Genomic DNA, 56311 nt, shown 5'->3' on the forward strand with positions numbered 1-56311 from the left:
TGGCGTGAGCGGGACGGCGGCAAGACACCGGAACAGCAGCTGCTCGGCATCCAGTACGCGGGCCGCGTCCCCGAGCCGCACCCCCTCGTCGTCCGCAACGCCGAGCACTGGCTGTGGGAGGCGACGGGCGCGCACGAGGGCGACGAGATCGCGGGCCTGGTCGCGGGCGAGGCCGACCGCTACTACCCGCGGACGGCGCTCCCCGAGCACCAGGGCCGCATCCTGCTCGCCCACTCGCCGTACGCGGACGCGGAGGGCGTCACCCGCCACCAGGAGTCGTCGCTCTACCGCGCTCCCTCGGGAGCCCTCGTCTTCGCATCCGGCACCTTCGCCTGGTCCCCGGCGCTCGACCGTCCGGGTCACGTGGACACCCGCGTCCAGCGCGCCACGGCCAACCTCCTGGACCGCATCTGCAAGCGGGACTGATCAACGCGACGCGCCCCCGCGACCCCCGCGACCCCTGTGACCCCCGAAATGCCCGAGACCCCCCGAGGCCCTCGCCACCCGGCGTTCGCCCCGCTCCACCCATCCCCTGGCCAAGACCACGCCTCCGATACGGGAGAATCAACCCCAACTTGGCCAGAACCACTGGAGGGAACCGTGTCCGGATTCGTAGAAAAGCCCGAGCCGCTTCAAATCCCGGGCCTGGTGCACCTCCACACCGGCAAGGTGCGCGAGCTGTACCAGAACGAAGCGGGCGACCTGGTCATGGTCGCCAGTGACCGGCTCTCCGCCTATGACTGGGTGCTGCCCTCGGAGATCCCCGACAAGGGCCGCGTCCTCACCCAGCTCTCCCTGTGGTGGTTCGACCAGCTCGCGGACCTCGTCCCGAACCACGTCATCTCCACCGACCTGCCGCAGGGCGCCCCCGCCGACTGGGCGGGCCGCACGCTCGTCTGCAAGTCCCTGGAGATGATCCCGGTCGAGTGCGTGGCCCGTGGCTACCTCACCGGCTCGGGCCTCCTGGAGTACAACGACTCCCGCACCGTCTGCGGCCTCGCCCTGCCCGAAGGTCTGGTCGACGGCTCGGAGCTGCCCGGGCCGATCTTCACGCCCGCCGCGAAGGCAGCGGTCGGCGAGCACGACGAGAACGTGAGCTATGAAGAGGTCGCCCGCCAGGTCGGCCCGGAGACAGCCGCCAAGCTCCGCCAGTCGACGCTCGCCGTCTACAGCCGGGCGCGGGACATCGCGCGCGAGCGCGGCCTGATCCTCGCCGACACGAAGTTCGAGTTCGGCTTCGACGGCACGGCGCTGATCATCGGCGACGAGGTCCTGACACCCGACTCGTCGCGCTTCTGGCCCGCGGACCAGTGGGAGCCGGGCCGCGCCCAGCCGTCGTACGACAAGCAGTTCGTGCGGGACTGGCTGACCTCGCCGGCCTCGGGCTGGGACCGCAAGAGCGAGCAGCCGCCGCCGGCGCTCCCGCAGGACGTGGTGGACGCCACGCGCGCCAAGTACATCGAGGCGTACGAGCGTCTGACCGGCACCCCCTGGTAGCCGAAGCACGGAGCCCGAAGCACGGAGCCCGAAGCACAGGGCACGGAGCACGAAGAAGGCCCCGGTCGAATTGACCGGGGCCTTTCATCTGGAGCGGACGACCAGGTTCGAACTGGCGACCTCAACCTTGGCAAGGTTGCGCTCTACCAACTGAGCTACGTCCGCGCTGCGCCGAAGCGCGAGCACAACTATACCCAACCTCGCTCGCGTGCGAGACGTACCGCCGCATGACGGTTCTCCGCCCCGATCCTGGCCCCCGCCGAGGAGAGGTAGTTGCGGACGGTTCCGGGGGACAGCGCGGCGCGCTCGGCGATCTCCGCGACCGGCGCCCCGTCGACGGCGAGTTCGAGCACCTCCGCTTCGCGGGCGGTCAGCGGCGAGTCCCCGGCGGAGATCGCGTCGGCGGCCAACTCCGGGTCCACATAGCGATATCCGGCGTGGACGGTGCGGATGATCTCGGCGAGCCGCTGCGCGCTCACCGTCTTCGGTACGAAGCCGCGCACGCCCACCGCGAGGGCCCGCTTGAGATGCCCCGGTCTGCCATGGCTTGTCACGATCATGGTCCGGCAGTGCGGGAGTTCGTCCCGCGGGGATGTGGCCACCTTCACACCGTCGGCGCCCGGCATCTGGAGGTCGAGCACCGCGACGTCGGGCCGGTGGGCCCGCGCCATGGCGAGCGCCTCGGGGCCGGTCGCCGCCTCGGCGACGACGGCGAGGTCGTCCTCCAGGGCGAGCAGCGCGGCGAGGGCGCCCCGGATGCGGTGCTCGTCGTCGGCGAGCAGCACGCGCAGGCTCACAGCAGGACTTCTTCCTGTTCCTCGATGGCGGGGCTGTCGGTGGCGGTCGGCTTCAGCGGCACCCGCGCGGTGAGGCGGAACCGCCCCGCGTCGCAGGCGGAGTCCAGCGTCCCGCCCACTGAGGCGAGCCGCTCCCGCAGCCCGGCGAGCCCTGAGCCGCCGCTCGACGCGGTGTCCGGTGCCTCACCGGGCGCCGTTGCCTCACCGGTCACCGGGACGGCACCGGTCACCGGGACGGCACCGGCCACCGAGGCGTCAGGCGCTCCACCTCGACCGCCTCTCTCAGTGCCGGGGTTCCCAGCGGAACCATCGGCGTACGGCAAACACCGCGACGACCGTCCAGGCCACCGCGGTGGCCGTGGCGCCGAGGGCGTCGACCACCGAGAGACCGCCGGTCCAGCCGCCGCGCACGAGTTCGATCACCGAAGAGAGCGGAAGGAGTTCGCAGACGGAGGCGAGGGTGTCGGGCATGCTTTCGAGCGGCACGGTGAGTCCGGAACCCAGCATCGAGGCGAAGATCAGCGGCATGCTCATGAGCTGGGCGGTCTCGGACGTCTTGCTGAAGCTCGCCGTGACGGCCGCGAGCGCCCCGAACATCACGACGCCGAGCAGTACGCCGAGCACCGGGTACAGCGCGTTGTCGGGCGCCCCCGCGTCCAGCAGCGCGAGGCAGCCGGCCGTGAGCAGCAGTATCTGTACGAGGCCTATGGCGACGGCGGGCAGCGAGGCGCCCACCAGGATCTCGTGGTCCCGCAGCTCTCCGGTCCGCAGCCGCTTCAGGACGAGCTCCTCGCGCCGGGCCACGAAGACGCCGATCAGGGAGCCGTAGACGGCGAAGACCAGCGAGAAGCCGATGGCGGACGGCAAAACCATGGTGCCGACGGAGAGCCCGACGTCCTTCAGGTCGGCCTCGTCCATCGCCGAGCTGACGCTGAACGGCAGCGCCACCGGCACGAACAGCGCCGCGAACAGCGTCCCCTTGCTCCGCCCGAGCAGCGTCAGCTCGGCACGTGCCAGCGCCCGCATCCGCCCCGCGGGGGTCGTCACAGCCACCGTGCCCGTGCTCATATCGCCATCTCCTTCTCGGCGGGGAACGGGACCTCCTGGGAGGCCCCGTTCCCCGCGCCTCCCGTGCTCTCTGTGCTCTCTGTGCTCTCTGTGCTCTCCGCGTCTCGCGCGATCCGCAGGAACGCCTCCTCCAGCGAGGCCGCCCGCACATCGAGCGCCCCCAGCTCGACCCGCGCGTCCCTGGCCCACAACAGCAGCCCTGTGGCGGCCCGTTGCAGTTCGTTCGTACGCAGCCTCACCCGGCGCCCCACGGTCTCGTGCCCGGTCACGCCGAGCTCGTCGAGCGGCGGCAGGTCGCCGACGAAGTACCCCTCGGGCAGTTCGAAGGAGACGTGGGAGGGCTGCGCGGCGACCACGTCGGCGACGCTTCCCTCGGCGGCGATCCGCCCCTCGTGGAGGATCGCGAGCCGGTCGGCGAGCTCCTCGGCCTCTTCGAGGTAGTGCGTGGTGAGCAGCACGGTGGTGCCGCCCTCGCGCAGCTCCCGGACCAGCTCCCAGGTCTCGCGGCGCCCCTCGGCGTCGAGCCCGGTGGTGGGCTCGTCGAGGAAGAGCACCTCGGGCCGCCCGATGAGCGCCATGGCCAGGTCGAGCCGCCGCTTCTCGCCGCCGGACAGCTGCTTCACGCGGACGCCCGACCGCTTGCCGAGCCCCACGATGTCCAGGGCTTCCGCGGCGGGCCGCGCCCCGCTGGTGCACCCGGCCCACATCCGCACGGTCTCCGCGACCGTCAACTCGGCGGGGAAGCCGCCCTCCTGGAGCATGACGCCGATGCGCGGCCGCACCGCGCTCCGCTCGGTGTACGGGTCGTGCCCGAGGACCCGGATCCGTCCGCCGGCCGGTGCCGCGAGGCCTTCGAGCAGTTCGACGGTGGACGTCTTGCCGGCGCCGTTGGTGCCGAGCAGCGCGAACAGCTCGCCCCGGCCGACGCCGAAGGAGATCCCCCGCACCGCCTCGAAACCGCCTCCGTACACGCGCCGGAGATCCGTCACGTCGATCACTTGATCAGTCATGAGAAGAGCATCTCCCGGCCCCGGACGCGGGAGGAGTGCGGGCTGTCACCGGCTCGTATGACAAATGTCAGAAGCACCCGTGCACCTACGGAGCGCGCACACGAAGAAGGCCCCGGTCGGATCGACCGGGACCTTCTTGACTGGAGCGAACGACGAGGTTCGAACTCGCGACCTCAACCTTGGCAAGGTTGCGCTCTACCAACTGAGCTACGTTCGCACTGCCTCCGACCAGCTCTCACTGATCGGCGCGAGCACCAGCTTACCGCAACCAGATGACTGGTCCGTAAGCGGTGCGGAGCGGGTGACAGGAATTGCACACTGCGCCTTCCCCCTGGAAGGGGGATGTTCTACTACTGAACTACACCCGCACAGACTCCGTGAGGTCCGGCTTTTCGGCCTTGCCCCTCGGCGTGCTCCAGACTCTAGCTGACCAGCGGGGGTGCAGCGCAAGTCGGTTGCCGCGAGGGGCTCGGGGACCGCGTGGAGCCCGAGGTCAGTTGGCGGCCTCGAACGCCTCGTAGACCTTCTTCGGGATGCGGCCGCGCGGCGGTACGTTCAGCTGGTGCGAGCGCGCCCAGGCCCGGACGGCCGACGGGTCGGGGGACACGGCTGTGTGCCGGAACGCCTTCCCGGACTTCGACTGCTTACGGGCCGCCTCCAGGTACGGGGCAAGTGCCGTGCGCAGTTTCTTGGCATTGGTTTGGCTGAGGTCGATCTCGTACGACTTCCCGTCAAGACCGAACGCGACCGTTTCCGCCGCTTCCCCGCCGTCCATGTCGTCAAAGAGAGTGACTACGACACGCTGCGCCACGAATATCGGTCCCTTCGTGCGGCCCACCGCGCTGACGTGCGGTGATGCCGACTGTCCGGCTGATTTGGGCAAAGTATCGACTATTGCCATTTCCTTTGTACAGTGCCTGGCATTGAATTGTGAAGTCCGGCCGAATACCTCCGCGTGTCCGGCGGCAATGCGGATCCGTGATCTTTTCCTGGATTCTCTGTGAAGGTGCCCTGTTCGATACCTTTCGGATCATCGGAACGTGACCGTCATCACGTAGGAATCTACGAATCTACGCGAGTAGAAATTTTGTGCCGGTAGTCTGAAGGAACCTGCTCAGCACCAGCAAGCAGCACACGCCAGCACCACACACCGGGAGTGCCAGTGGCACGCGTCGTAGTCGACGTCATGCTCAAGCCGGAGATCCTCGACCCCCAGGGCCAGGCGGTGCAGCGTGCACTGCCGCGCCTCGGTTTCCAGGGCATCTCCGACGTACGTCAGGGAAAGCGTTTCGAACTCGAGGTGGACGGGCCGGTCGACGACGCGGCCCTCGCCCGTATCCACGAGATGGCGGAAACCTTCCTCGCCAACACGGTGATCGAGGACTTCGTCGTAAAGGTGGAGGAAGAGAAGTGACTGCTCGAATTGGAGTCGTCACTTTCCCCGGAACCCTCGACGACCGCGACACCCAGCGCGCCGTCCGTGTGGCCGGCGCCGAGGCCGTGCCGCTGTGGCACAAGGACAGGGACCTCAAGCAGGTCGACGCCGTGGTGCTGCCCGGCGGTTTCTCCTACGGCGACTATCTGCGGGCCGGTGCCATCTCGCGTTTCTCCCCGGTGATGGAGTCCGTCATCGAGCAGGCGAAGGCCGGAATGCCGGTGCTCGGCATCTGCAACGGCTTCCAGGTGCTCACCGAGACGCACCTCCTGCCGGGCGCGATGCTGCGCAACAACCACCTGCACTTCATCTGCCGCGAGCAGAAGCTGCGCGTGGAGACGGACAGGACCGCCTGGACCGCCGACTACACGGCCGGCCAGGAGATCTCGGTCCCGCTGAAGAACATCGACGGGCAGTACGTCGCCGACGAGCGCACCCTGGACATGCTGGAGGCCGAGGGCCGCGTCGCCTTCCGGTACCTCGACACGAACCCGAACGGATCGCTCCGTGACATCGCCGGCATCACCAACGAGGCGGGCAACGTCGTCGGCCTCATGCCGCACCCCGAGCACGCCGTGGAGCCGCTGGTCGGGACCGGCCGCACCGACGGCCTCGGATTCTTCACCTCGATCCTGAAGAACCTCATGAACAGGGCCAACGCCTGATGACTCTGGACACCGTCAAGCACGCAGCCGAGACCCCCGACGTCAAGCTGCCCTGGGCCGAACTGGGCCTGAAGGAAGACGAGTACGAGCGCGTCCGCGAGATCCTCGGCCGCCGCCCCACCGGCGCCGAGCTCGCCATGTACTCCGTCATGTGGTCCGAGCACTGCTCGTACAAGAGCAGCAAGGTCCACCTGCGGCAGTTCGGCGAGAAGGTCCCCGCCAACGACGCCATGCTCGTCGGGATCGGTGAGAACGCCGGTGTCGTGGATGTGGGTCAGGGCTACGCCGTGACGTTCAAGGTCGAGTCGCACAACCACCCCTCCTACGTCGAGCCCTACCAGGGCGCGGCCACCGGCGTCGGCGGCATCGTCCGCGACATCATCGCGATGGGCGCGCGCCCGGTCGCGGTCGTGGACCCGCTGCGGATGGGTGACGCGAACCACCCCGACACCAAGCGGGTGCTCCCCGGAGTCGTCGCGGGCATCGGCGGCTACGGCAACTGCCTGGGCCTGCCGAACATCGGAGGCGAGCTGGTCTTCGACGCCTGCTACCAGGGGAACCCGCTGGTCAACGCCGGTGCCATCGGCGTGATGCGGCACGAGGACATCCACCTCGCGAAGGCGTCAGGACCCGGCAACAAGGTGATCCTCTACGGCGCCAGGACCGGCGGCGACGGCATCGGCGGTGCCTCGATCCTGGCGAGCGAGACCTTCGACGACAGCAAGCCGTCCAAGCGTCCCGCCGTCCAGGTCGGTGACCCCTTCCAGGAGAAGCTCCTCATCGAGTGCACCCTGGAGGCGTTCGCCGAGAAGCTCGTCGTCGGCATCCAGGACCTGGGTGCTGCCGGACTCTCCTGCGCCACCAGCGAGCTGGCGTCCAACGGCTCCGGCGGTATGCGGGTCGAGCTGGACGACGTACCGCTGCGCGACTCCACGCTCACTCCCGAGGAGATCCTCATGAGTGAGTCGCAGGAGCGCATGTGCGCCGTGGTCGAGCCCGAGAAGGTCGCGCGCTTCCTGGAGATCTGCGAGAAGTGGGACGTCATCGCCACCGTCGTCGGCGAGGTGACGGACGGCGACCGCCTGGAGATCTTCTGGCACGGCGAGAAGATCGTCGACGTCGACCCGCGCACGGTCGCGCACGACGGCCCGGTCTACGAACGTCCGTACGCCCGCCCGTCCTGGCAGGACGCCCTCCAGGCCGACGACGCGAACAAGCTGGCCCGCCCGGCGAACGCGGACGAGCTGCGCGAGCAGGTCCTCAAGCTGGTCGCCGCCCCGAACCAGGCCGCGAAGTCCTGGGTCACCGAGCAGTACGACCACTTCGTGCAGGGCAACACCGTGCTCGCCATGCCCGAGGACTCCGGGATGATCCGGATCAACGAGGAGACGGGCCTCGGCGTCGCCATCGCCACGGACGGCAACGGCCGGTTCGCGAAGCTCGACCCGTACGCGGGCGCGCAGCTCGCGCTCGCCGAGTCGTACCGCAATGTGGCCGCCTCGGGCGCCAAGCCGCTCGCGATCTCGGACTGCCTGAACTTCGGTTCGCCCGAGGACCCGGACGTCATGTGGCAGTTCGCCGAGGCCGTCCGCGGTCTCGCGGACGGCTGCCTGGAGCTGGGCACCCCGGTCACCGGCGGCAACGTCTCGCTCTACAACCAGACGGGCGAGGCGGCGATCCACCCGACGCCGGTCGTCGCCGTGCTCGGCGTGATCGACGACGTGGCGCGCCGTACGCCGATCGCCTTCAAGGAAGAGGGCCAGCTCCTCTACCTGCTCGGCGAGACGCGCGAGGAGTTCGGCGGTTCGGCCTGGTCGCAGGTGGTCCACGACCACCTCGGCGGTCTGCCGCCCAAGGTCGACCTCGGCCGCGAGAAGCTGCTCGCGGACATCCTGATCTCGGCCTCGCGCGACGGCATGATCGACGCCGCGCACGACCTGTCGGACGGCGGTCTGGTGCAGGCCGTGACCGAGTCCTGCCTGCGCGGCGGGAAGGGCGCGCGGCTGATCGTCCCGGACGGCCTGGACGCGTTCACCTTCCTGTTCTCCGAGTCGGCGGGGCGCGCGGTCGTGGCCGTGCCGCGCAGCGAGGAGCTGCGCTTCACCGACATGTGCGGGGCGCGGGGCCTGCCCGTCACGCGCGTCGGTGTCGTGGACGGCGACGCGATCGAGTTGCAGGGTGAGTTCATGCTGCCGCTGAGCGAGCTGCGCGAGGCGCATGAGGGGACGATTCCGGCGCTCTTCGCCTGAGCGGCCTTCTCTGACAGCCCTCGTCCGGACCCAGGTCCGGACGGGGGTTTCGTCGTGTTCGAGAGGCGCCCGGTGGAGGCGCCCGGCGGGGGGCTGTGAGTAATTACGTAATTACGTAACATCCATACATGGATCTGGAAGAGCGCGTCGCCCAGCTGGAGCGGCGCATGGCGGCACTGGAAGGCGCGGAGACCATCACGCCCCCCATTCGCGAGAGCGACTTCTGGGCGCTGGAGGCGCTGAAGGCGCGGCTGCCCGAGTCCGAGGTGCCCGACGGCGGGGTGGTGTTCACCGGAGCGGTGCGGCTGCCGACCGGGGGGCGGTACGAGTGGCAGTACGGCCACACCACCGAGCAGCTCCTCGGCGACGACTGGTCCGAGGCCGCCGAGTCCTTCGCCGCGCTCGGGCACCCGGTGCGGCTGCGGGTGCTGCGGGAGGTCCTCGGCGGGCTGCGCACAGCGGCCGAGCTGAGCGCGCTCGACGACATCGGCACGACCGGCCAGATCTACCACCATCTGCGCCAACTGACCGGCGCGGGCTGGCTGCACACCCAGGGGCGCGGCCGCTACGAGGTGCCCGCTGGGCGCGTGGTGCCGCTCCTTGTGGTGCTGTCCGCCACGCGTCCATGAGGCCGCCCGTCCCAGGGAACGGTCGGTCATACATCACACAAGTCACATAGGTCACATAGGTCACAGGGGGAATGACATGTCCGTACGTCTGCGCAAGGCCACCGCGGTGCTTCAGCGACTGCTGGTGCTGTACGTCTTCGGCCAGGTGGTCGCCGGGTTCTTCGTGGAGCTGCCGTACCCGTACTGGGTCGGGTGGGTCCCGATCGTCGGCGTCATCGTGCTCTTCTTCGTCCGGCACCGGTCCGTCAGCCGGGAGATCGGGACGGAGCCCCCGGCAGCCGTCGAGGTCGACCCGCCGGTCACCGGCCGCTGGTCCGCGCTGAACAGCCCCGCCGACAAGGTGCCGAGCCACGGCACGCACAGCCTCGGGCAGACCTACGCCATCGACATCGTGGCCGAGCCGGAGGAGGGGCCCGCGCGCCCGGCCTTCGCCTGGCTCTGGCCGGTCGCGCGCGGCAACCGTGCCTTCCCCGCCTTCGGGGCGCCGCTGCTCGCCGTCGGCGACGCCACCGTCGTCCACGCGGAGGACGGCCAGCGGGACCACCTCAGCCGCAACTCCCTCGCCGCGCTGCTGTACCTGTTCGTGATCGAGGGCATCGGCAGGACGCTGGGCGGGGCCCGCCGCGTCGTCGGCAACCACGTGGTGCTCGACCTCGGCGGAGGCACGTACGCCCTGTACGCGCACGTCCAGCGGGGCTCGCTCACCGTCCGGGCGGGCGACAAGGTCACGGCCGGCCGACGCCTGGGAAGCTGCGGCAACTCCGGGAACTCCACCGAGCCGCATCTGCACTTCCAGCTGATGGACGGCCCCGACCTGAACGTGGCCCGGGGCGTGCCGTTCAGCTGGCGCGGGGTCGGGGTCCCGGCGGGCCGGGAGGTCTTCACGGCCGAGCGGTCGGGAGAGCACGCCGAGATAAAAATTTAACCGGGGCAGAAATTTAACCAGGGCAAATATATAACCGAGACAAATATTCATCCTGGTACAGTACGGCCATGGTTGAGGAGACTCTGGGGCTGCGTGAGCGCAAGAAGCGGCAGACCGCCCGCCGGATCTGGCGGGCCGCGCTCGACCTCTTCCTGGAGCGTGGCTACGACAAGGTCTCCGTCGCGGAGATCGCCGCCGCCGCGGAGGTCTCAAAGATGACGGTCTTCAACTACTTCGGCACCAAGGAGGACGTGCTCCTCGGCCCCATGGAGGAGCACGTCGCCGACGCCGCCGAAGCGGTGCGCGCTCGTGAGCCGGGCGAGTCCGCGGTCGCCGCGCTGCGCCGCCAGTTCCTGGCCAAGGTCGCCGACCGCGACCCCTCGATCGGCCTCTCCGACGACCCGCGCCTGCTCCAGCTGCGCCAACTCATCGACGACACGCCCGCCTTGGCCCGCCGGGTGCTGCTCTTCCAGATGCGCGGCGTCGAACTCCTCGCCGAGGTGCTCGCCGAGGAGACGGGCGACCGGCTGCTCGCGGGCGTCGCCGCCCACCAGCTCGTCGCCGCGCGGGACGCGGTCATCCTGGAGAACCACCGCCGACTCGTCGCGGGCGACAAGGCCGAGGACATGGCGGACGACTGCGCGGCCCTCGCCGAACGCGCCTTCGACCTGGTGGAAAAGGGACTTCAGGGCTACCCCGGAAACGCTTAGGCTCGGCACCATGCCACCGGCCAAGAAGCGCACGCGTTCGTACGACTCCGCCAAGATCCGCACCGCCGTGCTCGCCCAGTTCGGCAACGTACGAGACGCGGTGGGCACCCTCACCCCCGAGCAGCTCGCCCGCCCGACCCGCCTCGGCGACTGGACCGTCCACGAGCTGGCGGCCCACATCGCGATGGTGCTCGGCACCGTCCACCGCTACCTCGGCCTGCCGGAACCGGCCAAGCACGAAGTGCCGCTCATGGACTGGCCGTTCGCGACCGTCACCGCAGCGGCCCAGGTCGACGAGGACACCCGCGCCATCGCGGACAGCGCGGGCACGGAACTCGACGAGCTGTACACGCGTACGTTCACCGACATCGAGGCGTCGCTGGCCGCCGCCTCCGACGAGCGCCTGGTGCCCTCCCGCTTCGGCGCCATGACCCTCGGCGACTTCCTGGTCACCCGCACGGTCGAACTGACCGTCCACACCGACGACTTGAACGACGCCGTGCCGGGTCTCGACGTCCCGTACGACCGTCAGGCCCTGGCCGCCTGCGCCCGCCTGCTCGCGGACGCGCTCGCGGTGAAGGCACCGGGAGCATCGACGGAGGTGCGCATTCCGCCCTACGCGGTGGTGCAGTGCGTCGAGGGCCCGCGGCACACCCGCGGAACGCCGCCGAACGTCGTCGAGGCCGACCCGCTGACCTGGATCCGCCTCGCCACCGGACGCACGGACTGGGCCTACGCCCTGGACGCGGCGCAGGTCAGCGCGAGCGGCGAGCGGGCCGACCTGTCGGGACTGCTGCCGATCATGGGCTGACCCGGCCGGACGCTGACCCGGCCGGACACTGACCCGACCGGACGCCCACCCGATCACGGGCCCACCCGACCGGGAGGCCGGATGGAACCGACACCCCCACTTGTCCCGTCCCATCGCCATGCACACGCAACGTCTGACCCTGACCCTGACCGCGCTGGCCTCCGCCGGGCTGCTGCTCACCGCATGCGGCACCGAGTCCGGAGCCGGCTCCGAAGGCGGCTCCGGCGGCCGTTCCGTGGAGTCCGAGCTGCCCATCACCGGCGTCCGGTGGCACGTCGACAGCCTCACCCTGGGCGGTGAGAAGCACGACGCCCCGGAAGACGCCTATCTCAAGATCGGCAAGGACGGGCGGGCCGGCGGCAGTTACGGCTGCAACCACGTCGGCTCGGACGTGTCGATCAAGGGCGACACCCTGGACTTCGGCGAGCCCCTGCTGACCAAGAGGGCCTGCACGGACGACGGCCGCATGAAGTTCGAGAAGAACCTCCTGCGCGCCCTCGGCAAGCAGAAACTCACCGCGAAGCTCGACGGCGACCGGATGACGCTCACCACCGCCAAGGGAGACCACGTGGACCTCAGCTCACGCCCCGATGAGCCCGACGCCCCGCTCACCGGCACCAAGTGGACGGTGAGCGCCGTGGGCGACGCCAAGAGCGCCGCACCCCTGCCGAAGGACGTGGCCGACAATGCCCACCTCACCTTCGGCAAGGACGGCGGGGTCCGCGGCAACCTCGGCTGCAACGACGTCACCGCCAAGGCAGAGGTGAAGGACGGCCGCATCACCTTCGGCGCCCCCGCCACCACCCGGAAGCTGTGCCCGGGCGACGCGATGACGACCGAGCGCAAACTGCTCAAGCTCTTCGACGGCACGGCGCGCTACGAGGTGAAGCAGGACACCCTCAAGCTCACCGCCGCCGACGGCACGGTGATCAACGCGAGCGCCGACGCGAAGGACGCGAAGGACGCGAAGAAGTAGCTCTACGGCGCTCAGGCCCCGGGACCGGGATACGGCAGCAACGTGGCGTCGGTCCTCTCCCAGGCCGCCTTCAGCGTGGCGAGCCGCTTCGGCTCGGCCCGTGCCCGGTCGGCCTGCTCCCGCTGGTCCTCGGAGAGACGGAAGAGCTGGTCGGCGCCGCCGGCCCCCCGGTAGTACTTCCAGTCACCGCGCCGCAGCGCCCGTTCGCCACGCACCCGCCAGAACAGCTCGCGCTCGCCGGGCTCCTCACCCTTCAGCAGATACGGCGCGAGACTGACGCCGTCCAGCGGATGCGAGGGACTCGGCCGCGTCCCGCCGATCTCCAGGAGCGTGGCCGTCCAGTCGGGCGTGTAGACGGGCACGTCGCTGACCTGCCCGCCGTCGATCCGCGCGGGCCACCGCACGAGGGTCGGCACCCGGATGCCGCCCTCCTTCAGCGACCCCTTGTTGCCGGACAGCGGCCAGTTGTACGAGAAGCGCTCGCCGCCGTTGTCGGACGCGAAGAACACCAGGGTGTCCCGCTCCCGGCCCGACTCGCGCAAGGCGCGCAGCACTTCACCGATCGACCGGTCCAGGTCCTGCACCATCTCCGTGTACTTCTCGACGGAGCCGCCGTCCTGGTGCCACAGCGCGCCCTTGTGGCCCGCCTTGATCCTCCGTACGATCTCGGCGCTCTCCTCCTTGTCGCCGTCCGCGATCCAGGGCCAGTGCGGCGTGGTGAAGTTGAGGTTCAGCAGCCACGGCCTGCCCCCGTGGTCGCGCCGTACGTAGTCGCTCGCGCGCTCGGTCAGGATGCGCGTGTAGTACCGCAGGTCCTTGTACTCGGCGTCGCCCTCCCGGACACCGCCTTCGTAGAGGTCGTACTCCCCGCCGAGCCCCAGCTTCGAGTAGTACTCCAGGGCCCCGCCGAAGTTCCCGAAGAACTCGTCCCAGCCGGACCGGGTGGGGGAGTAGTCCGGCAGATGACCGCAGTGCCACTTGCCGATCAACGCGGTCGCGTATCCGGCGTCGCGCAGCAGTGAGGCGAGCGTGGGGTGCGTCGGTTCGAGGCCCACGGACTTGTCCGCGATGGGCTCCGCGAGCCCGCCCTTCGTACGTCCCGGGAAGCGCCCGGTGTAGAGGCTGAAGCGGGTGGGCGAGCAGGTCGCGGACCCGGCGTAGGCGTCCGTGAACCGCACCCCTTGGCGGGCGAGCCGGTCCAGGTTCGGTGTCTTGATGTGCGGCGACCCGTACGAGGACAGATCGGCCCAGCCGAGGTCGTCGCCCAGGATGAAGAGGATGTTGGGCCGCTTGGCGCTCCGGCCCGCGGCGGCACGGAAGGGGCGCTCCCGGGGCCCGCGCGCGGCCTGTGCGGAGGAGGCCGGAAGCCCGACCGCGGCGGCGGTCGCCGAGGCGCCCACGACGCCTCCGAAGGCCCGCCGGGACAGCTTGGATTTGTACGAGGTCGAGGTCGAGGCCGAGGTTGAGGTCGAGGACGAAGACACAGCGCGCTCCTGAACGGGGCACGGCGCGTCACGGCGTCACGTGCCCAGGGGGAAGTGAAGGGGAGGGGTGCGTTCAGGCAGCGCGACAGATCGCGCTCGCGACACGGACCAGGTCGACGTGGCGGCGCTCCACGAGCGTGACCGTCGGGTCACCGAGGGGCTGCATGGCCGGGAGCCTGGCCGAGCACACATGTACGAGTCAACGAATGGCCGCATTTGTTCACACGGGGTTCGTACTCCCCCGGACGCACTACCGTCACCGTCCGTGCAGGGGCCGTATCCCCAATTCGGACCAGTGGTCGATCTCGCCTACACTCGATGATGTGCCACGTGGTGACGGTCGACTCAATCACGATCTGCTTCCCGGCGAGAAGGGCCCCCAGGACGCTTGCGGCGTCTTCGGTGTCTGGGCCCCGGGCGAAGAGGTCGCAAAGCTCACTTACTTCGGGCTCTACGCCCTCCAGCATCGGGGCCAGGAATCCGCGGGAATCGCGGTCAGCAACGGCTCCCAGATCCTCGTCTTCAAGGACATGGGCCTCGTTTCCCAGGTCTTCGACGAAACCTCTCTCAGCTCGCTCCAGGGTCATATCGCGGTCGGTCACGCCCGCTACTCGACCACCGGTGCCTCCGTCTGGGAGAACGCCCAGCCGACGTTCCGTGCCACCGCGCACGGCTCCATCGCGCTCGGGCACAACGGCAACCTCGTCAACACGGCCCAGCTCGCCGAGCTCGTCGCCGAACTGCCCAAGGAGAACGGCCGCGCGACCCAGGTCGCCGCGACCAACGACACCGACCTGGTGACGGCTCTCCTCGCGGGCCAGACCGACGACGACGGCAAGCCGCTGACCATCGAGGAAGCATCGGCCAAGATCCTTCCGCAGGTCCAGGGCGCCTTCTCCCTCGTCTTCATGGACGAGCACACGTTGTACGCGGCCCGCGATCCGCAGGGCATCCGTCCGCTGGTCCTCGGCCGCCTTGAGCGCGGCTGGGTCATCGCCTCGGAGTCCGCGGCGCTCGACATCTGCGGCGCCGCCTACGTCCGTGAGATCGAGCCGGGCGAGTTCGTCGCCATCGACGAGAACGGCCTGCGCACCTCACGATTCGCGGAAGCGAAGCCCAAGGGCTGCGTCTTCGAGTACGTCTACCTCGCGCGTCCCGACACGGACATCGCCGGGCGGAACGTCTACCTCTCGCGTGTCGAGATGGGCCGCAAGCTCGCCAAGGAAGCCCCGGCCGACGCCGACCTCGTCATAGCGACCCCCGAATCCGGCACCCCCGCCGCGATCGGTTACGCGGAAGCCTCCGGCATCCCCTTCGGCGCGGGCCTGGTCAAGAACGCCTACGTCGGACGTACGTTCATCCAGCCCTCGCAGACGATCCGCCAGCTCGGCATCCGTCTCAAGCTGAACCCGCTCAAGGAAGTCATCAAGGGCAAGCGCCTGGTGGTCGTCGACGACTCGATCGTCCGCGGCAACACCCAGCGGGCCCTGGTCAAGATGCTCCGCGAGGCCGGCGCCGCCGAGATCCACATCCGGATCTCGTCCCCGCCCGTGAAGTGGCCGTGCTTCTTCGGCATCGACTTCGCGACGCGCGCCGAGCTCATCGCCAACGGCATGACCATCGAGGAGATCGGCTCCTCCATGGGCGCCGACTCCCTCTCGTACATCTCCATCGACGGCATGATCGAGGCCACGACCATCGACAAGCCGAACCTCTGCCGCGCCTGCTTCGACGGCGAATACCCGATGGACCTGCCCGACCCCGAGCTGCTCGGCAAGCAGCTTCTGGAGACGGAACTGGCCGCGGGCCCGGCGGGCACCGCCGCCGCCGACGCGATCCGTCGCCCGTAAGACCCCACGCAGTACGACACGAAAGTTCTCACCGTCATGTCTGAGACCACTGGTGCCAGCTACGCAAGCGCGGGCGTCGACATCGAGGCGGGCGACCGCGCCGTCGAGCTGATGAAGGAGTGGGTCAAGAAGACCCAGCGTCCCGAGGTCGCGGGCCTCGGCGGCCTCGGCGGCTTCGCCGGGCTCTTCGACGCCTCCGCGCTCAAGCGCTTCGAGCGCCCCCTGCTCGCCTCCGCGACCGACGGCGTCGGTACGAAGGTCGACGTCGCCCGGCAGATGGGCGTCTACGACACGATCGGCCACGACCTGGTCGCGATGGTCATGGACGACATCGTCGTGTGCGGCGCCGAGCCGCTCTTCATGACCGACTACATCTGCGTCGGCAAGGTCCACCCCGAGCGCGTCGCCGCCATCGTGAAGGGCATCGCCGAGGGCTGCGTCCTCGCGGGCTGCTCCCTCGTCGGCGGCGAGACGGCGGAGCACCCGGGCCTGCTCGGCCCCGATGACTTCGACGTCGCGGGCGCCGGCACGGGCGCGGTCGAGGCGGACCGCCTGCTCGGCCCGGATCGCATCCGTAAGGGTGACGCGGTCATCGCCATGGCGTCGTCCGGTCTTCACTCGAACGGGTACTCACTCGTGCGGCACGTGGTCTTCGACCGCGCCGGCTGGGCCCTGGACCGCCAGGTCGAGGAGTTCGGCCGCACGCTCGGCGAGGAGCTCCTGGAGCCCACCAAGATCTACTCCCTGGACTGCCTGGCGCTCACCCGCACCACGGACGTCCACGCCTTCAGCCACATCACCGGCGGCGGCCTCGCGGCCAACCTCGCCCGGGTGATCCCGGACGGCCTGCACGCGATCGTCGACCGCGGGACCTGGACTCCGGGCGCGGTCTTCGACGTGGTCGGCACCACCGGCCGGGTCGAGCGCCTGGAGCTGGAGAAGACGCTGAACATGGGCGTCGGCATGATCGCGATCGTCCCCGAGGAGTCGGCGGACGCGGCGCTCGCCACCCTCGCCGACCGCGGCGTGGACGCCTGGGTCGCCGGCGAGATCACGGAGCGCGGCGAGCACACGACGGGCGCGGCCCTGATCGGTGACTACGCGAAGCGGTAAGTGCTCGGAGCAGCACAAAACCCGGTCCGGTGTGGTGACCACCCCGGACCGGGTGAAGTGCAGTCGCTACAACGAGGTCAAGCGCCGCGGCGCTGCGACGACGGACCGGACTCGTCGGCCGAGTCCTCATCGTCGTCGTCGTTATACAGATCCGCGTACTGGGCGTACGGGTCGTCTTCCTCGTCGTCGTCCTCGAACGGCTCGCCATTCGGCGGCTGTTGCGAAGTCGAAGCGCCCAGCTCATTGGCCAGACGCGACAGGTCAGTCCCGCCGCTGCTGTACTTCAGCTGGCGGGCGACCTTCGTCTGCTTGGCCTTTGCCCGGCCGCGCCCCATGGCTCGACCCCCTCGGATACGGGGCTCGACGGCCCCAGAGTCTTGACACGCGTTCATGATCTGGAACGGACTCTCCTCGGAGAGACCGGTCCGTAGGGCTTCCACGGTACCTGCTCCTGCGGCCATACGGTACGTCGCCCGCAGGACGCGCCTCGGCGCAGAACCCGCGAGGAGCCCCGTCCTCGCTGGTCAACTGCGATTTTAACCTCTTCTCGCCGAGCGACCCGCCGACGGGGGTGAGTCTTGTCTCCCCAATATGTCGGCGGGGCCCTGTCAAAGCTCCGATCAGCGGCGGAAGATCGGATTCCGCCACCGATCGGGGGGTGCGTCAGCGCGCGTCGGCCATGCGCTGCTCGGCGATCCTGTCGGCCGCCGCGGCCGGCGGAATGCCGTCCTGCTTTGCGCGAGCGAATATTGTGAGCGTGGTGTCGAAGATCTTCGTGGCCTTCGCCTTGCACCGGTCGAAGTCGAACCCGTGCAGCTCGTCGGCGACCTGGATCACGCCGCCCGCGTTCACCACGTAGTCCGGCGCGTAGAGGATCGCCCGGTCGGCGAGGTCCTTCTCGACGCCCGGGTGCGCGAGCTGGTTGTTGGCGGCTCCGCACACCACCTTCGCGGTCAGCACGGGCACGGAGTCGTCGTTCAGGGCACCGCCGAGCGCGCAGGGGGCGTAGATGTCGAGACCCTCGGTGCGGATCAGCGCGTCGGTGTCCGCCACGGCCGTCACCGACGGATGCTTGTGGACGATCCGGTCCACGGACTCCTCGCGCACGTCGGTGATCACGACCTCGGCGCCGTCCGACAGGAGGTGCTCGACCAGATGGTGCCCGACCTTGCCGACCCCGGCGACGCCCACCTTGCGGCCGCGCAGCGTCGGGTCGCCCCACAGGTGCTGGGCCGAGGCCCGCATGCCCTGGAAGACGCCGTAGGCGGTGAGCACGGAGGAGTCACCGGCGCCGCCGTTCTCCGGGGAGCGCCCGGTGGTCCAGCGGCACTCGCGGGCGACGACGTCCATGTCCGATACGTACGTACCGACGTCGCAGGCCGTCACGTACCGGCCGCCGAGCGAGGCGACGAAGCGGCCGTAGGCGAGGAGCAGGGCCTCGCTCTTGATCTGCTCGGGGTCGCCGATGATCACGGCCTTGCCACCGCCGTGGTCCAGCCCGGCCATGGCGTTCTTGTACGACATCCCGCGCGCGAGGTTCAGCGCGTCGGCGACGGCCTCCTCCTCACTCGCGTACGGGTAGAAACGGGTGCCGCCGAGGGCGGGGCCCAGGGCGGTGGAGTGGAGGGCGATGACGGCCTTGAGGCCACTGGCGCGGTCCTGACAGAGCACTACTTGCTCATGGCCGCCCTGGTCCGAGTGGAACAGGGTGTGCAGGACGCCGTTGTCTGCTGCGGTCACTGTGGTGACTCCCGGTCGAATGGCGGCGGTGGGCGGGCTCCCGTACGGGTGGCGGGGGCCCGATGGGCATGAGACTAGAGCCTGTCCACCGTCCGGTTCAGCCATGGCACGATCATCAGTGTTTTCCGGCCTGTACGCGGGGGAGGGAGCAGCCGTGCCCAAGGTGTCATCGGTGACGGTCCCGTACGCGTCCTACTTGCGCGTCTATGAGCCCCTGGCTGCCTTCCCCCAGCCGGAACGCGACCACTGGGCGCGCTACGCCCGCCGCTCCGACCGCCCCTCGTACCAGGACGAACTCCGCCGCTCGCTCGCGGACCTGGTGCCCACGCCGCCCGTTCCTGTGCCGGTGCACGAGAGCAGCGACGCCTTCGTCCTGGAGACCGACGGGGTGCTGTGCGTCTGCCCGTGGCGGACCCGGCTGCGCGGCTGGCAGGCCATGGGCGAACTGGCCGGGCAGCTGCCCACGCCGGTCCTCGACGCGGTGCTGCCCCCGGTGCTCCGCCGCCAGACGGCCGCGGACTACGAACAGTGGCTGGCCCGCAACCCCGACGCGCGCCCCTGGATCCGTACGTCGACGTGGCAGGTGCCGCTGCACTGGTTCGTGCTCGTCTCCGACGAGGAGCGGAGCTACGGGAGGGACGAGAAGCCGCCCGTGCTGCGCTACCGCACCCCGATGGTGCAGGCTCGCCGCCGGGTCGCGCGCGGCCTCAAGACGCTGCGGGAGGCCCTGGACGAGGCGCCGCTCATCGAGGGTCTTGTGGATGTCGGCCGGTGGCTGGAGGAGTTCCACCCGCGTTCCCTGGTCGAGCTCGACTACGGCGGCCTCGTGCACGCCGTGGCCGCCGACGAACTGGACGAGGACCACTCGGCCGCGGATGTCGCCGAGGGGATCGAGGCGCTGCGCGACGGCGACGGCGAGGGGGCCGGCGAGGCGTATGCGAGGCTCGTGGAGCGGTGGCGGGCGGTGCGGGACCTTCAGTTCGCCAACTGAGGCCGGACGCGGGACGTAGGTCCCGATACGGGCCTTTGCCTCAAGCGTGACGGAACGCACTTTACCGCGCTCTTGCGCCCATCGCCCCTCCTCGTGCCAAAATAGGACAAGGAGTCCGGGGAGGGCTCCTTCCGCCCAAGTGTGGGCGGATTGCTCAGCATTGCACGCTATACGGGGGGTCTGTTGACTCCTGATCGCTCTGTGACTGATCGTCACTGTGGCGTGACTGTCCGCTATGGCATGGTCCATCGGCTTCCGTCGGTGATGAACACCTGGGAGGGCAATTCCATCGGTTTGGCCGACGTGGCTGGACGGATGGTGTAGTTGTAGTGCCGAGGACAAGCCGTTCGTCCTATAACCGACTCGACTCGCGTCCGCCATTTCGGGCAACGCGGGTCAAGGTGCAGAATTTAGAGGAATGAACCGAGAAGGTTCGGTTCTCCCGAGGAGGCCGCTCATGACCGCTCGCACCCCTGATGCCGAGCCGCTGCTGACCCCGGCTGAGGTCGCCACGATGTTCCGCGTCGACCCGAAGACGGTGACGCGCTGGGCCAAGGCTGGCAAGCTCACGTCGATTCGCACGCTCGGCGGACACCGCCGTTACCGCGAGGCTGAGGTCCGCGCACTGCTCGCGGGTATCCCGCAGCAGCGCAGCGAGGCCTGAACTACCGCTTAACCAGCAGTAACCCGCACAACTCGGGCGAAGAGCACCACTACTGCCAGGTCCCCCAACCTGGCCGTACGTCCGACATATAGCTACACGCGACGAGGGTCCCGCCCCAACGGGATCCACGCCTGAGCCGCATGGGTGCGTCGTCTGATCGCGCTGGACTCCGCCGGGTCCAGCGCGATCTTTTTTGTGCGCCGAAGAGGCCCTGGTGGGCGGGGATATGAGCGCCCTTGTTGCTCTCTGGGGAGTCCTCGGAGGGGCGCGGGTGGGCGCGGGCGGAGTGCCCCGGGGCGCGCCCTGAGGATAGTGCAATTGCACATATTAAATTGACTGGTTGTAGGGAGGGTGTAAGTTCGGCCGTTCCTGAAACTGGTTCGGTGACACCCGTCACATGCCGAGTGGCTTGTTGCGCGCGTTGCCCCTGCGCTAAAGGGACTTCGGCGGGGCTTTGGTCATGCGTCGGGGGGACTTTCGTCCTCACCCGGCTCCCCGCCGTCCTCGCGTACGGCGCCCTCACGGACGAAGCCGCCCTCGGGTGCCTCGCGCTCGCCGGGGCGGCGCTGAGAGGGCTCCAGGGCGAGCCTCAGCAGCCGGTGACAGATGGGGCAGTGTCGCGTCAGGTGGCGGTAGCCGGTGGCCGCCGCGAGGTGTGCGCGCAGCAGCGCGCGCGTCTCGTGCCGCGCGGACGCGGAAGAAGCAGACATGCGTCACCTCCCGGGGAGCCTGCCGCCGGCTCCCTGCTGTCTGGGGTACCGGCGGAATGTGACGCAGTCAAGACGCGAACACGAGAACGGGCCGGATCCGACGGGTCGGGGGTGGCGGGGGGTGGCGAGGGGCGGGCATGCGAAAGGCCCCGCATCCACGTGGGTTGCGGGGCCTTTCCTACTGCGGTCCTGACGGGATTTGAACCCGCGGCCTCCACCTTGACAGGGTGGCGAGCACTCCAAACTGCTCCACAGGACCTTGCTCTGCGGCACTCGCTGGTGCGTTGTGCTGCGAGACAGGACTCTACAGCAGCGCAGGCCCGGCGGTCGAACTCACCCTGCGTGCCGGGGTGATCACGGCGCCGCCGCGTCGATGGCCTTCACGATCCGCTTGTCCGAGACGGGATACGCCGTGCCCAGCGCGTGCGCGAAGTAGCTGACGCGGAGCTCCTCGATCATCCAGCGGATGTCCAGGGCCTCCTGGGGCACGGGCCGGCCCGACGGCAGCTGTTCGAGGAGCCACAGGTACTCGTCCCGCATCTCGTGGACCTTCGCCATGCGCGTGGTGTCCCGCTGGACGTTCGTAGGCATCTGCTGGAGCCGCCGGTCCGCCGCCACCATGTACCGCATCAGGTCCGGCAGACGCCGCAGGCCCGTCTCCGTCACGAAGCCCGGTTTGATGAGGGAGTTCAGCTGCTCCCGCACGTCCGACAGATTGGGGAGGAGCACCGCGCTCTTCGTCGACTTCAGGCGCCGCTCGCAGGCCTGCCACGCGGCGAGGACCTGCTCCACCTGGCCGACCGCCCGCACGGTGGTGTCGACGATCTCCGCACGCACCTTGTCGAACAGCTTGCGGTACGACTCCTCGTCCCAGACGGGCCCGCCGAAGTCCGCGATCAGTTTGTCCGCCGCGGCCATCGCGCAGTCGTCGAAGAGCGCCTGCATGGAGCCGTGCGGATTCGCCGACAGGGCGAGCTTCTGCTGGTTGGACAGCTTGTCCGAGGCGAACTTGCCCGGATTGACGGGGATGTTGCGCAGGATGAGCCGGCGCGTGCCGCGCCACATCGCCTGCCGCTGCTCCGCCTCGGTGTCGAAGAGACGTACGGAGACGGTGTCGCCGTCGTCCACGAGGGCCGGGTACGCCTTCACCGGCTGCCCCGCACGGCGGGTCTCGAAGACGCGGCTGAGCGTGCCGATGGTCCAGTCCGTAAGTCCCGCGCGCTCCACGGCCGCGCCGCCCGTCCGCTCGGCGGTCGCCGCGGCCGCCTGCGAGAGCGCCTGACGGGCCTTCGGCTTCAGCCGCAGCTTGAGCGCTTCGAGGTCCTTGTCCTCGGCGAGCTTGCGACGCCGCTCGTCGGTGATCCGGAACGTGATCTTCAAGTGGTCGGGTACGCGCGTCAGATCGAAGTCGTCGGGCGTGACCGGCACACCGACCATCCGCTGGAGCTCACGCGCCAGCGTGACGTGCAGCGGCTCCTGGAGGGGGACGGCGCGCTCCAGAAACGCCTTCGCGAAGTTCGGCGCCGGGACGTAGTTCCGCCGGATCGGCTTCGGCAGGGAGCGGATCAGTTCGATGACCACGTCCTCGCGCAGACCCGGGATCTGCCAGTCGAAGCCCTCGTCCGTGACCTGGTTCAGCACCTGGAGCGGGATGTGGACCGTGACGCCGTCCGCGTCCGCGCCCGGCTCGAACTGATACGTCACCCGGAACTTCAGCGGCCCCTGACGCCACGAGTCGGGGTAGTCGTCCTTGGAGACGTCACCCGCCTTCTCGTTGATGAGCATCGACCGCTCGAAGTCGAGCAGTTCGGGCTCTTCCCGCTGCTGCTTCTTCCACCAGGAGTCGAAGTGGGCGCCCGAGACGACGTCTTCGGGGACCCGCTGGTCGTAGAAGTCGAAGAGCGTCTCGTCGTCGACGAGGATGTCGCGGCGCCGCGCGCGGTGCTCCAGCTCCTCGACCTCGGTGAGGAGCTTGCGGTTGGCGGCGAAGAACTTGTGGTGCGTGCGCCAGTCGCCCTCGACGAGCGCGTTGCGGATGAACAGGTCGCGGGAGACCTCGGGGTCGATCCGGCCGTAGTTCACCTTGCGCTGGGCGACGATCGGGACGCCGTACAGCGTCACCTTCTCGTACGCCATCACGGCCGCCGCGTCCTTCTCCCAGTGCGGCTCGCTGTACGTCCGCTTGAGCAGGTGCTCGGCGAGCGGCTCGACCCACTCGGGCTCGATCTTCGCGTTGACGCGGGCCCACAGGCGGGACGTCTCGACCAGCTCGGCGGACATGATGAAGCGCGGCGGCTTCTTGAAGAGCGCCGAGCCGGGGAAGATCGCGAACTTGGCGTTGCGGGCGCCGATGTACTCGTTACGGCCGCCGCCGCGCTGCTTGGGGTCCTTCTCCTTGCTGTCCTTCGACTCCTTCACGTCCTTCATCCCGATGTGGGAGAGCAGACCGGCCAGGAGCGAGATGTGGACGCGGTCCTCGGGGGCGTCGTCCTCGTTGAGGTGGATGCCCAGCTGCTTGGCGACCGTACGCAGCTGCGTATAGATGTCCTGCCACTCGCGGATCCGCAGGAAGTTCAGGTACTCCGCCTTGCACATGCGGCGGAAGGCCGACGAGCCGCGCTCCTTCTGCTGCTCGCGGACGTACCGCCACAGGTTGAGGAAGGCCAGGAAGTCGGAGGTCTCGTCCTTGAAGCGGGCGTGCTGCTGGTCGGCCTGGGCCTGCTTCTCCGCCGGGCGCTCGCGCGGGTCCTGGATGGAGAGCGCCGCCGCGATCACCATGACCTCGCGCACGCAGCCGTTCTTGTCGGCCTCCAGGACCATGCGGGCCAGGCGGGGGTCCACCGGCAGCTGGGCCAGCTTGCGGCCCTGCTGGGTGAGGCGCTTCTTCGGGTCCTTCTGCGTCGGGTCCAGCGCGCCGAGCTCCTGGAGGAGCTGGACGCCGTCGCGGATGTTGCGGTGGTCCGGCGGGTCGATGAAGGGGAACTTCTCGATGTCGCCGAGGCCGGCCGCGGTCATCTGGAGGATGACGGAGGCGAGGTTCGTACGGAGGATCTCCGCGTCCGTGAACTCGGGGCGGGAGACGAAGTCGTCCTCGCTGTACAGCCGAATGCAGATGCCGTCCGACGTACGGCCGCAGCGGCCCTTGCGCTGGTTGGCGCTGGCCTGGCTGATCGCCTCGATGGGCAGGCGCTGCACCTTCGTGCGGTGGCTGTAGCGGGAGATGCGGGCCGTGCCCGGGTCGATCACGTACTTGATGCCGGGGACCGTCAGGGAGGTCTCGGCGACGTTCGTCGCGAGGACGATGCGTCTGCCGGTGTGCTGCTGGAAGACCCGGTGCTGCTCGGCGTGCGACAGGCGGGCGTAGAGGGGCAGGACTTCCGTGAACCGGTAGTTCTTCTTGTTCAGCGCGTCCGCCGTGTCGCGGATCTCGCGCTCCCCGGAGAGGAATACGAGAATGTCGCCCTTGCCCTCCGCCTGGAGCTCCTCGACGGCGTCCGTGATCGCGGTGATCTGGTCGCGGTCGGAGTCGTCGCCGTCCTCTTCGAGGAGGGGCCGGTAGCGCACCTCCACCGGGAACGTGCGCCCGCTGACCTCGACGATCGGGGCGTCCCCGAAGTGCCGCGAGAACCGCTCGGGGTCGATGGTCGCCGACGTGATGACGACCTTCAGGTCCGGGCGCCTGGGCAGCAGCTGGGCCAGATAGCCGAGCAGGAAGTCGATGTTGAGCGAGCGCTCGTGGGCCTCGTCGATGATGATCGTGTCGTACGCGCGCAGCTCGCGGTCCGTCTGGATCTCGGCCAGCAGGATGCCGTCCGTCATCAGCTTGACGAACGTGCCCTCCGGATTGACCTGGTCCGTGAAGCGGACCTTCCAGCCGACGGCCTCGCCCAGCGGCGTGTCCATCTCCTCGGCCACGCGCTCGGCGACCGTACGGGCCGCGATGCGGCGCGGCTGCGTGTGGCCGATCATGCCGCGCACGCCCCGGCCCAGCTCCAGACAGATCTTGGGGATCTGCGTGGTCTTGCCGGAACCGGTCTCGCCCGCGACGATCACGACCTGGTGGTCGCGGATCGCGGCGGCGATGTCGTCCTTCTTCTGGCTGACCGGGAGCTGCTCGGGGTACGTGATCGCGGGCACGCGGGAGCCGCGCTCGGCCATCCGTGCCGCGGCCTTCTCCACGTCCGCCGCGATCTCGGCGAGGACGGCGGCACGGGCCTCGGGCTTGCGGATGCGGCGCGCACCCTCCAGCCGGCGGCCGATCCGGTGCTCGTCGCGCAGCGAGAGCTCGGTCAGGCGGGGGGCGAGGGTGTCGAGGGTGAGGGCGGGCTGCGTAGACATACGCCGTCCAGGATCTCACCCGCCGCTCGGCGGTGGCGAACCGATTTCCCGGGCGGTGCGCCCCGGCACGTACGATTCCGGGCATGTTGTCCCGTGCGCGTCTGTCGTGGTGCCCCTTGGTGGGGGTCCTGCTCGTCGTGCTCGGGGCGTTCTGCGGGCCCGCGGTGGCCGTGGAACCGGTGGTGAAACCGACGGCGTCGGTGCAGGTCGTTTCGGTGCAGGCCGTGGAGTCCGCCGGGGTGCCCGGCTGCGGCAAGGGCGCCCAGCGGGACGCCGGTCAGGCTCCCGCGACCCCGCCACGCTCCAGTTCCGCGTACGAGCTGCTGCCCGCCCTGCATCAGGCCCATGCCGCGTCCGGCGCGTGGGGCGTCGGGCAGCCGGTGCCGCTGCTGACACCGGAGCGCGGGCCGCCGCCGCTCACGCCGCCTTCCCCTGTGGATCTCTCGATCCTGCGCGTGTAGGGGCCCCCGTACCCCGGGGCCCCTTCCACCACATACACGTACAGGAACAGAGAGAACTTCTCGATGCCCAAGAGCGACAACAACAAAAAGAAGAACATCGCCATCGGCGCGGGCGTGGCCCTCGCCGCGCTGCTGCTCGGCGCCGCTTCCTACAGCGCCACCAAGCCCGATGAGCCCTCTTCGGTCACCGCGAAGGAGGAACCCGCCGCGGACGTCTCCGCCGAGCCGCGGGCCGGGGCCTACCCCGAGCTGGAGAAGCTCGCGCGGCGCGACGCCGGGGACCCGCTCGCGCAGGGCCGCGCTGACGCGCCCGTCGTGATGGTCGAGTACGCCGACTTCAAGTGCGGCTTCTGCGGAAAGTTCGCCCGCGACACCGAGCCGGGCCTCGTGAAGAGGTACGTCGACGAAGGCGTCCTGCGCATCGAGTGGCGCAACTTCCCGATCTTCGGCGAGGACTCCGAGCGGGCCGCGCGCGGCGCGTGGGCGGCGGGGAAGCAGGGGCGCTTCTGGCAGTTCCACGAGGCCGCGTACGCCGAGGGGTCCAAGGAGAAGGGCTTCGGCGAGAGCCGGCTGAAGGAACTCGCCGAGGAGGCGGGCGTCAAGAACGTCGACCGCTTCGTCCGCGACGCCGGGAGCGACGCGGCCGAGGCGGCCGTGAAGAAGGACCAGGAGGAGGCGTACGGCCTCGGCGCCACCTCGACGCCGTCCTTCCTCGTCAACGGGCGGCCCATCTCGGGCGCGCAGCCGGACCAGGTCTTCGACCAGGCGATCGAGGCGGCGGCCAAGAGTGCCGGGCGCGCGGGCGGTCCGGCGGGCGGCAAGGGCGGTTCGGAGTGACCGCCGATGTGGGGTACTTCGCCGCGTTCCTGGGCGGGCTGCTCGCTCTCGTCAGTCCGTGCAGCGCACTGCTCCTGCCCGCCTTCTTCGCGTACTCGATCGACTCCACCTCCCGCCTCGTCGCGCGGACCGGCATCTTCTACGCCGGTCTCGCCACGACCCTGGTACCGCTGGGCGCGGCCGGGTCCTACGCCGGGCGGTTCTTCTTCGGCCACCGCGACCAGCTGGTGCTCGTCGCCGGGTGGCTGATCATCGGGCTCGGGGTGCTCCAGATCGTGGGGATGGGGTTCGCCTCGCGCAGGATCGCGGAGCTGTCGGGCCGCATCCGGCCGACGACGGCGGTCTCCGTGTACGCGCTGGGGGCGGTGTACGGGCTCGCCGGGTTCTGCGCCGGCCCGATCCTCGGCAGCGTCCTGACGGTCGCGGCGGTCAGCGGGAGCCCTGTGTACGGCGGGCTGCTCCTCGCCGTCTACGCGCTGGGCATGGCCGTGCCGCTCTTCCTCCTCGCGCTGCTCTGGGAGCGGTTCGACCTGGGGCGGCGGAGGTGGCTGCGGGGGCGGGCCTTCCGCGTCGGCCGCTTCGAGCTGCACACGACCTCGCTGCTCTCCGGGCTCTTCTTCGTCGGCCTCGGGGCGCTCTTCCTCGCCTACGACGGTACGACCGCGCTGCCGGGCCTCCTGGACGTGGACGACTCGTTCGCGGTGGAGCAGTGGGCCGGGGGCGTCGGCAGGGCCGTGCCGGACTCGGTGCTGCTGATCGGCGTCGTGGTGCTGGTGGGGGCGGGGCTTGCGGTGCGGGGGTGGCGACGGAGGGAGAAGTCCGTTTCGTCAGCCGCTGAGTGAGTTCGTCGGCTACTGGGCGCGTAGGTCGCTTATATCTGGTTTAGCGTATTCGTATGCCTGATCATGAGCCGGGACAGCAGAGTCAGCATCCGCACGGCGCGGGTGGCGCGCATGGGGCGCACGGGCGGGTGCCCACCCTCGGTGAGCGGTGGGACGCCTTCAAGCAGTCGCCGTTTCTGCCCGCGATCGTGCTCGTCTTCATCCTGGCGGCCGCCGCGGGCCTCTTCGCGGGCTCGTACACGTACTCGATGGCGAACCCGACGCCCCACCACGTCCCCACGGCCGTCGTCGGCTCACCGGACGCGGCGCACGGCAAGGCCTTCCTCGGCGGCATGGAGAAGGCGCTGAACGCGTCGCTGGAGGTGCGGCGGTACGACAGTGTGGCCGGGGCCCGGCGGGACGTGGAGGAGCAGAAGGTCTTCGCGATCCTCGACGTGGGTGACGAGAAGGTGACGCTGGATGTCTCCGGGGCGTCCGGCGCCTCGGTCGCGCAGGTGTTCGCGGAGACCGCGCCGAAGGTGGGCGAGAAGGTCGGGGTCCCGGTCACGGTGAGGGACATCAATCCGCTGCAGGACGGCGATCCCCGGGGGCTCGCCATCTTCTACATCTCCCTGGCGGCGGTGATCATCGGCTTCGTCGGGGCGATCCAGCTGAGCGTGCACGCGCGGGGGCTGAACCCGGCGGAGCGGATCGGCTTCACGGCGCTGTACGCGCTGCTCGGGGCGTTCGTCATCGCGGCGGTCGTCGACTGGTGGCTGGGGGCGGTGGATCTGCCGTTCGTGGAGTCGTGGCTGATCCTGGCGCTGACGATGTTCGCGTCCGGGATGGTCTTCTCCATGTTCAACACCATGTTCGGACGGTGGGCGATGCTGCCGACGTGGGGCTTGATGGTGCTCCTCGGGAACCCGTCGTCCGGGGGCGCGGTGTCGTGGCCGCTGCTTCCCTCGGTGCTGGGGCACATCGGGCAGTGGCTGCCGCCCGGGGCGTCCGTCAACGCGCAGCACACGGCGGTGTACTTCGGCGGGCACCAGCATGCGTTCCCGTTTCTGGTGCTCGGGGGGTGGGCGCTGTTGTCCTGCGCGGTGTTCTGGGTGTGGCGGCACCGGCATCCGGGGGGACGGGTGGCTGCGGCGGCCCATGCGGCGGCCTGACTCGGCGTGAGCCCCCCGGCGGGCGGAGTGGGGAACGGCGAAGGCCCCGTCCAGGGGACGGGGCCTTCGGTGAGGTGGCTGGGGCCGGGATCGAACCGGCGACCTATCGCTTTTCAGGCGATCGCTCGTACCAACTGAGCTACCCAGCCACGCGACCCACGAGGAATCGCAAGCGGTCCTGACGGGATTTGAACCCGCGGCCTCCACCTTGACAGGGTGGCGAGCACTCCAAACTGCTCCACAGGACCAAGCATTGTGCGAGCACTAGTCTCGCACAAGGTGTTACGTGCCCCCAACGGGATTCGAACCCGTGCTACCGCCTTGAAAGGGCGGCGTCCTGGGCCACTAGACGATGAGGGCTAAGGGCCCGCCTGGGCGCTTTGCAGCGCGTCGGGGACGTGAGAAGCATATGGGATGCGGAGAGGTATCGCCAAAACACTTATCGGCGCCCCGGGGCGGGCTCCCCGGAAGACCGCCCGGCAGGCCGATCGGAAGCCCGACCGGAAGACCGCCCCGGTGAGGAGCCGGGAGCTGTAGAAGGTGCCGTCGGGGAAGGTGTCGCACCAGGCTGGTTCTCCTTGGGCAGATGGCGGCTGACCTCCGCCTTCGTCAGGCCGAGCCCGCCCAGCTTGATCTCGTCCCAGGCCTGGAGCCGCTTGCTCGTGCGGTCCAGGTAGAGGACGGACGCCTCGACCGGGTCGGGGTACTTGCCCTCGACCGCCCGCAGCCCGCTGCCGCCCGTCGAGCCCTCGATGCGCAGCCGCGTCCCCCCGTCCATGACCTCCATCTCCTGGTGGTGGACGTGCCCCGCGAGGACCAGCGGCACCTCGCCGTCCGTCTGGCGCGCCGCCGTCGGGTTGTGCGCGATCGCCACGTCGACCGGGGTGCCGGCGGCCCGTTCGGCGCGCAGGGCCGACGCGAGGCGGATGCCTGCCATGCGCTGGACCGAGTCGCCGTCCGCCTTCTCCGAGCGGTCGGGGGTGTACTGCGGGTCGCCGATCCCGGCGAGGCGCAGCCCGGCGACGGTCTCCGCCTCGCCGTCGTCGAGCACGTGGACGTTCTTGAAGCGCTCCAGATAGCGCTGGGTGGTGAACGAGTCGTGGTTGCCGCGCACCCACACGTAGGGGGCGCCGAGTTCCTCGATGGGGTCGAGGAAGGCGTTCTCGGCGGCCGAGCCGTGGTCCATGGTGTCGCCGGAGTCGACGATGACGTCGATGTCGTACTGCTCGACGAGGGAGGCGATGATCTTCCAGCTCGCCGGGTTGAGATGGATGTCGGAGACGTGCAGGACCCGCATGGTGGTGGGGTCCGGCTGGTACGCGGGAAGCGTGGACGTCACGTCGTACAGCTTGGTGACGTTGGTGACCAGACGGGCCAACTCCTGCTGATAGATGTCGAATTCGGACACGATGCTGCGGGCGTTGCCGACGACGGAGGGGGCGCTGCTGAGGAGGCCGGAGAACTTGGGCTCCAGGACCGACTTGGGGTTCCAGGTGGCGTACGCGGCCGTGCCCGACGCCGCGAGCAGGGCGAGCGCCAGACCGCCCGCCGCGAGCGCGCGGCGCGGGCGGCGGTAGACGGCGAGGCCGAGTGCGGTGGCGCCCGAGACGACGGCGACACAGGAGCGTACGGCCAGGTCGAGCGTGCCGTGGCCGACGTCGCGCGCGACCTCGTCCTGAAGGCCCGCGAGCCGCTCCGGGTGGTCGACCAGGGCCCGGGAGCGCACCGGATCGAGGCGGTCGACGTCCACGTCCAGGCGGATGGGGGCCGTGTGGGAGCGCAGCTCCAGGGCGCCCAGCGGGGAGACATTGATCTTCGTACCGCCGGTCAGGGACGGGCGGAGCGTCATCCGGGTGTCCATGGGGCCGACCGGCGCGCGCACGCTGCCGACGATCAGCAGGCCGAGCCAGGCGCCGAGAAGTACGACGGCTACGAGGCCGAGGGCGCGGGTGTACGGGTGCGGTGGACTCACCAGCTCGCCGGCCGGATGCGCGCGGCGAGTGCGGTAGTGGCCTACGAGGGCGGCTGCCGCCCTTCGTACGCCTTGGGGAACGACCATGAAGGCGCGAGCCATTGGTCCCGTATGCCCAATTGCGGCGATCGGTATGCCCTGACGGGGGCGGCGGCGTGGCTGACAATGGGGGTGTGCTGGAGATGACGCGCGAGGAGTTCGAGGAACTGGTCGGCGAGGCTCTCGACCGGATTCCGCCGGAGTTGACGCGGTTGATGGACAACGTGGCCGTTTTTGTCGAGGACGAGCCGCCCACCGACGATCCCGAGTTGCTCGGGCTGTACGAAGGGACTCCGCTGACCGATCGGGGTGAGTGGTACGCGGGTGTCCTGCCGGACCGCATCACCATTTACCGGGGGCCCACGCTCCGGATGTGCGAGTCGCGCGAGGAGGTGGTCGCCGAGACGGAGATCACGGTGGTGCACGAGGTGGCGCACCACTTCGGGATCGACGACACCCGGCTGCACGCGCTCGGGTACGGGTGAGCGGGGCCGGGCGAGCGGGCACGGGCGGGGTGCGGGCGGGCGGGTGCGCGGATGACGTCCGTGTCCTCTTGTGGGCCAGGGGAGTTGGACAGGGTGTCCCGATTCTCAGCGCCTCAGGAGGTGCTCGGCCGTGCGTCAGTTGTACGTTCCCGTCCGTTGGGCCGCGGTCGCGGTGGCCGTCGCGGCGACCACGGGCTGCATGAGCATCAGTGACGACGGGAACGCGCCGCGGCCCGGGCACACCTCGGGAGACCGCGAAGGGGCGGCCGCGTCCGACGGCAAGCCGGTGACCCGGGGCGACGACGTCGCGGTCGGAGGCGAGCGCGGGCAGGGCCGGGACAAGGGCAAGGCCGACGGCAAGGGCAGAGGCAAGGGCAGAGGCAAGGGCGAACGCGGGCCCGCGGGCGAGGGCGACGGTGCCCCGGCGGGCGACGAGTCACCCGCCGGGGGCAGGAAGCCGTCGGAGTCGGCCTCCGCCCCGGACCCCGTGAGGCCGACGAAGCCGGGCGGGCCCAGCAAGCCCACGCCGACCCGGCCGAAGCCGACCCCCACGCGGTCCAGCGAGGAGCCCGATCCGCCGAAGCCCACGCCGAGCCCGACGCCGGTGCCGACCACTCCGGAGCCCTCTTCGTCGGCGCACGACGGGCCGGGGCAGGGCGCGCAGCTGCAGCGGCGCGACGCGGGGATCGCGGAGCGCGAGCCGTCGCCCGAGGCGGGGCCGCGGTAGCTGCCGCGGTGGACGGCCGCGGTCCGTCGCGGTCTGTCGCGGTCGATCGTGGTCGGCGCGGTCGATCGTGGTCGGTCGCGGGTGGGGCCGGGCCCACGTATGCGTACGTTTGCGCAGGTGGGAGGGGGTCGGCGGGGGGCGGTTTGCCATATGGGGCGGGGGGTGCGTATGGTGGTAGATCGTTTGATACCACTTGCCCGGCGCCGACACAGAAGAGCGCCGCGTGGCGCGTACTCTCCCTTGCCGTGGCTGACCGCATCGAGGCGGTCCATTGCGAAATCACGGAGTTGACGGGCGCGTGCCGAAACTCCGGAAGGTTTCGCATTTCGTATGTCCATTTTCAGTTCTGACCAGGCCGTCCTGCCCGAGAACGACGAGAACGTGATCGTCGAGACGGCTGTCGCCGCCGAGGTCGCCGAGGTCGCCACGGTCGTTGAGACCGCCGAGGTCGTCGAGATCGTCGAGACTGTCGACGCCGTCAAGGCCGTCGAGAGCGAGGCCGTGGAGGCCGCCGCCGAGACCGTCGAGACCGCCGAGACCGTCGCCGCTGTGGAGGTCGTCGAGACCGCCGCCGCCGAGATCGTCGTCGGGTCCGAGGACGTCACCGAGGTCGCTGCCGAGGCTGACGCCGAGGTCGAGGCCGACGCCGACGCCGAGCCCGAGATGACCTTCACCGACCTCGGTCTGCCCGAGGGCATCGTCCGCAAGCTCGCGCAGAACGGCGTGACCACGCCCTTCCCGATCCAGGCCGCGACCATCCCGGACGCCCTGGCCGGCAAGGACATCCTCGGCCGTGGCCGCACCGGCTCCGGCAAGACCCTCTCCTTCGGCCTGCCGATGCTGGCGACGCTCGCCCAGGGCGGCCGCACCGAGAAGAAGAAGCCCCGCGGCATCATCCTCACCCCGACCCGTGAGCTCGCGATGCAGGTCGCGGACGCCCTCCAGCCCTACGGCGACGTACTCGGCCTGAAGATGAAGGTCGTCTGCGGCGGTACGTCCATGGGCAACCAGATCTACGCCCTTGAGCGCGGCGTCGACATCCTCGTCGCCACCCCGGGCCGTCTGCGCGACATCATCAGCCGCGGCGCCTGCTCGCTGGAGAACACCCAGATCGCCGTTCTCGACGAGGCCGACCAGATGTCCGACCTGGGCTTCCTGCCCGAGGTCACCGAGCTGCTCGACCAGGTTCCGGGCGGCGGCCAGCGCATGCTGTTCTCCGCCACGATGGAGAACGAGATCTCCACGCTGGTCAAGCGCTACCTGACCAACCCGGTGACGCACGAGGTCGACAGCGCCCAGGGCAACGTCACGACCATGACGCACCACATCCTGATCGTGAAGCCCCGCGACAAGGCGCCCGTCACGGCCGCCATCGCCGCGCGCAAGGGCCGCACGATCATCTTCGTCCGCACCCAGCTGGGCGCCGACCGCATCGCCGAGCAGCTCTGCGACTCGGGTGTGAAGGCCGACGCGCTGCACGGCGGCATGACGCAGGGTGCCCGCACCCGCGTCCTCGAAGACTTCAAGAAGGGCTACGTCAACGCCCTCGTCGCCACCGACGTCGCCGCGCGCGGCATCCACGTCGACGGCATCGACCTGGTCCTGAACGTGGACCCGGCCGGCGACCACAAGGACTACCTGCACCGCTCCGGCCGCACCGCGCGTGCCGGCCGCTCCGGCACGGTCGTCTCCCTGTCGCTGCCGCACCAGCGCCGCCAGATCTTCCGCCTGATGGAGGACGCGGGCGTCGACGCCACGCGCCACATCATCAACGGCGGCGGCACCTTCGACCCGGAGGTCGCCGAGATCACCGGCGCCCGCTCGATGACCGAGGTGCAGGCGGACTCCGCGGGCAACGCCGCGACCCAGGCCGAGCGTGAGGTCCGTGACCTCACCAAGGAGCTGGAGCGCGCCCAGCGCCGCGCCGCCGAGCTGCGCGAGGAGGCCGACCGCCTCACCGCGCGTGCCGCCCGTGAGCGTGGCGAGGACCCGGAGGCCGCGATCGCCGAGGCCACCGCTGCGGCCGCCGAGGCCGTCGTCGAGGCCGCCGCCGCGTCCGTCCCGGAGCAGCCGACCGCCGAGCGAGCCGAGCGAGCCGAGCGCGTCGAGCGCCCCGCTCGCGAGGAGCGTTCGTCGTCCTCGTCCTCGTACGAGAACCGTCGTCCGCAGCGCGACGAGCGCGGCAACTACGAGCGTGAGCGCCGTGACGACCATGGTGGCCGTTCCTTCGAGCGTCGTGACGACCGCGGTGGCTCCGGCTTCCGTGGTGGCGACCGTCGCGAGGGTGGCGACCGCGGCGGCTTCAACCGTGACCGTGGCAACGACCGTGGTGGCCGTTCCTTCGAGCGTCGTGACGACCGCGGTGGCTCCGGCTTCCGTCGTGACGACCGCCCCTCGGGCGGCGACCGTGGCGGCTTCAACCGCGACCGCAACGACCGTGGCGGCTCGGGCTCCGGCTCCGGCTTCCGTCGTGACGACCGTCCGTCGGGTGGTTTCCGTGGCGGCGAGCGCCGTGACGACAACCGCGGTGGCTCCGGCTTCCGCCGTGACGACCGTCCCTCGGGCGGCGACCGTGGCGGCTCGGGCTCCGGCTTCCGTCGTGACGACCGTCCGTCGGGTGGTTTCCGTGGCGGCGAGCGCCGTGACGACAACCGCGGTGGCTCCGGCTCCGGCTCCAGCTTCCGCCGCGACGACCGCCCCGCAGGTGGCCACCGCGGCAGCGACCGTCCGTTCAACCGTGACCGTCGCGACGACCGCCCCGCCGGCGGCGCCCGCTCCGGCGGCCACGACCGCCCGACGTTCAACCGCCGCGACGACCGCTCCGGCACCGGCACGGGCTCCTTCGGCCGCCGCGACGACAAGCCGCGCTGGAAGCGCAACAGCTGACGGCACTGAGCCGAGCTGAGTCTCCCTGACAGACAGTGGCCCCCACCCGAATCCGGGTGGGGGCCACTGCTGCGTGCGGCGGTACGATCAGGCAACTCTGGGGAGGACGCGGCGGCCGGGGGCTGGACCGCCGTCCGCGACAGGCTCCTCCCCGCACCCTGGGGAGGGACTTCTGTGGGCTCCCCGCGGGCGTGTATGACCGTACGGAGAAGAAGACGGTTCCCGTCCCCCGGGGCGAGGCGCTGCTCGGCGACGGCTACGTGGTCACGCACGACAAGTCGGCGGCGAAGCTCGAACTGACCACGGTGTCGGGCGGCACGGCCGCCACCCGGCGCATCGGTGACCTGCCCGACACGGGCGTCTCCCAGCGCCATGTGCGGTGGACCGTCGACAAGTCCGGCACCGCCGCCTACGTCGACGCGCAGGAACGCGTGCACCTCGTGGCGTCCGGCGAGCCCGCCCAGCCGCTGACACAGCTGGCCCCCGCTGACAACGCCGCCACCGTCCGCGCGACCACCCGGGACGCCGTGCCCCGGGCACCCTCACACGGCTGCTCCTCTCCAAGCCCGCGGCGGGCTGGAAGCTGACCGTCCGCGCCCGGACCACCGGCCAGGTCGTGGACACGGCCGAGGGCGGTGCCGTGCGGGGCGACCTGACCGTGGGCTGGCACGGTGCCGACCGTGCGGCAGCGGGCGACGCGCTCTTCCCCAACGGCGCCTACGACTGGACGCTGTCCGTACGGCCCCTGGACGGAGCGGGCGCGCCGTTGGAGACGCGGGGCACGGTCATGCTGCGCGGCGGCGGTTCCGTGCGCCACGACCACGTGGGCGCCGACGCCGAACCCGACGGGGCGGGTGACCTGCTCACCCTCAACTCCTCGGGCGGCATGACCTTCCAGCAGGGCGACGGGAAGGGCGGGTTCTCGGGTAAGTCGTCGGCGAGCGGCTGGTCCACCAAGGCGCTCGCGGTGCCCTTCGGGGACATGGACGGCGCCCTGCGCGGATACCGGCCCGAGTGCGGGCAGCCGCTGACCCCGTCGGCCCCGTACAAGAAGCTGGGCACCGGCTGGAACGCGTACGACGTCCTCACCTCCCGGCACAAGGACGGAACGCTGTACCGGTACGCGGGCAAGGGTGACGGCACGGTGAAGGGCCGGGTCGAGGTCTTCACGGACTGGGGCGCCTCGTACAACGCCGTCGTCGGGGTCGGTGACATCACCGGTGACGGCAGGGCCGACCTGGTCGTGCGCGACACCTCGGGGAACCTCTATCGCAACGACGGCAAGGGGAACGGCTCGTTCACCGGGCGGACGAAGATCGCTGGTGGGTGGGGGCACCTACAAGGCATGGCGCATGTCGTGCCCCCGGCGAGGGAATCGCTGGGGGCATGACAAGTGAATCCGGAGAGTGGAAGCAGGCACCACCGGCCACACCCACCACACCCACCACGCCCACCGCCGGCTCCGACGAGGAACGCCTCGCCCAGCTCGGCTACACGCAGGTGCTCGCGCGCCGCATGTCGGCGTTCTCGAACTACGCCGTCTCGTTCACGATCATCTCGGTCCTGTCCGGGTGTCTCACCATGTACCTGTTCGGGATGAACACCGGTGGCCCCGCCCTGATCACCTGGGGGTGGGTCGGAGTCGGCCTGATGACGCTGTTCGTCGGGCTGGCCATGGCGGAGATCTGCTCCGCGTACCCGACCTCCGCCGGGCTCTACTTCTGGGCGCACCGCCTCGCGCCCCGGCGGACGGCGGCGGCCTGGGCGTGGTTCACGGGGTGGTTCAACGTCCTCGGGCAGGTCGCCGTGACCGCGGGCATCGACTTCGGCGCGGCGTCCTTCCTGGGCGCGTATCTGAACCTCCAGTTCGACTTCACCGTCACCGAGGAACGCACGATCCTGCTCTTCGCCGCGATCCTCGTCCTGCACGGGCTGCTCAACACCTTCGGCGTGCGCATCGTCGGGCTGCTCAACAGCATCAGCGTCTGGTGGCACGTGGTGGGCGTCGCCGTCATCGTCGGCGCGCTCACCTTCTCGCCGGACTCGCACCAGTCGCCGTCCTTCGTCTTCACGCACTTCGTGAACAACACGGGGTGGGGCAGCGGGCTGTACGTCGCCCTCATCGGGCTGCTGATGGCCCAGTACACCTTCACCGGGTACGACGCCTCCGCACACATGACCGAGGAGACCCGCGACGCCGCGACGGCCGGCCCCAAGGGCATCGTCCGGTCCATCTGGACGTCCTGGATCGCCGGCTTCGTCCTGCTCCTCGGCTTCACCTTCGCCATCCAGTCGTACGAGGGTGCCCGCGGGTCGGCCACGGGGGCGCCGCCCGCGCAGATCCTGCTCGACGCGCTGGGGGCGAGCGCGGGCAAGCTGCTCCTGCTCGTCGTCATCGGCGCGCAGCTCTTCTGCGGCATGGCGTCCGTGACCGCCAACTCCCGCATGATCTACGCCTTCTCACGGGACGGAGCGCTGCCCTTTTCGCACATCTGGCACTCGGTCAACCCTCGTACGCGTACGCCCGTCGCGGCCGTCTGGCTCGCGGCGCTCGGCGCGCTGGCGCTCGGTCTGCCGTATCTGATCAACGTCACGGCGTACGCGGCGGTGACCTCCATCGCCGTCATCGGGCTCTACATCGCGTACGTCATTCCGACCCTGCTGCGGCTGCGGCGCGGCGACGCCTTCGAGCGGGGCCCCTGGCACCTGGGCCGCTGGTCCCGGCCGGTCGGCGTCGTGGCGGTCGGGTGGGTCGGCGTGATCACCGTCCTGTTCATGCTGCCGCAGGTCTCGCCGGTCACCTGGGAGACCTTCAACTACGCGCCGATCGCGGTACTTGTCGTCCTCGGCTCCGCGGCGACCTGGTGGCTGGTGTCGGCCCGGCACTGGTTCCTCAACCCGGAACACGAGCGCACGCTGGCGCGCGAGGCGGCGCGGGCGGGGCTGCCGGAACCTCAGGATCCGTAGGCGAGGTCGTGCCCCGGCCCGTGCCCGGCCCCTGCCCAGGCCGTAGCCTGGTCCAAGGTCCGGTTCGTTGGCGCGTACCGGCCCTCGACGGCGATACCCGATCGGACGGCGGGGCGTGTCCCGCTATGCTCGGGGGTGCACCGACGAGGACCGTTAGCTCAATTGGCAGAGCAGTGGACTTTTAATCCATTGGTTGTGGGTTCGAGTCCCACACGGTCTACCGAGAGCGGGAGAGGGAAACCCCCTCTGACCTGCTATGCAGCGTCCGGGTCGACTTCGGTCGGCTCGGGCGCTGCCTTGTTTTCTGGTGCCTGCGGAGGTCGAGCAGGCCGGGGCCGGTGAAGGCGCGGGCGAAGTCGAGCAGACGCCAGCCGTGATCGCCGATGTGGAGGCTGGTGGGGTGGAACGTGGAGTGCACCCAGCCGAACGGGGTGAGCGTGGTGCCAGCGGCGCGGGGGCCGGCGGCCTTCGCGATCTGGTCGAGGGCATCTGCGATGTCGCCGGTGTCCGACCAGCGGTCGACCGCGTGGAGCTGGTCGAGGTGCTGGGCTGCACGGGCGGGCAGGCTGCTCAGGCATTCCTCGTTCGGGGACTGGGACACCGCGGGTGTGGGCCAGGCGGCGTTCGACGCCGGACATCGACCACACCCGCGCCTCAGCGCGCTCGGGAGGTGCCGCCCCTTGACTGCGCACAGGTGGGTCAGGCGGTCAGCTTCTCGTCCATGAGAGGGCTCCGTGGAGGGGTCGATCACGCGGTGGGCGTAGACCTGCTCGATCCATCCGGCCGCCCGCCCAGGTCGGCTGGAGGCGGGCGACCAGTTGAGGTAGCCGTGCGCTGGTCCGCGCCGGTCACTTGCCGAGGCGCGGACTCGCCTCCACATGCGGCCGCTTGGCCAATGAGGCAACGTAGATGATTGCGGCGAAGGAGACGCTCACTGCGGTCAGGAGCAGCCAGAACTGGTATCCCACGGCGCCGTGGTCGGAGGCCAGCACAGCGGCAAGGCCATTAGCGACGGCGCCTCCTCCGGCGATTGCTGTGCCGACGAAGCCGAAGGCCATGCCGCGCCGATGTGCGGGGACCGAGGCGGCGATCTCGCTGTCGATTCGGGGGTCAATCAAGACCTCTCCGGCGGAGAACAGCAGAACACACACGATCAGGCCGGCCACCGACCCCAGGGAGGCGGCCGCGAAGCTGGTCGCCATCACCAGTAGTGCGCCGGAGATGACCAGCGCCGAATTGCTGATTCTGCTGGTGGACTGGTTCAGGGGAACCTGGAGCAGCACCACGGCAATGGCATTGATGGTGAACAGGACGCCGACGAGGGACGAGCTCTGCACGCTGCCAGTGAACACAGGGAGGGCGTATTCGAGTTGGATGTAGCAGAAGCCGAAGGCGAAGGCGCACAGAAGCACCCACGCGAGCTTCCGACGGTCCACGGGAGCGGTTGCGCCTTCAGAGGCAGCAGCCGTTGTGGTGTTGGTGACCGTCGGTTCTTCGGAGGCCATCAACGGGCGCAGACGCAGAAGGACGACCGCCAGGACCACAAAGATGGCACTGGTGACAACGAAGCCGATCCGGGCGTCGGCCAGGAGCAGGAGGAGGGAGCCAGCCAGGGGGCCGAGGGCGTTGCCCGCGTTGTTCGCCGTGCTACGCAGGGCGAATACCGTCCTGAGCTGTTCGCCCGTCCCCAGCAGCCGTACCAGCGCCGACTTCGAAGCCGGTACATACATTGCGCCGCCGAACCCCAGGAGCGCGCAGGCGGCCACGATCGGTGCTGGTCCTGAAGCGGCCAGGAGGAGGATGTACGACAGGGCTCTGACGAGCAGACCGCCACACATGGCTGGGACCGCGCCGACGCGGTCGGCGATCCAGCCGCCCAGGAGGGTCAGCCCCTGCTGGGACCAGAACTTCACCGTGATCGCCATGGCCACTACGGCCGGGCTGAGGTGCTCTTCCCGGGTCAGAAAGACGGCGAGATAAGGAATCACGAGGTTGCTGCCGAACGCGACGGCGAAGTTGCCGGTCAACAGGAGCAGACACCCGGGCGTGCGCTTGGCGAGGCGCAAGGTTTCCCTCATGAAGGGCCGGCCCGCCCGGTTTCGGTTCGGATGACGGTGGTCCGCTCGAACCATGCCGCGGCCGCGGCCAGCGCAGTCTCGACCTCGTTGCGTGAACCGCCGGTGGCGAGCACGGAACCGATCTTCTCCACGCTCAGCTGGGCGAGCTGGAGGACGGTGCCCGGCTCGGCGTGCTTCCGGTACGCGGCGATTCCGGGTATTGGGCACTCCGCAGGAATCTCCACCAGGGTGCCGGCCCGCGGTGGGAACAGCGAGAGACCGGCAATCCGCTCCGGTACGGCCGGAATCAGGGGCGGCTCGTTGCTGCTGAGGGACCGGACGTAGACCTCGGGCAGTGTGATGCCGAAGCCGAGCTGCAGTACGTTCTCGATCATCCCGCCGCCCATGCGGCTGGCGACCTCGTTGAACACCAGATGCCCGTCCGGGGTGCGGAAGGCTTCGGCGTGGAACATGAAGGTGTCTGGAGTGGGAAGCGCGGCCAGGGCCCGACGGGTGAGGTCACGCGCGGGCTCCAGGAGGGGATCGTCCTCGTCTAGCAGGCAGCTGTGCAGCGCCCGCCCGCCCTTGATGTCCAGACAGGTGCTGTCGCCCTGGGTCGAGGGCCACATGAGCCGGGTCTTCCCGGCGACGACGATGCCGTCGACGTGCAGGAGCTCGTGCTCCAGGTACTGCTCGGCGAGCAGCTGGGCGCCATCGTCGGTGCCCAGGTCCCGGTGGGTGGCGAGCAGGGATTCGACGTCCTGCCCGTCGTGCAGTACGTGCACATCCATGGAGCCGCCACCGCGTCGGGGCTTGACGACGACGGGGTAGCCGACCTCCTCGATGAATCCGAGCAGGTTGGCGAGGTTCGCGACAGGTGCGTAGGAGGCGAGCGGAATGCCGGCCGCCAAAAGTATGCGTTTCATCACGAGTTTGTCGCGGAAGGCGGTCGCGCTCGTGACGTCCTGCCCCGGTACTGCGAACAGCTCACGCAGCCGCGCGGCCCTGAGAATGTCGAACTCCGACAGCGCGACGACGCGGTCGAAGCCCCATTTCTGATGCAGTGTGAGGGCCTGGCTCTCCACCAGGGGATTGAAGTGGAAGTCGTCGACGACCTCCACATGCGCGTATCCGGCGAGCTGTGCCGAACGCTCCTGCGGTTCGGATGAGACGGCCGCCGCGTCGGTCAGCAGGACGGACTCGTGGTCGGCGCCGAGCCAGTCCGGGAAGCGGCGCCCGGTGAGCGGAGTCCGGTTGAGGATCAGGTACCTCATCGGACCTCCACGGCGATGGCGTCTCGAAACGAGTGGAATCCCTCGTCGACGGCCTCGCCGGTGGCGGCCGAGAAGAGCACGTGTCCATGCGCCGCCGAGGCGTGCGGCGGCACGAGAACCTGGTCGCCGGGGTTGCCGTAAAGCATGATCTCGCTGACCCGGGCGTCGGACTCGACCTTGTCGAGGCCGGCCACCCCGACCAGCTCGCCCGCCCGCTCGGCGAAGAAGAGGTAGAAGCCCGTGGGCTTCGGCGCGTTCGGCGGGGCCAGGCGTGGCGCACGGCCGGTTGCGACGTCGAGCAGGGCCTCGACCATATCGATGCCCGTACTCAGAAGGACGGACTGATAGACGGGCCCGCCGCCCAGGCGGGCCGCCGTCTCGAGGATGTAGGGATCACCGTCCGCGGTGATCCGGAACTCCGTGTGGGTGGCACCGGTAGTGATTCCGAGTGCCCCGTGGGCGGCCTCGACCGCTGCGGTGATCCGCTTCACGAGTTCGGCGGGGAGCTGGGTCGGGGTCGTGTAGTAGACCTCTTCGAAGAAGGGGCCCTCCATCGGGAGCGGCTTGTCGTGGATGGCCACGATCTGGGTCTCGCCGGCGACGACGATCGACTCGACGCTGATCTCGGCGCCCGGCACGTACGCTTCGAGGAGCAGAGCCTCGCCGTACTCCTCGCGGGTACGGGTGTGCAGCGGGTCGTGGATGAAGCCGGTCCAGGCACCTCGCTGTAGGGGTTCGAAGTGTTCGGCCAGCTCGGTATCGCTGTCCACTCGGCGTACGTACTTGCTCCCGCCCCCGATCAACGGCTTCAGGACAAGGGGGTAGCTGAGCTTCGCGGCACCCTCGACGGCGGCGTCCACGGTCGTGGCGAGCTGGAATCCGGGCTGGGTAAGACCGGCCTCTCCAAATGCGGAGCGCATGGCGTACTTGTCACGCGCGAGATATGCCGCCTTCTCGCCAATGGATGGCAGACCGAGTTCTGCGGCCACGGCAGCCGCCGCGGGCACACTCTGCTCGACGAAAGTAACAATGCCGCTTACGGGTTCCCCTTCCTCCGCAACCAGTGCTCGAACCGCGGCGACCGTCTCTTCAATACTGGTGGTGTCCGCGGACACTACGCGATCGACATAAGAGCTCTCCCAGGTGGCGTCTTTCATCACCATCAAGAGACGCTCGCCGTGCTCCCTGGCGTAGTCCCGCACCCGAGCCAGATGCTTACGTCGGCTGAGATTTCGCGTGTGCAGAAGGAGAATGCTCACAGTCTCGTTTTCCTCAATTGCTGGACGGGTGTGCCCCACCGGCGGGCGCGAGAGGCAGCGTTGGTCGCCTGAACCACCATTCGCGATCAACTTGGACATCAAGTGCAATCACTGCCAATAAGCCGTGCCTGGACGGGAATTGGGGTGAAGGAAACTAGTGCCGGGATGATCAGAACATGCTAGCGTTCGGCCAGTCAATCACTCGGGGGTGATATGCGTGCTATTTGCGGTTCTGCTCTCGAGGTATCACGCAAGCAAGGGAGCAACCGCGCATGCCCCGCAATGTCACCATTGGCAACTCAGTCATCGCTGATAGCTCGCCCGCCTATGTCATAGCCGAGATCGGGCACAATCATGGCGGTGATTTGGAGAAGGCGGCCGACCTGATCCGTATGGCTGCGGAATCCGGTGCGGACGCAGCGAAGCTGCAGAAGCGTGACAACAAGGCCCTCTTCACCAAGGCCATGTACAACGAGCCCTACACGGGCCGGAACAGCTTCGGGGCAACCTACGGTGAACACCGTGAGGCTGTGGAGTTCGGTGCCGGTGAGTACCGTCAACTCGCCGAACTGGCGGGCGAGTTGGGAATCGACTTCTTTTCGACTGCTTTTGACTTCCCGAGTGTGGACTTCCTTGCGGAGCTCAACGTCCCCGCCATTAAGATCGCTTCCGGCGATCTGACCAATACCCCGCTGCTGGCCTACGCCGCCAAGACGGGCATTCCCCTCATCGTGAGCACCGGTGGCGCGGACATGGAGGAGGTCCGCCGGGCCGTCGACACGGTCGCCCCGCTCAATGACCAGCTCGCGCTGCTCCAGTGCACTGCTGCGTACCCCGCCACCCCCGACGTGCTGAACCTCTCCGTGGTCAGCACCTACCGCGAGGAGTTTCCGCACGTGGTGGTGGGTCTGTCGGGCCACGACGTCGAGATCGAATCGAGCGTGATCGCCTACACGTTGGGCGCGCGAGTCGTCGAGAAGCACGTCACCCTGGACCGCACCCTGCCGGGCAGTGACCACCACTTCTCGCTCGAGGCAAGCCACCTGCGGGAGCTGGTGGATAGCCTGGAGCGGACCCGTTCATCTCTGGGCAGCCCCGAGAAGCGTCAGCTTCCCGTCGAGGCCCCTGCCCTGCGCAAGATGGCCAAGAAGCTCGTCGCCGCCCGCGACTTGAGCCCCGGGCACGTCCTCACGATCGAGGACATCGCCATCAAGTCCCCCGGCGGCGACGGCCTGCGTCCCTACCTGATCGACGAGGTGATCGGCCGTCCGCTGCCCACCGCGCTGGCCGCCGATGACGCGATCCACTTCGCCGACCTCGGGTGAGCCCCGTATGAGCGCACAGACCGACCTGACGGGACAGGTCGCGGTAGTGACCGGGGTCCTCGGCCGCCTGGGTGGGATATGGACGGACGCGCTCCTCGGCGCGGGCGCCACCGTGATCGGCATCGACCGAACCGTCGAAGTCCCGGAGAGCTTCGAGGGTGTGATCGCCTGTCATCCCAAGGGCCGCTTCCATCTCCTCGAAGCTGATGTCACGGACACCGACAGCCTGCGCACAGCACTGGACTCGTGCCTGGCAGCGGCGGGCTGCCCCACGGTTCTCGTCAACAATGCAGGCATTGACCAGCCTCCGACCGCCGTCGGCGGGAGCTGGCTCTTCGGCGAAATTCCAGCCGAGGTCTCCGAAGCAGTCCTGAACGTCAACGCGCTCGGGGTGCTCAGGGTGTGCCAGGTGTTCGGTTCGGAGATGGCCCGCAAGGGAGCGGGCTCCATCATCAACATCGGTTCGCTGTACGGCAGCATGGCGCCGGATCCCCGTCTGTACGAGCACCTGCCGCAGGATCCGCCGTTCCTCAAGCCGCCCGCCTACGGCATGTCCAAGGCAGGCGCCGCCGCGCTCACCCGCTATCTCGCAGCGCTGTGGGGGCCTCAGGGCGTACGCGTCAACACGCTGTCTCCCGGTGGAGTGCTGGGCGGACAGGACGCGCACTTCCGCGGCAAGTTCAGCGACCGCGTTCCGCTGCGGCGGATGGCCGAGGCCACCGACCTGACCGGGCCGCTGCTCTTCCTCGCCTCGGACATGAGCAGCTATGTGACCGGCACCGAGCTGCTGGTCGATGGCGGCTACGTCTGCTGGTGAGACCCAGTCCGCTGCTGGTGAGAACCGGTCCGCCGTACGTACTTCTGGAGAATCCATGAACGTCTCTCTCGCCTGGCTGCCCGCCGACGAGTTCACCCGCATCCTTGACGGCATCGACGACACGCACGATCGCAGTCGAGCCTTCGCCGATGCCTCCCGTATCAACACCCTGTACAGCATCATGCGCGCCGGCTCCGGACACCTCGGGTCCAGCTTCAGCGCCGCCGACACGGTCGCCTGGCTGCTGTTGCAGGAGATGCGGTCGCCCTGCACGCCCGACGGAGACATCTATTTCTCGTCCAAGGGCCACGACGCTCCCGGGCTCTACGCTGCACTGATCGGCCTCGGCGCACTGCCGCAGGAGAAGCTTCATCAGCTACGCCGGCTGGATGGGCTTCCCGGGCACCCTGACGTGAGCATCCCGCACATGCACGCCAACACGGGTTCCCTCGGCATGGGCATCTCCCGCGCCAAGGGGATGATCCTCGCTGACCGGCTGTCCGGTGCGAGCCGTCGCGTCTATGTCCTCACCGGCGACGGAGAGCTGCAGGAGGGCCAGAACTGGGAGGCCCTGGCGGGGGCGGTCCACCACTCCATGGGTGAACTGACCGTCATCGTCGACCACAATAAGATCCAGTCCGACACCTGGGTCGCCGATGTGAGCGATCTGGGCGACCTGGAGGCGAAGTTCCGATCCTTCGGCTGGGGCGTACTGCGCTGCGACGGCAACTCGGCGCAGGAGCTGGACCAAGCGTTCCGGCTCCGCGAAAAGGAGCACGCCGGGATGCCCGCCGTGGTTATCGCCGACACGGTGAAGGGCGCGGGTGCTACCACCTTCGCAGCCACATCGATGGCCGAGGGCGAGTGGCGCTACCGCTTCCACAGCGGTGCCCCGTCCCATGAGGATTACCTCGACGCACACCAGGAAATGGTCGCGTCGCTCAACGCGCTGCTCGGCCGGCACGGTCTGGCCCCGGTCATGCTGTCCCGTGCCGATGTGGACCTGCCGGTCAAGCCTTCGGGCCCGCAGCTCCCGCAGGTGTACGGCCGGGCCCTCCTGGACCGCGCTCGCACCGATGAGCGGATCGTCGCCCTGGACGCGGATCTGGTGCTCGACACCGGCCTGATCCCGTTCTCGGAGGCGCTGCCGCAGCGCTTCATCGAGTGCGGCATCGCGGAACAGGACATGGTCTCGATGGCCGGCGGTCTCGCCTCGCGCGGCCTGCTGCCCTTCGTGCACTCCTTCTCCTGCTTCCTCCATGCCCGCCCGAACGAGCAGATGTACACCAATGCGTCGGAGCACCGGAAGATCGTCTACGTGGGCTCCCTGGCCGGACTGATCCCAGCCGCGCCGGGCCACTCCCACCAGGCGGTGCGGGACATCAGCGCAGTGGGCTCCATTCCCGGTCTGGTCGTGCTGGAGCCCGCCAACTCCGCCGAGACCGAGGCAGCCGTCGACTACTGCGCCGACGCAGAGACGAGCACGTATCTGCGGCTTGTCAGCACGCCGGTCTCCGCGGCCGCCGAGGCGCTCGGAGCCGAGCCGCTGGCGGTCGGACGCGGCCGTGTCGTACGCCCCGGTGGCAGAACCGTGGCCATCGGTTCCGGGCCCATCATCCTGACGCAACTCCTCGGCGCAGCGCAGTTGTTGACCGAGGCGGGCGTCGACCTCACCGTGATCGCCCTGCCCTGGCTGAACCGGGTCGACTCCGACTGGCTCGCGGGCGTGGCAGCCGGAGCCGACGAGCTTTTTGTGGTCGAGAACCACTACACCCACGGCGGTCAGGCGGACCTGATCGCCCGCGCCCTCCTGGAGCTCGGCGGCGAGGGGACCCCGGCCTTCACCGGCATCGGCCTGACCGAAATACCCAAGTGCGGCACCGAGGCAGAGGTCCTCGACGCCCACGGACTCAGCGCGCAGCGGCTTGCCGGGCGTTTCCAGCAGCGCGTCCGCCCTACCGGCCACCGCTGACTGGCCGACCGCGCACCGCCCCATCACTAGAAGAGGAAACAACACCATGGACACTGTGTACAACGAGCTGCAGCGGCCCCCGCAGGACATCGTCGACGGCTTCCGGGAGTTGCTCGCCGAGTACAGCCCCAGCTGTGTCGTGACCGACGCCCAGCGTCGCGCCGGCGCCATCGGCGGATTTCAGGTGATTCGCCACGACCAGAAGATCGCTGGGCCCGCGTTCACCATCAACCTCTCGATCGACGACTGGGTCAACACCCTTCCGATCCTGTCCCGGGCCCAGCCCGGTGACGTCATCATCATGGCCTGCCACGGGTTGGCCACCACCGCCATGTGGGGCGGACTCACCGCGACGGTCTCCCACAAGTTCGGTGTGGCCGGGGCGATCATCGACGGCGCTGCCCGCGACGTCGACGAGATCCGCGACATTGGCTTCCCCCTCTGGTACCGCACCACCTCACCGCGGCAGTCGCCTGGCGCGGTCCACGACCGCATCGAGCCGGTCCAGGTGAACGTCCCCGTGTCGGTCGGTGGCCAGGTCATCTTCCCCGGCGACATAGTCGTGGCCGACGAGAACGGCGTGGCCACCGTGCCGTCCGCGAGCGCCAAGGACGTCCTGGACAACGCCCGCGGTGTGGCGGCCCGTGAGAACGAGATCCGCGACCGCATCAGCTCTGGTGCGACCGCCGCGGACCTGCGGGCCGAGTTCGGCAACCTCTGAGGAGAAGACGATGCGTCTCTACATCACTGGTGCCGACGGCAGCCTCGGCAAGGCCCTGTCGAAGGAGCTGAGCGCCGACCCCCGCACCGCCGAATGGGCCGTCAAGGGCGTCTCGGTCACCGACTTCGACATCGCTGACGAAGCGGCGGTCCTGGACTCGGTCGAGAGCTTCCGCCCGGACATCGTCCTGCACCTGGCTGCCATCTCCATCGTGGCCCCCTGTGAGACTGACCCGGGTCTTGCCCTGCGCGTCAACGTCTCGGGCGTTCACCAAGTGGCCGAAGCCTGCCGCAGCACCGGCAGCAAGATGGTCTACATCTCCAGCGACTACGTCTTCGACGGTGTGTCCGCCCCCGCGGAGGGCTACCGGGAGACGGACGTCCCCAACCCGCTCAGCGTGTACGGGCTGACCAAGCTGGTGGGTGAGCAGATCGCCGCCCACGTGCCGGAACACCTGGTCGTCCGTACGTCCTGGCTGTTCGGCGGCGCTGCCGAGAACAACGACGACGTACTGGCCACCATCAGGGCGGCCGAACGCGGCGAGCAGCAGGAGCTGATCGACGACCAGTACAGTCGACCGACTTACACGGTGGACCTGGCCCGCGCGATCATCCACTTGATCACGCGCGACACGTTCCCCACCGGCATCGTGCACGCCGCCAACAAGGGATGGGCGACTCGGTACGAACTCGGGGCGTACGCGCTGATGCAGTACGACCCCAAGCTCAACGCGGACCACCCGCCGACCGCGATCTCCTTCGACGACTGCGAGTTCGTCGGCGGCAGGCCGAAGACCTCTGCCTTCAACACTGACCGGCTCGCCGGCCTCGGCTTCACCATGCCCGGCTGGCAGGACGCCGTCGATCGGCACTGTGCCGTGCTGCACGGCCAGACCACTGCGGAAAGGACCACCCGATGAGTTTGCGCAACGGGCGTGCCCACAACACGACTTCGTGGAGAAACTGGGCTGGATCCGCCCAGTGCACACCCCACCGGCTGGTCCGCGCGAGCGACGAGGGCGACATAGTCGACGCCGTCCAGTATGCGGCGCAGCGCGGTCTGACGCTGCGGGCGGCCGGGACGGGACACTCTTTCAACCCCATCGCCACCACCAGCGGAGTACTGCTCGACCTGACCGGCTACACCGGCGTCGTGGCCCTCGACCCCGCGGCTCCCTCGGTGACGGTGCGCGGCGGCACCCTGCTCCGGGAACTCAACTGGGCCTTGGACAAGGCCGGTCTGGCGCTGGCCAACATGGGCACGCTGGAGGAGCAGACCATCGCGGGGGCCATCTCCACGGGCAACCACGGCAGCGGGCTGCAGCACCGTCCCTTCTCGGGGCACGTACTGGCGCTGACGCTGGTAACCGCCGACGGCAGCGTCCGTGAGTGCAGCCCCGAGAAGGACCCGGAGCTGTTCCGGGCCGCGGTGACCTCACTCGGTGCGCTGGGCGTCATTTCCACCGTCACCCTGCGCTGTGTTCCCAAGTTCAACCTCCGGGTGACTGAGGGCAGCCAGCCGCTGGACGGCATTCTTGAGGACATCGAGGCGTACGCCGGAAGCGCGGAGCACGCCACCTTCTCCCTCAAGGGCTGGAGCGACAACGCCTCGACGCTGAAGCTCGAGCCCACGGACGACCAGCCCTCCCCCGACGCTGCGCGCCGCCGCCGGGCCAACACTCTCGGCGAGGTCCGCTGCGCCACAGCGGGCCTGGCGGGCCGGATCGACCAGCGGGCCATACAGCGGATCATGACGGCTCAACTGGGCGGCAGCTCCGGCCCGGCCGACTACGTCGACGTCAGCTACAACGCCTTCACGTTCCCGCAACCAGTCAAGTTCCTCTCCCTGGAGTACGCCCTGCCGCTGACGCGGGCCACGGACGCGGTGCGCTTCGTGCACGAGGACGTCAAGCGCTTCGGACTGCGCACGCCGTACTCGATCACCGTGCGTTTCGGTGCGGGTGACGACTTCCTGCTCAGCCCGGCTCAGGGGCGTACGACGGCCTATGTGAACATCACTGTCCCGCGGACCGTCGGCTACACCGAACTGCTGCGCGTCTTCGAGGCGGCCTTGCAGGAGCACGACGGTCGGCCGCACTGGGGCAAGGCGCACACCGCGACGGCAGAGACGGTCGCCGACCTCTACCCCGGCTGGAAGGCATTCCAGGACATCCGGGCCGAGCTCGACCCCGACGCCATGTTCACCAGCGACTACCTCAGGCGTGTGCTCGGCGGCGCGCGTGACGCACGCTGATGACCACGGACACGTTCCTGCTGGACTTCGACGGGCTTGTCTGCGACACGGAACGCGCCGCGCACCAGTCGTGGGAGCTGCTCTACGACCGGCACGGCCAGGTCTTTCCCCCTGACGTCTGGGGGGCGATGGCGGGCCGGGCAACCGGGGAGTCGTACGCCGCGCAGGACCTGGCCGGCCGGCTCGGCCGAGACCTGTCCGCCGGTGAACTGGCGGAGCGGCGCCGGGAGAAGGCCCGGCTCGCGGATGCCGAACCCCTGCGGCCCGGGGTGGCCCAGTTGCTGGACAGCGCCGCGCACCGGGGGATCCGGTGCGCGGTGGTCTCCAGCTCCCACCAGGACTGGGTGCTCGGTCATCTCGAGCGGCTGCAAGTGCTCGACCGGTTCACCGCGGTAGTCACGGGCGAGCAGGTCCAGGCCCGTAAACCCGCCCCGGATCTCTATCTGCGTGCGCTCGAACTGCTGGGCGCAGGACCGGACACGAGCCTCGCCTTTGAGGACTCGCCCATCGGCGTCGCCGCAGCCAAGGCCGCCGGGCTGACGTGTGTGGCGGTACCCGGGGCGCGGGGCACGCGCGCCGCGCTGACGGCGGCCGACCTGGTCCTCGACAGCCTTGAACAGCTGGAACGGTTCGACGTTCCGAGTATGACAGCGAAGGTGACATCCGCATGACGACGGAACAAGAGCTCGATGCTACCGCCATGTCGATCATGGACTCGCTGGTGCGTGACGACCGCGCCCGGCCCGACTGGCTGTGGCGCAGTGGGGCACTGGTCCCCTGGGCGGACGCGAACATCCACGTCAACGCCGTGGGACACGCGTCGGTCGCCTCGGTCTTCGAGGGCATAAAGGCGTATGTGTCGCACGATGGGACCCGGCTGCTGGTCTTCCGTCTCGAGGAGCACCTCAGGCGCCTGTACGAGTCCGCGCGGATCGTCAGGCTGGAGATCCCGTACGGATTCGAGACGCTGCGCGACGCCGTCATCGAGGTCCTGCGCGCCAACGCGTACCGCGAGGACGTCTATTTGCGGCCCTGGGCGTTCCCAGCCGGCATCGTCCAGGAGCAGATGGTGCCGGCGGGCGTAACGTGCGAACTCATCGTGGACAGCTGGACGTTTCAAAGCGGTCTCGGCGCCGAGCGCGGCTGCCGCGCGGCGGTGAGTTCCTGGACTCGTATCAATGAGGCGTCCATGCCGCCGCGGGTCAAGGCATTCTCGAACTACCACAACGGTCGGCTCGCCATGATCGAAGCGCGCGAGAACGGCCATGACTGGCCGATCCTCCTGAACGAGCGCGGGAAGGTCAGCGAAGGGCCGGGTGCCTGCATTGCCATCGTCCGCGATGGGGTGGTCTCAACTCCTTCCACCACCAGTGGAATCCTGGAGAGTCTGACCCGCGAGACCTCGATCACTCTGCTGCGCGAACTGGGGCACACGGTCGTCGAGCGTGATGTCGATCGTACCGAGCTCTATCTGGCGGACGAGGTGTTCTTCATGGGCACCGGGTGGGAGATCCTGCCAGTGACCTGGGTGGATGGCCTCAAGGTGGGGGAGGGCGCCACCGGTCCTGTGACACGTGCGTTGGAAGGTGCGTACGGCTCCGTGGTGAGGGGCGAATCCCCGGAGCATGCAGACTGGTTGACCGAGATCCCCTTCTGATCGTCCCTCGGGGGCGGACGCCGCTTCTCGGCTCACGTTCGAGCGCAGTATCCGCCCCGGCTGTCGATCCCGGCACTGTGCTGCGATGATGCTCGCCACCGGCGACCGACAGCCACCCACACGCGCGTAGGAGAGAGTGCTTTGACCACGACCGATACTGAGATTTCAGTGCCTTGGGCCGAGGAAACACCTCAGGACGCGGCGCGGCAGCCATCTCCTTCGAGACTGTCGGCCGCCGATGTACTGACACTGGGCAATGCGGTCTGTGGGTTCTCCTCGATCTACTTCATCACCACGACTGTCTTGGTCCCCTACCTCACTGACGGCCAGGCTCAGGGCACGCTGCGGCAAGGTGCCGCCACGGCCGTCATGCTCATCCTCATGGCTTCGCTCTTCGACCTGTGTGACGGTCTGGTCGCGCGGAGGTTCCGCAGTTCCGGAATGGGAGCGGAGCTCGACAACCTCTCGGACCTGATCAGCTTCGGTCTCGCGCCCGCCTATTTCGTGATGGTGTGGGGGCTCGTGAGCGAGGGCTCGCACTTGGGCCTGGCCGTCGTTGGCGCGGTTGCCGTACTTTTGGCCGGATTGCTGCGCCTGGCCCGCTTCTCCGTTGCCGCGATGCAGGACGGCATGTTCCAGGGCATGCCGATCCCGTTCGCCGCGCTCACCGTTGTTTCGGTTGTCCTGCTCGAACTTCCCTTCGCGGTCACCCTCATTGCGGTGATTGGTGTTGCGTGGCTCATGGTGAGCCGGGTGGAGTACCCGAAGCCCACTGGCAGGATGGCGATCGCCACGGTCGGGTGGGCAGCCATCAACATCGGCTGCCTGGTCGCCTGGGCCGCCGATGCCCCCGGGGCTGAGGGCCTTCTGGTGACTGGCTGTGCGCTCCAGCTCACCCTGGCGGCACTGCTGCCGCTGTTCGCCACGGCGCGTCGCATCAACACGACGCGCAACATGCGCTCGGCGTAGCGAGCCGGAGTCCGGAGCAGTCCGACCGAGGCCGCGATTCCGGCACCGGCCGGCAGTCCCCTCCAGGACTTTTAATCCATTGGTTGTGGGTTCGAGTCCCACACGGTCTACCGAGAGCGGGAACGGGGAAACCCCCTCTGACCTGCTACGCAGCGTCCGAGCCCGCCTTGGTGGGCTCGGACGCCGTTTCGGGCAGGGTGACTTCGAAGCAGCAGCCGCCCGCCACATTGCGTACGGCCGTCCGTCCCTGGTGGGCCTCGACGATGCCGCGCACGATGGCCAGGCCGAGGCCCGCTCCGGCCGGGGGCGTGCGGGCGTGGGTGCCCCGCCAGCCGGTGTCGAAGACCCGGGACAGGTCCTGTTCCGGGATGCCGCCGCAGCCGTCGGTGACGGACAGGACGACACCGTCCTTCGAGCGCCGCGCGGCCACCGCGACAGTGCCGTCGGCGGGAGTGCGGCGGATCGCGTTGACCAGGAGGTTGCCCAGGACGCGGCTCATCTCTTTGCTGTCGACCTCGACGGGTACGGCGTCGACGCGGTCGCCGACGAGGCGTACGCCGTGTTCGCGGGCCAGTGGGTCCGCTCCGGCGAGGGCGTCGCCGACCAGGTCGTAGGCGGAGATCCGGGCGGGGCTCAGGGTGAGGGCGCCTGCGTGGATGCGGGAGAGTTCGAAGAGGTCGCCGACCATGGAGTTGAGGCGCTCCACCTCGGTGCGGATCTGGCGCAGATAGCGGTCGGGGTCGGCCGCGACGCCGTCCTCCAGGGCCTCGGACATGGCACGCAGGCCGGCGAGAGGCGTGCGCAGGTCGTGGGAGATCCAGGCGACGAGTTCACGCCGGGACGCCTCCAGGGCACGTTCGCGCTCGCGGGACTCGGCGAGCTTGGCGCTGGTGGCCTCCAACTGGCGGGTCAGGGCGGCCAGTTCCGCGGTCGTGGGCCGCGCGGGCGCCGCGAAGCTGCCGCCGTCACCGAAGGAGCGGGCCGCCTCGGTCAGGGCCTCGCTGCGGGCGACCACCCAGCGGCCGAGCAGCAGCGCGGTGGCGAGCGAGACGACCGCGGCCATCGCCACGACGATCGCGACGACGTTCAGGTCGTGCCGGGACAGGAACATCTCCCAGGCCACGAGGAGCGTCCCGGCCAGCATCGCCAGCACGGCGACGGCGGCCACCACGGTCAGCGACCAGGTGAGCGAGCGGTGCCGCAGCAGGCGCAGTGCGAGGGCGCCGAGGAGCCCGGCCGATGCCGCGCCGGCGAAGGCGATCAGGGCGATGAGGAGGATGTCCAGCACGGGGGATCAGCCTTCGGCTCTCATGGCTTGTCCGGTCTCATGGGTTGTCCGCTTTCATGGGCTGCCCGGACCGGCTCGCGGACGCGTCATCCGGTACGTCGAGGCGGTAGCCCACGCCCCACACCGTCTGGATGAGCCGCGGCCTGGCCGGGTCGTCCTCCACTTTGCCGCGCAGCCGGCGGATGTGGACCGTGACGGTGGACAGGTCGCCGAACTCCCAGCCCCACACCTCACGTATCAGCTCCTCCCGGCTGAACGCCTGGCCCGGGTGGCGCAGGAAGAAGGTGAGCAGGTCGAACTCGCGAATCGTCAGGGCCAGTTCGGCCTCGCCCTTCGTTGCGCGGCGGGCCACCGGGTCCACCGAGAGACCGGCCGCCCGCAGGGGTGCGCCGGGATCGGGGGACCGGCCGGCGTGGCTGCGGCGCAGAACCGACTCGACGCGCAGGACGAGCTCGCGGGGGCTGAACGGCTTGGTGACGTAGTCGTCGGCGCCTATCTCCAGGCCCAGGATCCGGTCGTCCTCGTCGCCGAGGGCCGTGAGCATGACGACCGGCACCGGCCCCCTGGCGCGCAGCCTGCGGCAGACCTCCAGGCCGTCCATGCCGGGCAGCATCAGGTCCAGGACGACGAGGTCGGGCCAGTGCCGCGTGGCGCACTCCAGCGCGGCGGGGCCGTCATTGGCGCGGTCGACGGTGTACCCGGCCCGGGTCAGATATCCCGTGACCACCTCGGCCACGGTCGGATCGTCGTCCACGACGAGCACACGGAGCCCGGTACCCGGGGCGTCCTGCGGCGATGTCTGCATACGCCCAGCCTCGCACCGGTCGGCGGGGGTCGTATCGCCCGGACCCCGTCCGACGCTCGACGTCCCTGTTTCGTAAGAACCTGAAGTCCCTTATGTGCCAATTGAGTTCGTAAGGTGAGTGACGTGACCAACGCTCTCTCACCACCAGCACCTTCACTAACACCAGCAGCGTCACCATCACCAGCAGCGGCAGCCGAGCCACGGATGAGCAAGTCCGCGTTCCGGGTCGGGGACGAAGTCCTCCACTACCGAGAAGGTGACAACGCGGGAATCGTCGTCGCCGTACGGCGACCGTGGTGGGCCTTCTTCGGGCGCGTCCACTGGGTCCAGTGGCGCGATGGTGTCCTCCCCGTCCCGATGCACAACGGGCTGCGGCTGGTGGCCGAAGCGCGGCAGGCCGAAGCCCGGCAGGTCGAAGGCGGGGAGGCCGCGTGAGCGCAAGCGCCCCGAAGCGGGGGGACACTTCGAAGCGCCGTCCGGTGGGCAGGCCGCTGGCCGTCGGCGCACTGATCGTCGCTGTCATCGTGGTGGTAGGGGCGGGGCTGTACTGGTTCCAGCCGTGGAAGGCGTGGCAGGACGAGACCGTACGGGAAGGGCTGCCTGTCGCCGGCGGTACACGGGCAGCCGAATCGCCCTCCCCCGGCGCCTCCGAGCCCACGTCCGCGCCCTCGCCCCCACGGAAGCCGCGGACGCTGGCGACCGGCAAGCTGATCAGCCATGAGCATCGCACCACCGGCACGGTCAAGGTGCTGCGTCTGCCCGACGGCTCCCGCACTCTGCGGCTGGAGGACCTGGACACCAGCAACGGCCCCGACCTTCACGTCTGGATCACCGACGCCCCGGTCATGGAGGGCAAGGCGGGCTGGAGCGTCTTCGACGACGGCGCGTACGACAGCCTCGGCAAGCTCAAAGGCAACAAGGGCGACCAGAACTACGCCCTGCCCGACGGCCTCGACCTGGACCGATTCACCAGCGTGAGCATCTGGTGCGACCGCTTCGACGTCTCCTTCGGCGCCGCCGAGCTCAGGCGCGTATGACCTCGTTCGAGCGCCCGCGTCGCGGCCGGGCGCATCGTGCGCGGCCGTGAGCACACGGACTGGCGAATCGTCCCACCGGGCCTTCACCGAGGCGATGCCCGCCAGCTTCTGGGCCGGCGCCGCGGGCGTCCTGGCCGCGGCCGTACTCGCCGTCGTCCTCATCAGGGACGGCAAGTCGCCCACTGCCGCTGCCGGGGATGAGCCGGCGGAGGCCGAGGCCCCCCGGGCCGATGACCTGACCACGGCAGCGTAAGCGCCCCGGCCGGTCGGCCGACCCGCACGCCACCGACCAGGCCGTACGGTACGCCACGACGACGCCCCGCCCCGCCTGGCTTAGGCCCGGCGGGGCGCCGCCGTGGCGATGGCCGGTCGGCTCCTACGTGCGGCTGCCCGCGAGCGGATTCGACTTCCGCGCGCAGCCGCCTGCGAGTGATTTGGCGCGGTTCTGCGTGCGGCTGCCTGCCAGCGGACCGGCCCGGTTCCGTGGGGGCTGCTCGCATACGGCCTGGTTCGCTTCCACGCGTGGCCGCTCGCGTGCGGATCGGCCCGCTTCTGTGTGCGGCTGCCCGCAAGCGGACGGGTCCGGTTCCAGGTGCAGCTGCTCGCAAGCGGACTGGCTCCGGGTCCGCGCGGGCTGCCCGCAAGCGGACTGGCCCGGTTGGGCGTGTGGCGGCCCGTGTGCGGCCTAGTCCCCTTCTGCGTACGCCTGCCTGCATGCGGACTGGCCTCGGTTCCACGTGCAGCCGCTTGCAGGCGGACTGGCCCGGTTGGGCGTGTGGCGGCCCGTGTGCGGCCTAGTCCCCTTCTGCGTACGCCTGCCTGCATGCGGACTGGCCTCGGTTCCACGT

54 protein-coding genes and 8 tRNA genes (1 of these 62 cut by a window edge) are annotated in these 56311 nt (G+C 69.5%); 37 read left to right on the forward strand and 25 right to left on the reverse strand.

Going from position 1 to position 56311, the window contains the following annotated elements; all coding sequences use genetic code 11:
• Together ACWDVB_RS21160 and ACWDVB_RS21165 are read left to right on the forward strand one after the other, a co-directional pair.
• A protein-coding gene (locus tag ACWDVB_RS21160; protein WP_451516215.1) for a N,N-dimethylformamidase beta subunit family domain-containing protein crosses the window boundary here: on the forward strand, positions 1-426 show its final stretch. Its footprint begins 1062 nt before the window's first position; 426 of the gene's 1488 nt are visible here — the last part of the coding sequence; the start codon falls outside the window, past its left edge; the stop codon is at positions 424-426.
• A 174-nt stretch (positions 427-600) separates the two neighbouring features.
• Positions 601-1497: a phosphoribosylaminoimidazolesuccinocarboxamide synthase gene (locus ACWDVB_RS21165; protein ID WP_451516216.1), complete on the forward strand. Its 897-nt coding sequence runs from the start codon at positions 601-603 to the stop codon at positions 1495-1497.
• Between the two features lie 89 nt (positions 1498-1586).
• Here the strand turns inward: ACWDVB_RS21165 and ACWDVB_RS21170 are convergent.
• The 8 genes from ACWDVB_RS21170 to ACWDVB_RS21205 all read right to left on the reverse strand — a co-directional run bounded on the left by ACWDVB_RS21170 (position 1587) and on the right by ACWDVB_RS21205 (position 5183).
• Positions 1587-1662, reverse strand: a tRNA-Gly gene (locus tag ACWDVB_RS21170).
• 23 nt (positions 1663-1685) lie between these two features.
• Positions 1686-2294 (reverse strand): response regulator transcription factor, encoded by a 609-nt coding sequence (locus tag ACWDVB_RS21175; RefSeq protein ID WP_451516217.1) that lies wholly within the window; start codon positions 2292-2294, stop codon positions 1686-1688.
• Positions 2291-2542 carry a hypothetical protein gene (locus ACWDVB_RS21180; protein ID WP_451516218.1) on the reverse strand — a complete coding sequence of 84 codons (252 nt, stop codon included), beginning with the start codon at positions 2540-2542 and terminating at the stop codon, positions 2291-2293. The genes ACWDVB_RS21175 and ACWDVB_RS21180 overlap by 4 nt, the downstream gene beginning before the upstream one ends.
• A gap of 34 nt (positions 2543-2576) precedes the next feature.
• Positions 2577-3362: an ABC transporter permease gene (locus ACWDVB_RS21185; protein ID WP_451516219.1), complete on the reverse strand. Its 786-nt coding sequence runs from the start codon at positions 3360-3362 to the stop codon at positions 2577-2579.
• Positions 3359-4372, reverse strand: coding sequence for an ABC transporter ATP-binding protein (locus ACWDVB_RS21190; RefSeq protein ID WP_451516220.1), 1014 nt, complete (start codon positions 4370-4372; stop codon positions 3359-3361). The genes ACWDVB_RS21185 and ACWDVB_RS21190 overlap by 4 nt, the downstream gene beginning before the upstream one ends.
• 141 nt (positions 4373-4513) lie before the next feature.
• Positions 4514-4589, reverse strand: a tRNA-Gly gene (locus ACWDVB_RS21195).
• Between the two features lie 79 nt (positions 4590-4668).
• Positions 4669-4740 (reverse strand) — tRNA-Gly (locus ACWDVB_RS21200).
• Positions 4741-4865: 125 nt separating this feature from the next.
• The gene (locus ACWDVB_RS21205; RefSeq protein WP_451516221.1) at positions 4866-5183 is read right to left on the reverse strand and encodes a histone-like nucleoid-structuring protein Lsr2; all 318 of its coding nucleotides are present in this window, start codon (positions 5181-5183) and stop codon (positions 4866-4868) included.
• Positions 5184-5534: 351 nt separating this feature from the next.
• On the opposite strand from ACWDVB_RS21205, the gene purS reads away from it, so the two are divergent.
• The 8 genes from purS (at position 5535) to ACWDVB_RS21245 (ending at position 12772) form a co-directional block, all read left to right on the forward strand.
• Positions 5535-5786, forward strand: coding sequence for a phosphoribosylformylglycinamidine synthase subunit PurS (gene purS, locus ACWDVB_RS21210; RefSeq protein ID WP_125513820.1), 252 nt, complete (start codon positions 5535-5537; stop codon positions 5784-5786).
• On the forward strand, positions 5783-6472 hold the full coding sequence (gene purQ / locus ACWDVB_RS21215) for a phosphoribosylformylglycinamidine synthase subunit PurQ (protein WP_451516222.1): 690 nt from the start codon (positions 5783-5785) through the stop codon (positions 6470-6472). Before purS ends, purQ begins: the two co-directional genes overlap by 4 nt.
• Positions 6472-8721, forward strand: a complete 2250-nt coding sequence (gene purL, locus ACWDVB_RS21220) for a phosphoribosylformylglycinamidine synthase subunit PurL (protein WP_451516223.1) — start codon at positions 6472-6474, stop codon at positions 8719-8721. The genes purQ and purL overlap by 1 nt, the downstream gene beginning before the upstream one ends.
• Positions 8722-8849: 128 nt before the next feature.
• Positions 8850-9350 carry an ArsR/SmtB family transcription factor gene (locus tag ACWDVB_RS21225; RefSeq protein WP_451516224.1) on the forward strand — a complete coding sequence of 167 codons (501 nt, stop codon included), beginning with the start codon at positions 8850-8852 and terminating at the stop codon, positions 9348-9350.
• Between the two features lie 76 nt (positions 9351-9426).
• Positions 9427-10275, forward strand: coding sequence for a M23 family metallopeptidase (locus ACWDVB_RS21230; protein WP_451516225.1), 849 nt, complete (start codon positions 9427-9429; stop codon positions 10273-10275).
• Between the two features lie 68 nt (positions 10276-10343).
• Positions 10344-10985 (forward strand): TetR/AcrR family transcriptional regulator, encoded by a 642-nt coding sequence (locus ACWDVB_RS21235; RefSeq protein WP_451516226.1) that lies wholly within the window; start codon positions 10344-10346, stop codon positions 10983-10985.
• A gap of 10 nt (positions 10986-10995) precedes the next feature.
• Positions 10996-11796: a sterol carrier family protein gene (locus tag ACWDVB_RS21240; RefSeq protein ID WP_451516227.1), complete on the forward strand. Its 801-nt coding sequence runs from the start codon at positions 10996-10998 to the stop codon at positions 11794-11796.
• 118 nt (positions 11797-11914) lie between these two features.
• Positions 11915-12772 carry an META domain-containing protein gene (locus ACWDVB_RS21245; RefSeq protein WP_451516228.1) on the forward strand — a complete coding sequence of 286 codons (858 nt, stop codon included), beginning with the start codon at positions 11915-11917 and terminating at the stop codon, positions 12770-12772.
• Positions 12773-12783: 11 nt separating this feature from the next.
• Here the strand turns inward: ACWDVB_RS21245 and ACWDVB_RS21250 are convergent, their stop codons facing one another.
• Positions 12784-14256: a sulfatase family protein gene (locus ACWDVB_RS21250; protein WP_451516229.1), complete on the reverse strand. Its 1473-nt coding sequence runs from the start codon at positions 14254-14256 to the stop codon at positions 12784-12786.
• A 73-nt stretch (positions 14257-14329) separates the two neighbouring features.
• The gene (locus ACWDVB_RS21255; protein WP_451516230.1) at positions 14330-14422 is read right to left on the reverse strand and encodes a putative leader peptide; all 93 of its coding nucleotides are present in this window, start codon (positions 14420-14422) and stop codon (positions 14330-14332) included.
• Between the two features lie 157 nt (positions 14423-14579).
• Between ACWDVB_RS21255 and purF the strand changes: the two genes are divergently transcribed.
• Positions 14580-16106, forward strand: a complete 1527-nt coding sequence (purF, locus tag ACWDVB_RS21260; RefSeq protein ID WP_451516231.1) for an amidophosphoribosyltransferase — start codon at positions 14580-14582, stop codon at positions 16104-16106.
• A gap of 36 nt (positions 16107-16142) precedes the next feature.
• A complete protein-coding gene (purM, locus tag ACWDVB_RS21265) occupies positions 16143-17219 on the forward strand; it encodes a phosphoribosylformylglycinamidine cyclo-ligase (RefSeq protein ID WP_451516232.1) in 1077 nt (358 codons plus the stop codon).
• 77 nt (positions 17220-17296) lie between these two features.
• Here purM and ACWDVB_RS21270 read toward each other — a convergent pair whose 3' ends face one another.
• Together ACWDVB_RS21270 and ACWDVB_RS21275 are read right to left on the reverse strand one after the other, a co-directional pair.
• Complete coding sequence (locus ACWDVB_RS21270) at positions 17297-17554, reverse strand: DUF3073 domain-containing protein (RefSeq protein WP_451516233.1); 258 nt, start codon at positions 17552-17554, stop codon at positions 17297-17299.
• A gap of 328 nt (positions 17555-17882) precedes the next feature.
• The gene (locus ACWDVB_RS21275; protein WP_451516234.1) at positions 17883-18959 is read right to left on the reverse strand and encodes a Leu/Phe/Val dehydrogenase; all 1077 of its coding nucleotides are present in this window, start codon (positions 18957-18959) and stop codon (positions 17883-17885) included.
• A 154-nt stretch (positions 18960-19113) separates the two neighbouring features.
• Here ACWDVB_RS21275 and ACWDVB_RS21280 point away from each other — a divergent pair, with 154 nt between their 5' ends.
• Positions 19114-19950 carry a hypothetical protein gene (locus ACWDVB_RS21280; protein ID WP_451516235.1) on the forward strand — a complete coding sequence of 279 codons (837 nt, stop codon included), beginning with the start codon at positions 19114-19116 and terminating at the stop codon, positions 19948-19950.
• A 457-nt stretch (positions 19951-20407) separates the two neighbouring features.
• Positions 20408-20614 (forward strand): developmental transcriptional regulator BldC, encoded by a 207-nt coding sequence (gene bldC, locus ACWDVB_RS21285; RefSeq protein ID WP_003949541.1) that lies wholly within the window; start codon positions 20408-20410, stop codon positions 20612-20614.
• Between the two features lie 458 nt (positions 20615-21072).
• On the opposite strand, the gene ACWDVB_RS21290 is transcribed toward bldC, so the two are convergent.
• From ACWDVB_RS21290 to hrpA, 3 genes are all read right to left on the reverse strand, one after another.
• Entirely contained in the window at positions 21073-21324 is a 252-nt protein-coding gene (locus ACWDVB_RS21290; protein WP_451516236.1) for a DUF6274 family protein, read from the reverse strand.
• Positions 21325-21508: 184 nt separating this feature from the next.
• Positions 21509-21583: transfer RNA gene (locus ACWDVB_RS21295), tRNA-Asp, on the reverse strand.
• Between the two features lie 95 nt (positions 21584-21678).
• Positions 21679-25662, reverse strand: coding sequence for an ATP-dependent RNA helicase HrpA (hrpA, locus tag ACWDVB_RS21300; RefSeq protein ID WP_451516237.1), 3984 nt, complete (start codon positions 25660-25662; stop codon positions 21679-21681).
• 83 nt (positions 25663-25745) lie between these two features.
• Between hrpA and ACWDVB_RS21305 the strand changes: the two genes are divergently transcribed.
• The 4 genes from ACWDVB_RS21305 (at position 25746) to ACWDVB_RS21320 (ending at position 28953) form a co-directional block, all read left to right on the forward strand.
• On the forward strand, positions 25746-26123 hold the full coding sequence (locus ACWDVB_RS21305) for a hypothetical protein (RefSeq protein ID WP_451516238.1): 378 nt from the start codon (positions 25746-25748) through the stop codon (positions 26121-26123).
• 63 nt (positions 26124-26186) lie between these two features.
• Positions 26187-26960 (forward strand): DsbA family protein, encoded by a 774-nt coding sequence (locus ACWDVB_RS21310; protein WP_451516239.1) that lies wholly within the window; start codon positions 26187-26189, stop codon positions 26958-26960.
• Positions 26957-27802, forward strand: a complete 846-nt coding sequence (locus ACWDVB_RS21315) for a cytochrome c biogenesis CcdA family protein (RefSeq protein WP_451516240.1) — start codon at positions 26957-26959, stop codon at positions 27800-27802. Before ACWDVB_RS21310 ends, ACWDVB_RS21315 begins: the two co-directional genes overlap by 4 nt.
• A gap of 53 nt (positions 27803-27855) precedes the next feature.
• Positions 27856-28953, forward strand: a complete 1098-nt coding sequence (locus tag ACWDVB_RS21320) for an ABC transporter permease (protein WP_451516241.1) — start codon at positions 27856-27858, stop codon at positions 28951-28953.
• 75 nt (positions 28954-29028) lie between these two features.
• Here ACWDVB_RS21320 and ACWDVB_RS21325 read toward each other — a convergent pair.
• From ACWDVB_RS21325 to ACWDVB_RS21340, 4 genes are all read right to left on the reverse strand, one after another.
• Positions 29029-29102 (reverse strand) — tRNA-Phe (locus ACWDVB_RS21325).
• Positions 29103-29126: 24 nt separating this feature from the next.
• Positions 29127-29201 (reverse strand) — tRNA-Asp (locus ACWDVB_RS21330).
• 39 nt (positions 29202-29240) lie between these two features.
• Positions 29241-29313, reverse strand: a tRNA-Glu gene (locus tag ACWDVB_RS21335).
• Positions 29314-29392: 79 nt separating this feature from the next.
• Positions 29393-31012, reverse strand: a complete 1620-nt coding sequence (locus ACWDVB_RS21340; RefSeq protein ID WP_451516242.1) for a metallophosphoesterase family protein — start codon at positions 31010-31012, stop codon at positions 29393-29395.
• Positions 31013-31098: 86 nt separating this feature from the next.
• Here ACWDVB_RS21340 and ACWDVB_RS21345 point away from each other — a divergent pair, with 86 nt between their 5' ends.
• The 7 genes from ACWDVB_RS21345 (at position 31099) to ACWDVB_RS21375 (ending at position 38249) form a co-directional block, all read left to right on the forward strand.
• Positions 31099-31449, forward strand: coding sequence for a metallopeptidase family protein (locus ACWDVB_RS21345; RefSeq protein ID WP_451516281.1), 351 nt, complete (start codon positions 31099-31101; stop codon positions 31447-31449).
• 199 nt (positions 31450-31648) lie between these two features.
• On the forward strand, positions 31649-32176 hold the full coding sequence (locus tag ACWDVB_RS21350; protein WP_451611985.1) for a hypothetical protein: 528 nt from the start codon (positions 31649-31651) through the stop codon (positions 32174-32176).
• A gap of 330 nt (positions 32177-32506) precedes the next feature.
• Entirely contained in the window at positions 32507-35062 is a 2556-nt protein-coding gene (locus ACWDVB_RS21355; RefSeq protein WP_451516244.1) for a DEAD/DEAH box helicase, read from the forward strand.
• A gap of 191 nt (positions 35063-35253) precedes the next feature.
• The gene (locus ACWDVB_RS21360) at positions 35254-35649 is read left to right on the forward strand and encodes a hypothetical protein (RefSeq protein ID WP_451516245.1); all 396 of its coding nucleotides are present in this window, start codon (positions 35254-35256) and stop codon (positions 35647-35649) included.
• 29 nt (positions 35650-35678) lie between these two features.
• Positions 35679-36452 carry an FG-GAP repeat domain-containing protein gene (locus ACWDVB_RS21365; protein ID WP_451516246.1) on the forward strand — a complete coding sequence of 258 codons (774 nt, stop codon included), beginning with the start codon at positions 35679-35681 and terminating at the stop codon, positions 36450-36452.
• A complete protein-coding gene (locus ACWDVB_RS21370) occupies positions 36449-38029 on the forward strand; it encodes an amino acid permease (RefSeq protein WP_451516247.1) in 1581 nt (526 codons plus the stop codon). The genes ACWDVB_RS21365 and ACWDVB_RS21370 overlap by 4 nt, the downstream gene beginning before the upstream one ends.
• Before the next feature lie 147 nt (positions 38030-38176).
• Positions 38177-38249, forward strand: a tRNA-Lys gene (locus ACWDVB_RS21375).
• Here the strand turns inward: ACWDVB_RS21375 and ACWDVB_RS21380 are convergent.
• From ACWDVB_RS21380 to ACWDVB_RS21395, 4 genes are all read right to left on the reverse strand, one after another.
• Complete coding sequence (locus tag ACWDVB_RS21380; protein WP_451516248.1) at positions 38247-38630, reverse strand: hypothetical protein; 384 nt, start codon at positions 38628-38630, stop codon at positions 38247-38249. The two genes, ACWDVB_RS21375 and ACWDVB_RS21380, sit on opposite strands and share 3 nt — an antisense overlap.
• Before the next feature lie 247 nt (positions 38631-38877).
• On the reverse strand, positions 38878-40095 hold the full coding sequence (locus ACWDVB_RS21385; RefSeq protein ID WP_451516249.1) for an MFS transporter: 1218 nt from the start codon (positions 40093-40095) through the stop codon (positions 38878-38880).
• An 8-nt stretch (positions 40096-40103) separates the two neighbouring features.
• Entirely contained in the window at positions 40104-41360 is a 1257-nt protein-coding gene (locus ACWDVB_RS21390) for an ATP-binding protein (protein WP_451516250.1), read from the reverse strand.
• Entirely contained in the window at positions 41357-42562 is a 1206-nt protein-coding gene (locus ACWDVB_RS21395; protein WP_451516251.1) for an ATP-grasp domain-containing protein, read from the reverse strand. Before ACWDVB_RS21395 ends, ACWDVB_RS21390 begins: the two co-directional genes overlap by 4 nt.
• 329 nt (positions 42563-42891) lie before the next feature.
• Here ACWDVB_RS21395 and ACWDVB_RS21400 point away from each other — a divergent pair, with 329 nt between their 5' ends.
• The 9 genes from ACWDVB_RS21400 (at position 42892) to pssA (ending at position 52333) form a co-directional block, all read left to right on the forward strand.
• A complete protein-coding gene (locus ACWDVB_RS21400) occupies positions 42892-43944 on the forward strand; it encodes an N-acetylneuraminate synthase family protein (protein ID WP_451516252.1) in 1053 nt (350 codons plus the stop codon).
• 7 nt (positions 43945-43951) lie between these two features.
• Positions 43952-44761: an SDR family oxidoreductase gene (locus ACWDVB_RS21405; protein ID WP_451516253.1), complete on the forward strand. Its 810-nt coding sequence runs from the start codon at positions 43952-43954 to the stop codon at positions 44759-44761.
• 55 nt (positions 44762-44816) lie between these two features.
• Complete coding sequence (locus tag ACWDVB_RS21410; protein WP_451516254.1) at positions 44817-46733, forward strand: transketolase family protein; 1917 nt, start codon at positions 44817-44819, stop codon at positions 46731-46733.
• A 46-nt stretch (positions 46734-46779) separates the two neighbouring features.
• A complete protein-coding gene (locus tag ACWDVB_RS21415; protein WP_451516255.1) occupies positions 46780-47454 on the forward strand; it encodes an RraA family protein in 675 nt (224 codons plus the stop codon).
• 10 nt (positions 47455-47464) lie between these two features.
• Complete coding sequence (locus ACWDVB_RS21420) at positions 47465-48373, forward strand: SDR family oxidoreductase (protein WP_451516256.1); 909 nt, start codon at positions 47465-47467, stop codon at positions 48371-48373.
• Positions 48370-49707 carry a D-arabinono-1,4-lactone oxidase gene (locus tag ACWDVB_RS21425; protein ID WP_451516257.1) on the forward strand — a complete coding sequence of 446 codons (1338 nt, stop codon included), beginning with the start codon at positions 48370-48372 and terminating at the stop codon, positions 49705-49707. Before ACWDVB_RS21420 ends, ACWDVB_RS21425 begins: the two co-directional genes overlap by 4 nt.
• The gene (locus tag ACWDVB_RS21430) at positions 49707-50378 is read left to right on the forward strand and encodes an HAD family hydrolase (RefSeq protein WP_451516258.1); all 672 of its coding nucleotides are present in this window, start codon (positions 49707-49709) and stop codon (positions 50376-50378) included. Before ACWDVB_RS21425 ends, ACWDVB_RS21430 begins: the two co-directional genes overlap by 1 nt.
• Positions 50375-51364 carry a branched-chain amino acid transaminase gene (locus ACWDVB_RS21435; RefSeq protein WP_451516259.1) on the forward strand — a complete coding sequence of 330 codons (990 nt, stop codon included), beginning with the start codon at positions 50375-50377 and terminating at the stop codon, positions 51362-51364. Before ACWDVB_RS21430 ends, ACWDVB_RS21435 begins: the two co-directional genes overlap by 4 nt.
• Before the next feature lie 141 nt (positions 51365-51505).
• Entirely contained in the window at positions 51506-52333 is an 828-nt protein-coding gene (gene pssA, locus ACWDVB_RS21440; protein ID WP_451516260.1) for a CDP-diacylglycerol--serine O-phosphatidyltransferase, read from the forward strand.
• 145 nt (positions 52334-52478) lie between these two features.
• On the opposite strand, the gene ACWDVB_RS21445 is transcribed toward pssA, so the two are convergent.
• Together ACWDVB_RS21445 and ACWDVB_RS21450 are read right to left on the reverse strand one after the other, a co-directional pair.
• Entirely contained in the window at positions 52479-53621 is a 1143-nt protein-coding gene (locus ACWDVB_RS21445; RefSeq protein WP_451516261.1) for a sensor histidine kinase, read from the reverse strand.
• 37 nt (positions 53622-53658) lie between these two features.
• Entirely contained in the window at positions 53659-54426 is a 768-nt protein-coding gene (locus tag ACWDVB_RS21450; protein ID WP_451516262.1) for a response regulator transcription factor, read from the reverse strand.
• 204 nt (positions 54427-54630) lie between these two features.
• Between ACWDVB_RS21450 and ACWDVB_RS21455 the strand changes: the two genes are divergently transcribed.
• The 3 genes from ACWDVB_RS21455 to ACWDVB_RS21465 are packed head-to-tail and all read left to right on the forward strand — an operon-like array spanning position 54631 to position 55716.
• On the forward strand, positions 54631-54861 hold the full coding sequence (locus tag ACWDVB_RS21455) for a hypothetical protein (RefSeq protein ID WP_451516263.1): 231 nt from the start codon (positions 54631-54633) through the stop codon (positions 54859-54861).
• A gap of 44 nt (positions 54862-54905) precedes the next feature.
• Complete coding sequence (locus ACWDVB_RS21460) at positions 54906-55463, forward strand: DM13 domain-containing protein (protein ID WP_451516282.1); 558 nt, start codon at positions 54906-54908, stop codon at positions 55461-55463.
• Positions 55464-55509: 46 nt separating this feature from the next.
• Positions 55510-55716, forward strand: coding sequence for a hypothetical protein (locus ACWDVB_RS21465; protein WP_451516264.1), 207 nt, complete (start codon positions 55510-55512; stop codon positions 55714-55716).
• Positions 55717-56311: the final 595 nt, after the last annotated feature.

The sequence above is a fragment of the Streptomyces sp. NPDC003379 genome, from assembly GCF_053589195.1.

Excerpts from the sequence above, each read along its gene's own strand:
- ACWDVB_RS21185 (WP_451516219.1), bottom strand. The coding sequence starts at position 3,362 with ATGAGCACGGGCACGGTGGCTGTGACGACCCCCGCGGGGCGGATGCGG.
- ACWDVB_RS21190 (WP_451516220.1), bottom strand. The coding sequence starts at position 4,372 with ATGACTGATCAAGTGATCGACGTGACGGATCTCCGGCGCGTGTACGGA.
- purL (WP_451516223.1), top strand. The coding sequence starts at position 6,472 with ATGACTCTGGACACCGTCAAGCACGCAGCCGAGACCCCCGACGTCAAG.
- ACWDVB_RS21225 (WP_451516224.1), top strand. The coding sequence starts at position 8,850 with ATGGATCTGGAAGAGCGCGTCGCCCAGCTGGAGCGGCGCATGGCGGCA.
- ACWDVB_RS21230 (WP_451516225.1), top strand. The coding sequence starts at position 9,427 with ATGTCCGTACGTCTGCGCAAGGCCACCGCGGTGCTTCAGCGACTGCTG.
- ACWDVB_RS21235 (WP_451516226.1), top strand. The coding sequence starts at position 10,344 with ATGGTTGAGGAGACTCTGGGGCTGCGTGAGCGCAAGAAGCGGCAGACC.
- ACWDVB_RS21240 (WP_451516227.1), top strand. The coding sequence starts at position 10,996 with ATGCCACCGGCCAAGAAGCGCACGCGTTCGTACGACTCCGCCAAGATC.
- ACWDVB_RS21245 (WP_451516228.1), top strand. The coding sequence starts at position 11,915 with ATGCACACGCAACGTCTGACCCTGACCCTGACCGCGCTGGCCTCCGCC.
- ACWDVB_RS21255 (WP_451516230.1), bottom strand. The coding sequence starts at position 14,422 with ATGCAGCCCCTCGGTGACCCGACGGTCACGCTCGTGGAGCGCCGCCAC.
- purM (WP_451516232.1), top strand. The coding sequence starts at position 16,143 with ATGTCTGAGACCACTGGTGCCAGCTACGCAAGCGCGGGCGTCGACATC.
- ACWDVB_RS21270 (WP_451516233.1), bottom strand. The coding sequence starts at position 17,554 with ATGGGGCGCGGCCGGGCAAAGGCCAAGCAGACGAAGGTCGCCCGCCAG.
- bldC (WP_003949541.1), top strand. The coding sequence starts at position 20,408 with ATGACCGCTCGCACCCCTGATGCCGAGCCGCTGCTGACCCCGGCTGAG.
- ACWDVB_RS21290 (WP_451516236.1), bottom strand. The coding sequence starts at position 21,324 with ATGTCTGCTTCTTCCGCGTCCGCGCGGCACGAGACGCGCGCGCTGCTG.
- hrpA (WP_451516237.1), bottom strand. The coding sequence starts at position 25,662 with ATGTCTACGCAGCCCGCCCTCACCCTCGACACCCTCGCCCCCCGCCTG.
- ACWDVB_RS21305 (WP_451516238.1), top strand. The coding sequence starts at position 25,746 with ATGTTGTCCCGTGCGCGTCTGTCGTGGTGCCCCTTGGTGGGGGTCCTG.
- ACWDVB_RS21310 (WP_451516239.1), top strand. The coding sequence starts at position 26,187 with ATGCCCAAGAGCGACAACAACAAAAAGAAGAACATCGCCATCGGCGCG.
- ACWDVB_RS21320 (WP_451516241.1), top strand. The coding sequence starts at position 27,856 with ATGCCTGATCATGAGCCGGGACAGCAGAGTCAGCATCCGCACGGCGCG.
- ACWDVB_RS21340 (WP_451516242.1), bottom strand. The coding sequence starts at position 31,012 with ATGGTCGTTCCCCAAGGCGTACGAAGGGCGGCAGCCGCCCTCGTAGGC.
- ACWDVB_RS21350 (WP_451611985.1), top strand. The coding sequence starts at position 31,649 with ATGAGCATCAGTGACGACGGGAACGCGCCGCGGCCCGGGCACACCTCG.
- ACWDVB_RS21355 (WP_451516244.1), top strand. The coding sequence starts at position 32,507 with ATGTCCATTTTCAGTTCTGACCAGGCCGTCCTGCCCGAGAACGACGAG.
- ACWDVB_RS21370 (WP_451516247.1), top strand. The coding sequence starts at position 36,449 with ATGACAAGTGAATCCGGAGAGTGGAAGCAGGCACCACCGGCCACACCC.
- ACWDVB_RS21390 (WP_451516250.1), bottom strand. The coding sequence starts at position 41,360 with ATGAGGTACCTGATCCTCAACCGGACTCCGCTCACCGGGCGCCGCTTC.
- ACWDVB_RS21400 (WP_451516252.1), top strand. The coding sequence starts at position 42,892 with ATGCCCCGCAATGTCACCATTGGCAACTCAGTCATCGCTGATAGCTCG.
- ACWDVB_RS21405 (WP_451516253.1), top strand. The coding sequence starts at position 43,952 with ATGAGCGCACAGACCGACCTGACGGGACAGGTCGCGGTAGTGACCGGG.
- ACWDVB_RS21410 (WP_451516254.1), top strand. The coding sequence starts at position 44,817 with ATGAACGTCTCTCTCGCCTGGCTGCCCGCCGACGAGTTCACCCGCATC.
- ACWDVB_RS21415 (WP_451516255.1), top strand. The coding sequence starts at position 46,780 with ATGGACACTGTGTACAACGAGCTGCAGCGGCCCCCGCAGGACATCGTC.
- ACWDVB_RS21420 (WP_451516256.1), top strand. The coding sequence starts at position 47,465 with ATGCGTCTCTACATCACTGGTGCCGACGGCAGCCTCGGCAAGGCCCTG.
- ACWDVB_RS21425 (WP_451516257.1), top strand. The coding sequence starts at position 48,370 with ATGAGTTTGCGCAACGGGCGTGCCCACAACACGACTTCGTGGAGAAAC.
- ACWDVB_RS21430 (WP_451516258.1), top strand. The coding sequence starts at position 49,707 with ATGACCACGGACACGTTCCTGCTGGACTTCGACGGGCTTGTCTGCGAC.
- ACWDVB_RS21435 (WP_451516259.1), top strand. The coding sequence starts at position 50,375 with ATGACGACGGAACAAGAGCTCGATGCTACCGCCATGTCGATCATGGAC.
- ACWDVB_RS21450 (WP_451516262.1), bottom strand. The coding sequence starts at position 54,426 with ATGCAGACATCGCCGCAGGACGCCCCGGGTACCGGGCTCCGTGTGCTC.
- ACWDVB_RS21455 (WP_451516263.1), top strand. The coding sequence starts at position 54,631 with ATGAGCAAGTCCGCGTTCCGGGTCGGGGACGAAGTCCTCCACTACCGA.